Origin of the sequence: Kitasatospora sp. NPDC004723 (assembly GCF_040609255.1) — a bacterium.
GTDB lineage: Bacteria > Actinomycetota > Actinomycetes > Streptomycetales > Streptomycetaceae > Kitasatospora.
This window is the reverse complement of sequence record NZ_JBEXJT010000023.1, coordinates 1-56,869: the sequence shown is the minus strand read 5'-3', so window position 1 is coordinate 56,869 and position 56,869 is coordinate 1. Positions and strand designations below refer to the sequence as shown.

At 73.5% G+C, this 56,869-nt stretch carries 46 protein-coding genes and 1 pseudogene (1 of these 47 cut by a window edge); 21 read left to right on the top strand and 26 right to left on the bottom strand.

Annotated elements, in window-relative coordinates:
- Positions 1-778 carry the 5' portion of a serine hydrolase domain-containing protein gene (locus ABZW10_RS22025; RefSeq protein ID WP_355368485.1) on the bottom strand. It extends 365 nt beyond the left edge of the window, so the window shows 778 of its 1,143 coding nt (coding positions 1-778); it begins with the start codon at positions 776-778; its stop codon lies beyond the left edge, outside the window.
- 146 nt (positions 779-924) lie between these two features.
- Between ABZW10_RS22025 and ABZW10_RS22020 the strand changes: the two genes are divergently transcribed.
- Entirely contained in the window at positions 925-2,160 is a 1,236-nt protein-coding gene (locus tag ABZW10_RS22020; RefSeq protein WP_355368482.1) for a histidine kinase, read from the top strand.
- Positions 2,160-2,861, top strand: coding sequence for a response regulator transcription factor (locus tag ABZW10_RS22015; protein ID WP_355368479.1), 702 nt, complete (start codon positions 2,160-2,162; stop codon positions 2,859-2,861). Before ABZW10_RS22020 ends, ABZW10_RS22015 begins: the two co-directional genes overlap by 1 nt.
- Positions 2,862-2,932: 71 nt before the next feature.
- On the opposite strand, the gene ABZW10_RS22010 is transcribed toward ABZW10_RS22015, so the two are convergent.
- The 4 genes from ABZW10_RS22010 to ABZW10_RS21995 all read right to left on the bottom strand — a co-directional run bounded on the left by ABZW10_RS22010 (position 2,933) and on the right by ABZW10_RS21995 (position 11,178).
- On the bottom strand, positions 2,933-4,753 hold the full coding sequence (locus ABZW10_RS22010; RefSeq protein WP_355368476.1) for a CocE/NonD family hydrolase: 1,821 nt from the start codon (positions 4,751-4,753) through the stop codon (positions 2,933-2,935).
- 454 nt (positions 4,754-5,207) lie between these two features.
- A complete protein-coding gene (locus ABZW10_RS22005; protein ID WP_355368473.1) occupies positions 5,208-6,560 on the bottom strand; it encodes an NAD(P)/FAD-dependent oxidoreductase in 1,353 nt (450 codons plus the stop codon).
- 268 nt (positions 6,561-6,828) lie between these two features.
- On the bottom strand, positions 6,829-10,611 hold the full coding sequence (locus tag ABZW10_RS22000; RefSeq protein WP_355368470.1) for an endonuclease/exonuclease/phosphatase family protein: 3,783 nt from the start codon (positions 10,609-10,611) through the stop codon (positions 6,829-6,831).
- 111 nt (positions 10,612-10,722) lie between these two features.
- Positions 10,723-11,178 carry a peptidase inhibitor family I36 protein gene (locus ABZW10_RS21995; protein WP_355368467.1) on the bottom strand — a complete coding sequence of 152 codons (456 nt, stop codon included), beginning with the start codon at positions 11,176-11,178 and terminating at the stop codon, positions 10,723-10,725.
- Between the two features lie 316 nt (positions 11,179-11,494).
- Between ABZW10_RS21995 and ABZW10_RS21990 the strand changes: the two genes are divergently transcribed.
- Entirely contained in the window at positions 11,495-11,956 is a 462-nt protein-coding gene (locus ABZW10_RS21990) for a hypothetical protein (RefSeq protein WP_355368464.1), read from the top strand.
- Between the two features lie 63 nt (positions 11,957-12,019).
- Here the strand turns inward: ABZW10_RS21990 and ABZW10_RS21985 are convergent, their stop codons facing one another.
- The gene (locus ABZW10_RS21985; protein WP_355368461.1) at positions 12,020-12,721 is read right to left on the bottom strand and encodes an NAD(P)H-binding protein; all 702 of its coding nucleotides are present in this window, start codon (positions 12,719-12,721) and stop codon (positions 12,020-12,022) included.
- Between the two features lie 148 nt (positions 12,722-12,869).
- Between ABZW10_RS21985 and ABZW10_RS21980 the strand changes: the two genes are divergently transcribed.
- A complete protein-coding gene (locus ABZW10_RS21980; RefSeq protein ID WP_355368458.1) occupies positions 12,870-13,598 on the top strand; it encodes a TetR/AcrR family transcriptional regulator in 729 nt (242 codons plus the stop codon).
- Between the two features lie 182 nt (positions 13,599-13,780).
- Positions 13,781-14,056 carry a hypothetical protein gene (locus ABZW10_RS21975; RefSeq protein WP_355368455.1) on the top strand — a complete coding sequence of 92 codons (276 nt, stop codon included), beginning with the start codon at positions 13,781-13,783 and terminating at the stop codon, positions 14,054-14,056.
- A gap of 131 nt (positions 14,057-14,187) precedes the next feature.
- Here ABZW10_RS21975 and ABZW10_RS21970 read toward each other — a convergent pair whose 3' ends face one another.
- Both ABZW10_RS21970 and ABZW10_RS21965 read right to left on the bottom strand, forming a co-directional pair.
- A complete protein-coding gene (locus ABZW10_RS21970) occupies positions 14,188-14,424 on the bottom strand; it encodes a chaplin (RefSeq protein ID WP_355368452.1) in 237 nt (78 codons plus the stop codon).
- Between the two features lie 145 nt (positions 14,425-14,569).
- The gene (locus ABZW10_RS21965) at positions 14,570-17,158 is read right to left on the bottom strand and encodes a SpoIIE family protein phosphatase (RefSeq protein ID WP_355368449.1); all 2,589 of its coding nucleotides are present in this window, start codon (positions 17,156-17,158) and stop codon (positions 14,570-14,572) included.
- A gap of 197 nt (positions 17,159-17,355) precedes the next feature.
- On the opposite strand from ABZW10_RS21965, the gene ABZW10_RS21960 reads away from it, so the two are divergent.
- Positions 17,356-18,273 carry a diiron oxygenase gene (locus ABZW10_RS21960; protein ID WP_355368446.1) on the top strand — a complete coding sequence of 306 codons (918 nt, stop codon included), beginning with the start codon at positions 17,356-17,358 and terminating at the stop codon, positions 18,271-18,273.
- A gap of 73 nt (positions 18,274-18,346) precedes the next feature.
- Entirely contained in the window at positions 18,347-19,960 is a 1,614-nt protein-coding gene (locus ABZW10_RS21955) for a 4Fe-4S binding protein (RefSeq protein ID WP_355368443.1), read from the top strand.
- 184 nt (positions 19,961-20,144) lie between these two features.
- Here the strand turns inward: ABZW10_RS21955 and ABZW10_RS21950 are convergent, their stop codons facing one another.
- The 7 genes from ABZW10_RS21950 to ABZW10_RS21920 all read right to left on the bottom strand — a co-directional run bounded on the left by ABZW10_RS21950 (position 20,145) and on the right by ABZW10_RS21920 (position 27,521).
- Positions 20,145-20,603, bottom strand: coding sequence for a hypothetical protein (locus ABZW10_RS21950; protein ID WP_355368440.1), 459 nt, complete (start codon positions 20,601-20,603; stop codon positions 20,145-20,147).
- 187 nt (positions 20,604-20,790) lie between these two features.
- Positions 20,791-21,912 (bottom strand): helix-turn-helix domain-containing protein, encoded by a 1,122-nt coding sequence (locus ABZW10_RS21945; RefSeq protein ID WP_355368437.1) that lies wholly within the window; start codon positions 21,910-21,912, stop codon positions 20,791-20,793.
- Between the two features lie 136 nt (positions 21,913-22,048).
- On the bottom strand, positions 22,049-23,122 hold the full coding sequence (locus tag ABZW10_RS21940) for an ABC transporter ATP-binding protein (protein WP_355368434.1): 1,074 nt from the start codon (positions 23,120-23,122) through the stop codon (positions 22,049-22,051).
- The gene (locus ABZW10_RS21935; RefSeq protein ID WP_355368431.1) at positions 23,119-24,138 is read right to left on the bottom strand and encodes an ABC transporter ATP-binding protein; all 1,020 of its coding nucleotides are present in this window, start codon (positions 24,136-24,138) and stop codon (positions 23,119-23,121) included. The genes ABZW10_RS21940 and ABZW10_RS21935 overlap by 4 nt, the downstream gene beginning before the upstream one ends.
- The gene (locus ABZW10_RS21930) at positions 24,135-24,998 is read right to left on the bottom strand and encodes an ABC transporter permease (protein WP_355368428.1); all 864 of its coding nucleotides are present in this window, start codon (positions 24,996-24,998) and stop codon (positions 24,135-24,137) included. Before ABZW10_RS21930 ends, ABZW10_RS21935 begins: the two co-directional genes overlap by 4 nt.
- Entirely contained in the window at positions 24,985-25,956 is a 972-nt protein-coding gene (locus ABZW10_RS21925; RefSeq protein WP_355368425.1) for an ABC transporter permease, read from the bottom strand. Before ABZW10_RS21925 ends, ABZW10_RS21930 begins: the two co-directional genes overlap by 14 nt.
- Positions 25,953-27,521 (bottom strand): ABC transporter substrate-binding protein, encoded by a 1,569-nt coding sequence (locus ABZW10_RS21920; RefSeq protein WP_355368422.1) that lies wholly within the window; start codon positions 27,519-27,521, stop codon positions 25,953-25,955. Before ABZW10_RS21920 ends, ABZW10_RS21925 begins: the two co-directional genes overlap by 4 nt.
- Before the next feature lie 235 nt (positions 27,522-27,756).
- On the opposite strand from ABZW10_RS21920, the gene ABZW10_RS21915 reads away from it, so the two are divergent.
- On the top strand, positions 27,757-28,419 hold the full coding sequence (locus ABZW10_RS21915; RefSeq protein ID WP_355368419.1) for a TetR family transcriptional regulator: 663 nt from the start codon (positions 27,757-27,759) through the stop codon (positions 28,417-28,419).
- 4 nt (positions 28,420-28,423) lie between these two features.
- Here ABZW10_RS21915 and ABZW10_RS21910 read toward each other — a convergent pair whose 3' ends face one another.
- The gene (locus ABZW10_RS21910; RefSeq protein WP_355368416.1) at positions 28,424-29,221 is read right to left on the bottom strand and encodes a GntR family transcriptional regulator; all 798 of its coding nucleotides are present in this window, start codon (positions 29,219-29,221) and stop codon (positions 28,424-28,426) included.
- Positions 29,222-29,405: 184 nt separating this feature from the next.
- Here ABZW10_RS21910 and ABZW10_RS21905 point away from each other — a divergent pair, with 184 nt between their 5' ends.
- The 4 genes from ABZW10_RS21905 (at position 29,406) to ABZW10_RS21890 (ending at position 33,877) form a co-directional block, all read left to right on the top strand.
- The gene (locus ABZW10_RS21905; RefSeq protein ID WP_355368413.1) at positions 29,406-30,164 is read left to right on the top strand and encodes a tyrosine-protein phosphatase; all 759 of its coding nucleotides are present in this window, start codon (positions 29,406-29,408) and stop codon (positions 30,162-30,164) included.
- On the top strand, positions 30,161-31,945 hold the full coding sequence (locus tag ABZW10_RS21900; protein WP_355368410.1) for a glycoside hydrolase family 3 N-terminal domain-containing protein: 1,785 nt from the start codon (positions 30,161-30,163) through the stop codon (positions 31,943-31,945). Before ABZW10_RS21905 ends, ABZW10_RS21900 begins: the two co-directional genes overlap by 4 nt.
- The gene (locus ABZW10_RS21895) at positions 31,942-33,138 is read left to right on the top strand and encodes a family 1 glycosylhydrolase (RefSeq protein WP_355368407.1); all 1,197 of its coding nucleotides are present in this window, start codon (positions 31,942-31,944) and stop codon (positions 33,136-33,138) included. Before ABZW10_RS21900 ends, ABZW10_RS21895 begins: the two co-directional genes overlap by 4 nt.
- A 172-nt stretch (positions 33,139-33,310) precedes the next feature.
- On the top strand, positions 33,311-33,877 hold the full coding sequence (locus ABZW10_RS21890) for a DUF4291 domain-containing protein (RefSeq protein WP_355368404.1): 567 nt from the start codon (positions 33,311-33,313) through the stop codon (positions 33,875-33,877).
- Between the two features lie 197 nt (positions 33,878-34,074).
- Here ABZW10_RS21890 and ABZW10_RS21885 read toward each other — a convergent pair.
- The 8 genes and pseudogenes from ABZW10_RS21885 to ABZW10_RS21850 all read right to left on the bottom strand — a co-directional run.
- Positions 34,075-34,395 (bottom strand): annotated as a pseudogene (locus ABZW10_RS21885) (DUF6545 domain-containing protein); the annotation flags it as partial.
- Between the two features lie 117 nt (positions 34,396-34,512).
- Positions 34,513-35,076, bottom strand: coding sequence for a hypothetical protein (locus ABZW10_RS21880; protein WP_355368401.1), 564 nt, complete (start codon positions 35,074-35,076; stop codon positions 34,513-34,515).
- Positions 35,077-35,224: 148 nt separating this feature from the next.
- Entirely contained in the window at positions 35,225-36,244 is a 1,020-nt protein-coding gene (locus ABZW10_RS21875) for a BadF/BadG/BcrA/BcrD ATPase family protein (RefSeq protein ID WP_355368398.1), read from the bottom strand.
- Positions 36,245-36,394: 150 nt separating this feature from the next.
- Positions 36,395-37,690, bottom strand: a complete 1,296-nt coding sequence (locus tag ABZW10_RS21870) for a 6-phospho-beta-glucosidase (protein WP_355368395.1) — start codon at positions 37,688-37,690, stop codon at positions 36,395-36,397.
- Positions 37,690-38,613, bottom strand: a complete 924-nt coding sequence (locus ABZW10_RS21865; RefSeq protein ID WP_355368392.1) for a carbohydrate ABC transporter permease — start codon at positions 38,611-38,613, stop codon at positions 37,690-37,692. Before ABZW10_RS21865 ends, ABZW10_RS21870 begins: the two co-directional genes overlap by 1 nt.
- Before the next feature lie 15 nt (positions 38,614-38,628).
- A complete protein-coding gene (locus ABZW10_RS21860; protein ID WP_355368389.1) occupies positions 38,629-39,627 on the bottom strand; it encodes a sugar ABC transporter permease in 999 nt (332 codons plus the stop codon).
- A gap of 39 nt (positions 39,628-39,666) precedes the next feature.
- Positions 39,667-41,028: an ABC transporter substrate-binding protein gene (locus ABZW10_RS21855; RefSeq protein ID WP_355368386.1), complete on the bottom strand. Its 1,362-nt coding sequence runs from the start codon at positions 41,026-41,028 to the stop codon at positions 39,667-39,669.
- Between the two features lie 136 nt (positions 41,029-41,164).
- A complete protein-coding gene (locus tag ABZW10_RS21850; protein WP_355368383.1) occupies positions 41,165-42,355 on the bottom strand; it encodes an ROK family transcriptional regulator in 1,191 nt (396 codons plus the stop codon).
- Between the two features lie 854 nt (positions 42,356-43,209).
- Here ABZW10_RS21850 and ABZW10_RS21845 point away from each other — a divergent pair.
- The 6 genes from ABZW10_RS21845 (at position 43,210) to ABZW10_RS21820 (ending at position 47,449) form a co-directional block, all read left to right on the top strand.
- Positions 43,210-43,437: a hypothetical protein gene (locus ABZW10_RS21845; RefSeq protein ID WP_355368380.1), complete on the top strand. Its 228-nt coding sequence runs from the start codon at positions 43,210-43,212 to the stop codon at positions 43,435-43,437.
- Between the two features lie 43 nt (positions 43,438-43,480).
- Positions 43,481-43,933 (top strand): DUF6879 family protein, encoded by a 453-nt coding sequence (locus ABZW10_RS21840; RefSeq protein ID WP_355368377.1) that lies wholly within the window; start codon positions 43,481-43,483, stop codon positions 43,931-43,933.
- Positions 43,930-44,781 (top strand): helix-turn-helix transcriptional regulator, encoded by an 852-nt coding sequence (locus ABZW10_RS21835; protein WP_355368611.1) that lies wholly within the window; start codon positions 43,930-43,932, stop codon positions 44,779-44,781. Before ABZW10_RS21840 ends, ABZW10_RS21835 begins: the two co-directional genes overlap by 4 nt.
- A 200-nt stretch (positions 44,782-44,981) precedes the next feature.
- Positions 44,982-45,158: a hypothetical protein gene (locus ABZW10_RS21830; protein ID WP_355368374.1), complete on the top strand. Its 177-nt coding sequence runs from the start codon at positions 44,982-44,984 to the stop codon at positions 45,156-45,158.
- Between the two features lie 113 nt (positions 45,159-45,271).
- Positions 45,272-46,198 carry a hypothetical protein gene (locus ABZW10_RS21825; protein WP_355368371.1) on the top strand — a complete coding sequence of 309 codons (927 nt, stop codon included), beginning with the start codon at positions 45,272-45,274 and terminating at the stop codon, positions 46,196-46,198.
- A gap of 36 nt (positions 46,199-46,234) precedes the next feature.
- Positions 46,235-47,449 (top strand): tetratricopeptide repeat protein, encoded by a 1,215-nt coding sequence (locus tag ABZW10_RS21820; RefSeq protein WP_355368368.1) that lies wholly within the window; start codon positions 46,235-46,237, stop codon positions 47,447-47,449.
- A 93-nt stretch (positions 47,450-47,542) separates the two neighbouring features.
- On the opposite strand, the gene ABZW10_RS21815 is transcribed toward ABZW10_RS21820, so the two are convergent.
- A complete protein-coding gene (locus ABZW10_RS21815) occupies positions 47,543-48,754 on the bottom strand; it encodes a mechanosensitive ion channel family protein (RefSeq protein WP_355368365.1) in 1,212 nt (403 codons plus the stop codon).
- 436 nt (positions 48,755-49,190) lie between these two features.
- Here ABZW10_RS21815 and ABZW10_RS21810 point away from each other — a divergent pair, with 436 nt between their 5' ends.
- Complete coding sequence (locus tag ABZW10_RS21810) at positions 49,191-49,835, top strand: HNH endonuclease (RefSeq protein ID WP_355368362.1); 645 nt, start codon at positions 49,191-49,193, stop codon at positions 49,833-49,835.
- A gap of 99 nt (positions 49,836-49,934) precedes the next feature.
- Here ABZW10_RS21810 and ABZW10_RS21805 read toward each other — a convergent pair whose 3' ends face one another.
- Complete coding sequence (locus ABZW10_RS21805) at positions 49,935-54,017, bottom strand: beta-N-acetylglucosaminidase domain-containing protein (RefSeq protein ID WP_355368359.1); 4,083 nt, start codon at positions 54,015-54,017, stop codon at positions 49,935-49,937.
- A gap of 376 nt (positions 54,018-54,393) precedes the next feature.
- Here ABZW10_RS21805 and malQ point away from each other — a divergent pair, with 376 nt between their 5' ends.
- On the top strand, positions 54,394-56,484 hold the full coding sequence (malQ, locus tag ABZW10_RS21800) for a 4-alpha-glucanotransferase (RefSeq protein ID WP_355368609.1): 2,091 nt from the start codon (positions 54,394-54,396) through the stop codon (positions 56,482-56,484).
- A gap of 9 nt (positions 56,485-56,493) precedes the next feature.
- A complete protein-coding gene (locus ABZW10_RS21795; RefSeq protein WP_355368356.1) occupies positions 56,494-56,724 on the top strand; it encodes a hypothetical protein in 231 nt (76 codons plus the stop codon).
- The last annotated feature ends 145 nt before the right edge of the window (positions 56,725-56,869 follow it).

Sequence of the window (56,869 nt, the reverse complement as noted above, 5' to 3'; positions counted from 1 at the left end):
TGTCGCGCAGGGGCTCGGCCGCCGACTCCCGGTAGTAGCCCTTCGGGTGGGGCTCCCGGATGCTCCGGTCGCCGGCGGCGGGGAAGTAGGTGTGCCGCAGCCCGAGGGGCTGGAGCACACGCCGCCCGATCTCCTCGGCGATCGGGCGGCCGGTGACCTTCTGGACGATCAGACCGGCCAGCACGTAGTTGGTGCTGCTGTACGCGAACCCCGCCCCGGGGGCGAAGTCGGCCTTGTGCTGGAAGGCGATGTCCAGGATGTCGCGCGGCTCGTAGTAGCGGCTGCGGATGTCCGATTCGCTGATGTAGCCCTCGTAGTCGGGCAGTCCGCTGGTGTGCTGGAGGAGCTGGCGCACGGTGATGTGCCGGCCGTCGATCCCGTCGCCGCGCACCAGGCCCGGCAGATAGCCGTCGACGGTGGCGTCGAGGTCGACCTTCCCTTCGCCGACCAGCTGCAGCGCGACCACCGCGGTGAACGTCTTGGTGTTGCTGCCGATCCGGACCTGGCCGTCCCCGGGCACCTTCGCGCCGGTGGCCAGGTCGCCGACGCCCGCCGTGTAGGTGCGGGTGCGGCCGGTACGGTCCTTGACGCTCGCCAGCGCGGCGGGCAGGCCGTCGTCACGCACCAGCGCGTCGAGACCCCGCTGCACGGTGTCGGGCCGGGTGGCGGTGGCGGCGGATGCGGCCGGCGGCGCGAGGACGCCCGCCGTCAGGGCGGCGACGGCCACCGCGGCGGCGGCCGACAGGGAACGAAGCCTCAGCCTGGACTGCTCACGCATGGGTCAACTCCTGGAATCGTTGGGAGAAGTGGTAGCGACACGATCATGGGATCCGGAGCCTGCGGCCCACATCGCGGAAAGGCGGGAAAGCACGATCCCTCGATCGGGGGAGGCCCCCGGTGAGCTGCGCCGACATACTGGCGATCATGATCAGGGGAATCCGGCCGCTGCTGAGCGGCTCCACGTACACGGGCATGCTGTTCGCCTTCTGCGGCGCGCTGGCGAGCCTTCCGCTGCTGCCGTTCGCCATGCTGCCGGCGCTGCTGTGGAGTCCCGCTCCGTACGCGGTGCAGGCCGTGCTGACCCTGCTGGTCTGGGCGGTGCTGATCGGCCTGCTCGGCCTGGCCCGCACCACACGGCGGGTGCTGGTCGCGTCCGCCCGCCGGGTGCTGAGGGTGCCGCTGCCGGATCCGGCGGGCGGCAGACGGTCCGCCGCGGAGCGGCTGCGGACCACGCTCTGGCTGGTGCTGCTCGTGGCACTGGGGTGGACGGGCGCGCCGGCGGCCGGGCTGCTGCTGCTCCTGGGGCTGTCGCTGCCGGGGAACTGGCTCGGCGGTTCGGCGCGGCTGAAGCTGTTCGACCGCTCGGTGGACCTGGCGGACGGCTGGTGGAGCTGGCCGGCGGCGCTCGGCTGCGTGCTGCTGGCGGCGGCGGTGTGCGCGATGGTGACGGGCGTGCTGCGGTGGTCGGCGCCCCGGCTGCTCGGCCCGTCGGCGGCCGAGCGGCTGGCTCTGGCGGCCGAACGGGAACAGCTGCTGGCCGAACGCAACCGGCTGGCCCATGAGTTGCACGACTCCATCGGCCACACCCTGACGGCGGCCACCATCCAGGCCGCGGTGGCGGGCGAGGTGCTGTCCGCCGACCCGGCGGCGGCGCGGGCCGCCATGCGCAGCATCGAGGAGTCGACCCGGGCCGCGCTGGAGGACCTGGACTACGTGCTGGGCGTGCTGCGGGAGGAGGAGACGGGGACGGCTCCCACCCGCACCCTGGCCGACCTGCCCGAACTGCTGGACCGGCTGCGGCACGCGGGCGCGGTGGTGGAGCCTGAGCTCTCGGGCGAGTTGGCGCAGGTGCAGGGCACGGTCTCCCGGGCGGCGTACCGGATCCTCCAGGAAGGACTGACCAATGCCCTGCGGCACGGGGCGGGCGGTCCGATCGAGGTCCAGGTGGTGGCGGCGCCGGACGCGCTGGAGCTCCGCGTGGTCAACCGGACCGGGGCGGCGGCCACCGGCAGGAGCCGGCGCGCCTTCCCGACGTCCGGGCACGGCCTGCCCGGGCTGGCCGAGCGGGTGCGGCTGCTGCACGGCGAGTTCGAGGCGGGTCCGGACGGGCCGCAGCACTGGCGGCTGACGGTCCGGCTGCCGGTACGGGTGTCGGCGTGATGCCCACTGAGCCGGGCGGCGCCGGGACCAGCGGCTCCGTCGCGCTGCTGATCGCGGACGACGACGAGGTGACCCGCAGCGGTCTGCGCACGCTGCTCGCGGTCCAGCCGGGGATCACCGTGGTCGGGGAGGCCGCCGACGGCGTCCAGGCGGTGGAGCAGGCACGACGGCTGCGGCCGGACGTGGTCCTGATGGACGTGCGGATGCCGCGCCTCAACGGGATCGAGGCCACCCGGGAGCTGCTGGCCGGCGGGTCCGCCGAGTGCGCCGAACCTCCGAAGGTCGTGGTGATCACCACCTTCGAGAACGACGGCTACGTGACCGCCGCGCTCAGCGCCGGGGCCAGCGGCTTCGTGCTCAAGCGGCTCCCGGTCCGGCAGATCGCCGAGGCGGTGCGGGTGGTGGCCGCCGGGGAGGCGATCCTCTTCCCTGCGGCGCTGCGCCGGATGGTCGCCGCCCGCCCACTGGACTCCGCCGAGGCGCTGCCGAGGGCGGCGCTGACGGGGCGGGAGGAGGAGGTGCTGCGGCTGATGGCCACCGGTTCGTCCAACCCGGAGATCGCCCGGTCGCTGGTGGTGAGCCTGGAGACGGTGAAGACGCACGTCGGCAATGTGCTGACCAAGCTCGGCGCGCAGAACCGCACCCACGCCGTGGTGATCGCCTACGAGTCGGGCCTGGTGGTGCCGGGCTTCGCCGGTTGACCGGCCGCGCGTGCGCAGAGCGGCCGGCCGGCCCCGAACCGGCCGGCCGCTCCTCTTCCGGGGCGTGCCGCTCAGCCGAGCGGCAGCTCCAGGCGGGCTTCCTCCCCGGCCAGGGAGGTGATGGTGGTCCTGCTGGTGCCGCCCTCGCCGCCGACGAAGGAGTAGAGCCGGTCGCGGCTGTTGACGACCAGGGCCAGCCGGTGGCCGTCGCCCAGGTCGTAGGCGGCGGGCTGGAGCGTCCACTCGACGGTCCGTTCCGTGCCGGCGCTGAGACCGGTGACGGTGAGGGGCTCGTGGGTGATGATCCGGGCGGAGCCGTCCGGGGCGAGGTCGAAGAGGTAGGCGACCAGGGACGCGGCGTCGCCCGCTTCGACGCCCACGGCGAGCCGGAGCTTGGCGGCGCCGCGGATGCGGCGCCCGCCCGCCAGCGCCTCGGTGGACCAGACGAGCAGCCGGTCGCGCTCGAAGCCGGCCGGGTCGTAGGGCTTGGGGTTGCCGAACCACTCCTTCTGCCCGGTCTCCATGATGTCGTCCATCGCGGTGGCGCTGGTCTCGTGCCCGGCGGTGAACGCGCGGCTCCAGCCCGCGGACGGCTTGTCGGACAGGGCGCCGTCGCCGTTGCCGTTGGTGCCGCTCAGGTACCAGGGCTCGGTGCCGGTGGTGGCCTCGGACCAGGAGTCGAGCGGTTCGCGCCGGGCCGCCTTGGTGATCCGCCTGCCGCCGCTGATGGCCGGGGCGGTGTCGTAGGTGAACATCACCTGGCTGTTGACCACCGGCCAGTCCGGCACGTCGGTGGGCTTGCCGAGCAGGTGGTGGTCGAGCCAGGCGTAGGCCTCCAGCATCGGCGTCAGCGAGCCGACGAAGGGCGTCCCGCTCGGGAAGCCGGTGATGCCGAGGCCTTCCGGGGCGCCGTGGTCGCCGATCCACAGGTTCAGGTGCTTGGGGACGGTGAGCTTCTCGAAGGTGGCGATCGCCTCGCCGGCCGGGAACAGGCTCTCGTGCCAGGTGTTCGAGTAGAAGGTGGGGACGCCCTGGGAGTTGGTGAGGCCGACGTAGGTCTCCGGGGAGCGTGCGTTGCCCCAGCGCACCACCTCCTCCATCTCCCGGCCGGCCAGGAAGTTCTGGAGGATGCGCCAGGTCTCCTCGTCGAACCTCTCGTGCTCCTTGCCCTCCTCGGCTCCGGTGAACTTGATCAGCAGCTCCACGGCCTTGAGGTGCCGGGTGCCGTGATCGTAGAGGCTGGTGGCCAGGTTGCCCCAGGTGCTCAGGGCGGCCACGGCGGCGACCCGGTTCCGCTGGTCGTGCGCGGCGACCAGCTGGCTGATCCCGGAGCCGTAGGACAGGCCGAGGAACCCGACCTTGCTCGGGGAGAACAGCCCCTGCGCGTGGTCGATCACCGCCGACCCGTCCTCCCAGTCGTCCTGCCCGGCGACGCCGATGAAGCCGTTGGAGCTGTAGAGCGCGCCCGGCTCGCCGAACCCGCGCGGGGTGTACGCCAGCACGTGGTAGCCGCGGGCGGCCAGCGAGAGGTAGCCGACCATGAACGGCAGCCAGCCGTACGGGTTCCAGCCGGCGGGCACGATCACGACCGGGCGCGGCTCGGAGGTCTTCTGCTGGATCGCGAACGCGGAGAGGCTGATCTCCTCCGTCACGGGGATGCGCGGGAAGGTGACCCCGGCGTCCCGCAGGATCTGCTCGACGAGCTTCCGCAGTTCCTCGGGGAGCGCGGCGGCCGGGGCCGTGCCCTGGAGGGCGGCGAGCAGGGCCCGGGCGACGGCGAGCACCGCCGGGTTGATGTCGAGGCTCGCGCCGCGCCAGATCCCGTTGGCGGCGATGTCGGCGAGTGTCGCATCGGTGATCGCCGCGGTCGGCTCTCCACCCTCAGTGGTCATATGAACTGCCCTTTCCTGGAAGGCCGGGGCGCCCGATGGGGGCGCCGTCCAGGCGGATCATGGACCCGAGGGGAGGGCCGGAAACCGAAGGGTCGTCAGCTGCACTCGAACGAGTGAGGGGAGTCGACTCCGCGCCTGGAGGAGCCCCTGGCCCGGCTGGCCCGGCGGCCCTGCGGGTGCGGCGCCACCGCACCCGCAGGGCCGGTCGCCCGCCCTCGTCAGGACCGGCCCCGGCCGGTGAACTCGGCGGCCGTGGAGCCGCCGGGGAACCGGGTGCGGACGTCCAGGACCCCCACCCAGGTCGGGCGCACCGCGATCCGGGCCATCCGCACGCCCCTGGTGGTGCCGGGGTTCGCCGGCTGACCGGGGCCGGGGGCCGGAAGGCCTCCCGGCAGCCGGGCCGCCCCGCACGGCCGGTGCGGGGCGGCCCGTTCCTCGGCGGCCGGGCGCTGGATCAGGCCAGGTAGTAGGCGGGCGCCGCCCGGCCCACCAGGGCGTAGAGGACCTCGGGCTTGCCCAGCAGGTAGTTGCTCATGGCCAGGGCGGCGGCCGTGCCCTCGCCCACGGCGCTGGGAATGCGGCGCTCGCTGCGGAAGCGGACGTCGCCGGCCGCGAAGACGCCGGGTTTGTTGGTGGCCATGGCGGTCACGGTCTTGAGTTCCTCCGCGTGCTTCTTGGGGTCGAACGTTCCGTCCTTCATAGCGTCGTAGTAGATGTCCAGGTCGGTGGCCACGAGGCCGTACTTCGCCTTCGTGCCGTCCGGATTCGTCTTGCGGACCACGGTGACGCCCGCGTCCTCGATCCATTTGGTGTCGGGATCGGCACTGATGAGGGCGTAGACGGCGGTGACGTCGTACGTCGCGGTGACGGTGGTGGTCTTGGTCTTGCCGGTGCTCACCGTCAGCTTCGCGTTCGCAGTCGTGGCGGCCTTGAACTCGATGGCCTCGGTATCGTCCACGACGGTGATGTTCGAGTCGGCCTTGACCTTGTCGTAGACGGCCTTGAGCATGTCCTTGCCCGCGGTCCCGCGGATCAGCATGACGACCTTGGCCCCCTTGTTGGCGAACATCAGCGCGGCCCGACCGGCCGAGTCGCCGCCGCCGATGACGATGATCGTGTCCTTCGACGTCACGCCCTCCGCGTCCCCGGGCAGGGCGTAGTAGTAGATGCCCTGGTCCTCGAACTCGGCGGCGGTCTTCTGCGTCAGCTTGCGCGGGACGAGGCCGGTGGCGAGCAGGACCAGCGAGGCTTCCACCGTGACGTTCGGAGAGCCCTCGGAGTTGGTCGCGGTGATCCTGTGCTTCGTCTTCTTCGGGTCTTCGCTGAGCTTGAGTTCCGTCACGCCGTAGCTGGGCAGCCACTCGGCCCCGAACTTCTTCGCCTGGACGACGGCCTTGTGGCACAACAGTTCGGACTCGATCCCGTCGTCGAACCCGAGGTAGTTGTCGATCTCGTTGATCGACGTGGCGGCCGTTCCGCCGGGGGCGTACCGCTCGATGATGAGCGTGGAGAGGCCGTAGAGGCTCCGGGCGTTGATGGCCGCGGCCAGTCCGGCCGGGCCGCCCCCGATCACGACGAGGTCGTACGCCGACTCCTTCCTGGGGAGGAGCAGGCCCAACTGCTCGGCGAGCTGGGCGATCGTGGGGTCCTTGAGCGGCGTCGGGCCCACCCCGGTCACCACGGTGTCCGTGGCCTTGGGGTCGGCGGTCACCGTGACCTCGTAGTCGTTGAGCTCCAAGTACCGCTTGATCTGCTCGACCCTCTTGTCCTTGGCCTTCGCCCTGATCGTGGCCTTGAACTTCGACATTGCGCTCCTCCTTGCGGACGGCGGGTGCTTCGACTGCCCGAAGACTACTGTCCGTATGCGAATGTTCACCATGTGCCACGCCTTGCGGTGTCCAGGCGGCGCCGGGCGCTCCCGGGCGGACGCCTCGCCGTCCACGCTCACCGGTCCGTCCGACACCCCGAGCACCCCCCGCCCCGCCCTCGGGGGCGACCTCCTCACGAACGGCGGACGGCCGGCCGGCCCGAGGGTCGACCGGCCGTGCCGGCGGCGGGGAATGACGTTCCGTCGGCTAGCGGGTGACCGTGCGGAAGAGCCAGTGGAGGCGGGCGGTGGCGGCTCCGGGGCGGGTGACGGTGACCGTGTCGACCAGGGTGCTGCGGGTCAGGTCGAGGTGGTCGTAGGGGCTGGCGAAGTTGGACAGCAGCGTTCCGTTGGGGCCGTCGTCGGTCTTGCACCACAGGTAGCCGTTGTCATTGGGGCGGTAGGCGCCCGTGGTGACGTAGTCGCCGTTCTGCGGAGCCTGGGGGTGGGCCGCCGTGGAGTTGACGTACTGGCGGCCGTAGACGAGGTAGACGCAGTTGTCGGCGCCGTCCGGGCCCGCGGAGATGGCGCTGAACCGCTGGTGGTTCCCGTGCGAGTCCGGCGCCAGGTAGACGGGGTAGGGCGCGACCTCCAGGTCGTCGACCGAGAGCGCCGGGGCCGAGCCGCCGGAGTCCGTCGCGACGATCTCGGTGAGCCGGGTGCTCTCCTGGGGGTCCTGGAGGAACCAGCGCTGGGCGGCCGAGCCGTCCTGGTCACGGGCCACGATGCCGAGGCCCGGACCGAGGTCGGTGAGGAACTGGCGGGTGACGTAGTTCTGCAGGGTCCAGGTGCCGTCGCCCTGGGGGACCGGCTGCCAGAGCTGGTCGAGCGCCGCGTTCGGCCACAGCACCGTCCGTGCGTCGCGGGCTCCGCCCTCCTGGCCGAGGTAGCGGCCGGCGTAGGGCGCGTTGGCGTGGAACAGGCGGTAGAAGCCGCTGTACTCCGGGTCGGGCGACAGGGTGAACACCTGCGTCTGGATGCCGGCCGGGTTGATCGGCTGGTCACTGACCGCATGGGTGCTGCTGCCGGGGGCGGCCACGTTGGTGGTGGCGGCGTTGCGCAGCACGGCGGGGCTCGGCACCGGCACCGTCACCGCCTGGGACCGCGGCGGGTTCGGCAGGTTGCCGACCTCCATCACGACGGGGTAGTGGTCCGACAGCAGCATCTGTCCGACCCGGTTCATTCCCAGGACGCTGGGATTCGTGTTGCCGACGGGAACGGCCGCGTAGTCGAGGACGCGGTCCGGGGTGTTCGAGTTCAGGCGCCGGACGGTCGGATGGGTCGGCAGTGCAGGGGCGTGCACCGTGAACTCGCCGGTGACCGCGGTGGCCAGCGACCTGTCCGCTTCGTTCGGGTCGGTCGGGGGCAGCGGCGCGCGGTTGTAGTCGCCGAGGGCGATCCAGGGCAGCGGGCTCTGGTTGGGGCCCGCGGTGGCCATCCGCTGCCGGATGTTGCGCAGCAGGCCGGGGTCGTCGTTGCCGCTGCCCGAGAGGCCGTGCACCGTGAAGTACACGACGCCGTCGACGTTGACGCCGAGCGCGGGCCGGCCGGTGAAGCCGTTGTCCCGCCCCGCCTCGATGACGTACACGTCCTGCGGCTGGACCCGGGTACGGCTCAGGACGGCCAGGTTGACCCGGCCCGTCTCGGTGTTGGGGTCGGTGTCCGTGTGCAGCCAGTACAGGTAGCCCTGCGGCCTGGCGCCCGTTCCCCCGTACCGGTACTCGCGGACCGGGGGCGTGCGGCCGGCCCAGTCGAAGAAGACCGCCGGGTTCTGCGGGATGTCCTGCTCGAATACGGCGCCGCTCGGCGGGGCACCGGCCTCCTGGAGGGCGATGATGTCGGCCTGGTTCTGCCGTGCCAGCTGGTTCACCCCCAGCGTGTACTTGCTCTCGTAGGCGGAGGAGTCCTCGCCCGTCCCGCCGCCGGTGCCCGCGCCCTGCATGTTCCAGGTGGCGATCGTGCGGCGGTTGCCCGCACGGGGGTCGAGATCACCGCCGGTGTCCCGCAGGAACAGCGACGGCCGCTTGCCGACGTCGGCGGGGACGACGCCCTGGCCGGTGAAGTCGAGGGTCTCCCGGCCGGTCCAGTCCGGGATCGCCTGCCCGCCCTGGCTCAGCGGCTGGAACCTGCTCGGGGAGCCGTTGGCGGAGCCGAACTGGAAGGCGGTGCCGGACCGGGTGCCGTACGGGGTGTAGGGCTCGTACGGTCCGCCCGGTGCCGCCTGCTTGACCATCGTGTTGTCGTAGAAGACGTTCTGCGGGCCCGAGGAGCCGGACCACTTGACCGCCTTGGGACCGGCCGCCCACCAGATCGGGTACCACGTCCCCTCGTCGATCTCGCCGCCCTCGCCGCCGCAGTTGGTCGTGCAGCTTCCCGAGCGGTGCTCGTAGGGGACCCGCAGGGTGTTCTGCTCGAACAGGTTGTTGTGCTCCCACCCGCCGTGCAGGTTGAGGTCGGAGTCGAGGTCGTTGCGGAAGGCGACGTTGCCGCCGGCCGACCACTGGAAGGTGAAGTGGCGCAGGTTGCGGCTGAGGTTGTAGGCGTACAGCGAGTCCCAGACCCGGCTGCCGCGCAGGTAGCCGTTGCCGCCCTTGCCCTTGTTCCACGCGCCGTCGAAGCTGTTGCGCTCGATCTGGACGTTGCGGGCGTCCTCGGTGACGATCGGGTGCGAGCCGGTCATCTCGGCCTTCAGCCCGCGGGCCCAGTCGTTGGCGGCCCACTTGAAGACGATGCCGTGCATCGCGTACTCGGGGGCCATGTTGCCGTAGTTGTGCACGGCCTGGGCGGGGGTCAGGCTGTAGGTGCCGCCGCCGAGCTTGGGCAGGCCGTTCATGTCCTGGGTGAAGGCGAAGTCCTCGAAGCCGACGCCCTCGACCACCTTCAGCGGGGTGACCTTGCTGGCGTAGGGCTTGTCGCCGAGCGGGGTGGAGCCGTCCGAGGTGGAGTCGACCGGCAGGTCCCACTCCAGCGGGCGGTCCAGGGTGACCGTCTTCGCGGCGGCGTCGATCGCGTTGACCCGGAACATCTGCTGCCGCATGTGGAGGTTGTCCATCTGGCTGCGGTCGGAGACGCCCTGCTGCTCGTAGAACTTGACGCTGTTGGCCGCGCCGACCCAGACGTAGCCGCCCAGGGAGAACTTCTTCATGTCGGCCTTGGGGTCCAGCTGCACGACGTCCTGGCCCTGCCGGCCCGCCCAGCCCAGGTCGGCCGTCTTGGCGGCGACCTTGATGCCGGAGGCCCAGTGCTGGTTGACGCTGCCCTCGAAGATGTCCTTGCGGTTCGCCGGGGCGGCGGCCCAGTCGTCCTGGTAGCGCTCGGCGATGTCCCGGGTCTGGACCCGGAACAGGCCGCGGCCCGGCCAGATCCAGCCGCCGGTGCCGACGTCGCTGCCGCTGCCGGCCTTCATGCTGTCCTGGTCCCAGCGGCCGTTGACCAGGGTGTCGTAGCGGGTGTCGGCGTCGGGCCGGAACACCAGGCGGGTGCCGGCGGCGCCGGAGCCCTGGCCGCGCAGGACGAGGAAGTCGGCGTCCACGTAGATCTGCCGGGAGACGTCGATCCGGCCGGCCGGCAGGGAGATCAGCGAGAGGCTGTTGAAGTTGGCGCCCGGCGAGCAGTTGGCCTTGATGTCGTCGATCGCCCGCTGCAGGCCGGTGGTGTCGTCGGCGCCGTCGTCCGCCCGCACGCCGTACTGGGAGGCGAGCCGGTCGGGGGTGATGCGGCAATCGGCGTTCGTGGTCAGGTCGCCGTCGCCGGGCAGCGGCCGGCCGCCGCGGAAGCCCACCCGGGACCAGTCGGGCATGCCGGGGGCCGGTCCGGTGCGGTTGGCGTAGCTCAGGTCCGGGCCCTCGGCCCCGGGACCGGCCGTGACGGGGCCGGCCGCGACGGAGCCGGCCTGGGCCGCGGAGGCCGGCGCCGTCGGGGCGAGCGCCGGGAGGGTGAGGGAGAGCAGCAGGCCGGACAGCAGCGCGGCCGATGGTCGTAGACGTTTCACGGGACCTCGTTCCGGGGGGTCGCAGAAGTGCCCCCGGCTCCTTGGGCGAGACGGGGGCGGTGTGCTGGACGGTCCGGTCCGCCGGGAGTGGTGCCCGCGGACCGGCGACGACTAGTTGTTGAAGCAGCCGAACCGCAGGCTGGAGATCCGGTCGTTCTTGTAGTAGTCGGAACCGCCCGCGTCGTAGTCGCCCTTGGTGCCCCAGCTCCAGGCCTGGGCGTAGTCGACCTGGGACGGGTGCAGCTCGCCGTAGGGGTCGTCCCAGAACTCGACCGAGCACTGCGAGTTGTTGATCCAGGAGGACACCTGGTTGTCGGCCAGGACCCCGTTCAGGAAGTGGACCTGGTTCAGCCGCACGATCAGGCTGCCGCTGCCGGCGGGGGGCGGGGTCACGATCGCCTTCGAACCCGTGCCGCCGCTGTTCTGGTAGAGGCAGAGCGCCCAGCCCGGGCACCCGTCGTACGGGGGGTTGGCGGCGGAGGCCGGCGCGGCCGAGAGGAACATCATCGCCCCGGCGATCGCACCCGCGACGGCGGTGGTCGCCAGCTTGAAGGATTTGAGGGCCATGGTGGAACTCGCTTTCGGGGTCTGCCCGCGGCTGTGACGCGGGCGGGTGACAGTGCTCGTGCGCGGCGGGCCCCGGGTCGGGCTCGCCGCACCACGAGACTGCCCGTGCGGGGGAGGCGGCGGCATCAGTCAAATGACTGCGGACCGCCAAGGATCCCGACCGAGTGATGCGTCCTACCCGTCGTGCCGGGAAACGGCCCAGAAACATGGGATGTCGTCGCACCGGCCGGGACAGCGAGGATTCGGTCCATGGCGTCGGTCGCCGAGCAGGTGCCGGGCGCCGCCGATTCCGTTCTCTCGAAGGAGTGTTCGTCCCATGAGTCTTCGCCGATCGGTCTCCGCGGTGGCCACCGTGGCGGTGCTCGCCCCGCTGCTGGCGCTGGCCGCCGGAACCGCGCAGGCCGCGCAGGGCCCCGCCACCGACCCCGGGCCCGTGAACGCCGTGGCGCCCGCACCCGACTTCACGATCCTGCCGTCGAACCCCTCGGTGCTGCAGCTCACGCGGAAGCAGCAGTGCATGGCCTCGTACAACGTCAACTACTGGGTCGGCGGCGGGCCGTTCGCCGTCACCCAGCTGAAGGTCTGCCTCAGCGCGCCGGCCACCCTCGCGACCGGCGCGCAGATCTTCTTCGCCGGTGACGCGAACTACGTCCCGATCGATCCCGCCTACGTCCCGACCGGGCCCGTCATCCCGACCGGGCCCGTGACCGACCCGGACGGGCCCGTCCTCGTCCCGGACGGGCCCGTGCTCGACCCGGCCTTTCCCGCCTTCCCCTGATCCGGGGAGCCGGTCCGGCCGTGCGGCGGCGCGGCCGGGTCCGGCCCGGTGGTCGCCGTCGGCTCAGTAGCCGACGGTGAACCGGCGCTGGACGAAGCGGGGCAGCTCCGCCTCGTCCACCAGCGCGACCGCGGCGTCCTCCGCCGAGATCCGGCTCAGGCCGTCGGCGTCCAGGACGACCTGGTCGCCGCCGATCCGGAAGCGGCCGGTGCGCTCGCCGGGTCCGATCCGCTCGGCGGGGCTGAAGTACGTCCAGAGCCGGTTGGACAGGCGCAGCACGTCCAGCGCCTCCCGGTGGCCGCGCACGGCGGCGGCGTACTCGCGGGGCAGGCCGAGCTCGTCCAGCGCGGCGTGCAAGAGCTCGTCGTGGTCGGCGCGGACGACGCCCGGCTCGATCTCCAGGCTGCCGGCGCCGCCGATGACGATCAGCCGGGTGCGGGGGTGGCTGTCCAGCGCCTTGAGCAGCGACCGGGCGGCGGTCGCGTAGACGGTCGGGTCGGCGATCGAGCGCCGGACGGTGTCGGCGAAGTCCTTCGCCGCGTTGCCGGGCTGGAAGCCGCTGATCAGGACGTCCAGGCCGGGCAGGACGGCGGCGACGCCCGCCGGGTCCAGGACGTCGACGCTCGCCCAGCTCAGGTTCTCGCGCCGGTCGGTGATCGCGGAGGCGTCCCGGCTGAACGCCGAGACGCGGTGTCCGCGCCCGAGGGCCTCGGTGACGATCCGGCTGCCGATGGTGCCGGTGGCTCCGATGATGCCGATGTGCATGGTTCTCCCCTTGGTTCATGCCACGGTCAAGGCCGAAACGGCGGCTCGGGACAGCACTTCCTCACGTCTGCCCCTCATGCCGTGTGGGAACTATACGGCGTGAAGTTTTCCCACGGCAATCAGCGAGGTGACGCTGTAGAGTGGCGCCGTGGCAGGCACCCCGAGCACCGGACGACGCGAGCGACTGCGGATCGAGACGACCGCCGAGATCAAGTGCACCGCACTGGAGTTGATGCGCTCCGGCGGCCCCGACGCGATCACCCTGCGGGCCATCGCCCGCGAGATGGGCATGACCGCCAACGCCATCTACGGCTACTTCGCCACCCGCGACGACCTGGTCACCGCCCTCGTCGCGGACGTCTACACGGCGCTCGCCGACGCCCTCGACGCCGCCTGGGCCGCCTCCGCGCAGGACGCCCCGGCGCGGCGGATCCAGGCCTGGGCGCACGCCTTCCGCGGCTGGGCGCTGGCCAACCCCGAGGGCTTCCGGCTGATCTACGGCGATCCCGTCCCCGGCTACCGCGCGCCGGAGGGCGGCGCCGCGCCCGACGCCGCCCGGCGGGTCTGCGTCGGCATCGCCGCGCTCGCCGACACCGCCTGGGACGGTGCCGCGGGTGCGGGTGCGGGTGCGGGTGCGGGTGCGGGCGACGGCTTCGGCTGGGAGGACTTCGATCCCGGCCTGCTCGACAAGGTCCGCCCCGCGTTCCCCGCGCTGCCGCCGGCCGGGGTGGCCCTGGCGCTGCGGATCTGGGGCCATCTGCACGGCCTGGTCGTGCTCGAGGTCTACGGCCACCTGCGGGCCCAGACCTCCGCGCCGGACAAGCTCTTCCGCGCCGAACTCACCCAGCTGACCCGCTCGTTGGGCCTCCAGGACTGATCCCCGGCTGACTGTCCGTCCGGGCAGGGGATCGGCCCGGACGGACACGAACGGCTCGCCGCCGTCGCAGGTCCGGGACCAGCCGCGACCGGACGGCGCCGGGAGGGGGCCGAACGTCAGACCCGGCCGGCCCCGGCCCGGGCCTCGGCGCGCCGGCCGGCCGGGTCGGCCAGGGCGGCGTGGTGCCGCTCCAGGTCGCCGGTGCGGGCGGGGTCCCGGTCACCGGGGCGACGGCGGTCGTGATGAACGTGACGGCCGTCAACCCGACCCGGACCGGCTTCGTGACGGCCTACCCGCACGGCGAGTCGGTGCCGGACGCCTCGAACATCGACTACCGCCCGGGTGAGGCCGTCTCCACGCTGGTGATGGTCCCGGTGGCGGACGGACGCGTGTCGTTCGCCAACCAGTGGGGCGGCACCGACGTGGTCGCCGACCTGATCGGCTGGTTCTCGGTCTGACGACCGGCTGCCTGATCGACACCGCGCCGCCCGGGGTTCCCGGGCGGCGCGGTTCGTTCTGCGGCGGACACGCGGACACGCGGACGCGGGCCCGCCCGGGTGGGCGGACCCGCGTCGCCGTGCCGGTGGTCCTACTTGTTGATGCAGATGTTGCCGAAGGCCGGGTTGGCCAGCCCGATGATGTCGATCGAGTTGCCACAGAGGTTGATCGGGATGTGGACCGGGATCTGGATCTGGTTGCCGGACAGGACGCCGGGGGAGTTGGCGGCGATGCCCTCGGCGACGGAGTCGGCGGCGGCGGTGCCGCCGCCGGCCAGCAGGGCGGCCGACGCGAGGATGCCGGCGGCGAGGGCGGTGCGAGTGCGCATGTCTCTCCTTGTGAGGGGATGAGTTGGCAGATCAGAGCACCATCACACCGGTGAGGGGCGGCGATCCCGGCGCATTGCTCGCATCGAGGGCGTGTCCTCGGCGGCGCCCGCCGTCCCGGGTGCACCGGCCGTTCCCGAGGGGGTGTCAGCCGGCAGGCGGGAGGTCCTGCTCGGCCCAGATGGTCTTGCCCTGGCGGGTGTAGCGGCTTCCCCAGCGGGTGGTGAGCTGGGCGACCAGGTAGAGGCCGCGGCCACCCTCGTCGGTCAGGCGGGCGCGGCGCATCCGGGGCTGGGTGGCGCTGGGGTCGGAGACCTCGCAGGTGAGCCGTTCGGCGCGGATGAGGCGGACGCCCACCGGACCACCCGCATAGCGGATCGCGTTGGTGACCAGCTCGCTCAGCACCAGTTCGGTGGTGAACGCCAGCTCCTCCAGCCCCCAGGCCAGCAACTGCGCGGTCGCGGCCTCCCGGACCTGCGCGACCGCCGCCGGGTCCGCCTCCAGCGTCCAGCCCGCGGTGTCCTCCGGCGGCACCGCCCGCGTCCGGGCCAGCAGCAGGGTGACGTCGTCGGTGAGCCGGTGGGCCGGGAGGCCGGCGACGAGGTCCCGCCCGAGCTCGCGCAGCGCGGCGCCGGCCGGGGGGACGGAGCCGTCCGGCGGGGCGGCCGTGGCGGCGAGCCGGTGGGACAGCTCGTGCATGCCCTCCTCCAGGTCGTCCGCGTAGCCGAGCAGCAGCCCGTCGGTGTACAGCGCCAGCAGGCTGCCGGGTGCGAGCTCGACCTCGGTCACCTCGAACGGCAGCCCGCTCACGCCGAGCGGCGGCCCCGGCCGCAGGGGCACGTACGTCACCTCGCCGTCCGGCGTCGCGACGGCGGGCGGCGGGTGCCCGGCCGAGGCCATCACGCAGCGCCGCGACACCGGGTCGTACACCGCGTACACGCAGGTGGCGCCGAACGGCACGGTCTGCTGGTCGTCGGGGGTGTCGTGGGCGCTGTCGCTCCACGCGCCGTGGCTCACCGGGGGCAGGGTGGCCGCGGTCGCCCCCGGCTCCGCGCCGGGGCCGTCCTCCTCCTCGTCCGGCCGTTCGGCCTCCACCATCAGCTGGGCGACCAGGTCGTCGAGGTGGACCAGCAGTTCGTCCGGCTCCAGGTCGAGATCGGCCAGGGTCCGGACGGCGGTCCGCAGCCGGCCCATGGTCGCGCTGGCGGCGAGCCCGTGGCCGACCACGTCCCCCGCGACCAGCGCGACCCGGGCGGAGGACAGCGGGATCACGTCGAACCAGTCGCCGCCGATCCCGCTCGCCGTGTCGGTGGGCAGGTAGACGCTCGCGGTGGAGACGGCGGTGGTCTCGGCCAGCGAGGGCGGCAGCAGGCTGCGCTGGAGCCCGACGGCGGCGCGGTGCTCGCGCGCGTAGCGGCGGGCGTTGTCCAGGGCGAGGGCGGCGCGGTCGGCGATCTCGCGCAGCAGCTCCAGGTCGGCCGGCAGGTACGGCGGCCGGTGCGGGGCGCGGTGGACGCTCACCCGGCCGAGCAGGCTGCCGCCGGCGCGCAGCGGGACGGTCATCGACGGGGGGAACGCGGTGTGGGTGGTCTGCTCGCCGGGGTCGGCGTGCAGGGTCACCCCGGTGGGCGGGGGCGCCGGGATCCCCGCTCCGTCGGCCTCGGCCGAGGCCGACGCCGTGCTCGCGACCGCGGTGCGGCGCAGCGGCACCCGGCCGTCCCGGCCCGGGGACGGCTCCCCGCCGGTGAACACGGCCTCGGCGACGTCGATCACCGCGAGGTCGGCGAGCCCGGGCACCGACCCGTCGCCCGCCTTGGGCCCGCCCGGGGCGGACGGCGTGGAGGGGGCGCCCGGGCCGTCCGGGGACGGCGGGGCGAGCACGGCGGCCAGCTCCTCCGCCGTCCCGGTGACCGACAGCGAGCCGCCGACGGCCGCCGTCGCCCGGTGCAGCAGGGCGAGCCGCTCGCCGGACCGGTGCAGCTCGGTGACGTCGGTGAACAGCGCGGTCACCCCGATCACCTGCCCGTCGGGGGACTGCAGCCGGAACGCCGAGATCGCCATCACCGCCCCGCCGGCCGGGTCCTCGATGGTGCGGACGATCTCCTCCGCGCCGATCAGCGGCCGGCCGGTGCGCAGCACGTCCTGCAGTCCGCGTTCGACGGCGGCGGCGTCCCGCGCCTCCAGGAAGTCGCCGAGGCGCCGCCCGCGCAGGTCCGGCGGCAGGCCGCTGTAGGGGAGCAGGTGGGTGTTGGTGCGGATCAGGCGCAGCCGCTCGTCGAAGACGGCCAGGCCGACCCGGTCCTGCAGGAACAGTTCGCGGGTGAAGGCCTGGTCCTGGCGCGAGCGGGCGACCAGTGCGGTGGGGGAGGCGAGCACGAAGTACCGGGGGGCGCCGGTGCCCTCCGGTCCCGGCGGGGCGTCCTCCTCGGGCGCGTCCAGCGGCAGCACCTGGTAGGAGAGCGCGAGCCGTTCGCCCCGGCCGGAGCGCAGCACCGCCTCGCCGGACCAGCCCTCGGCCTGCTGCTCCGCGGTGAGTTCGGACATCGCCGGCCACCCCGAGGGGTCGTCGAGCAGGTCGTGCACGGGCCGGCCGTGGACCTGGGCGGCACCGAGGGCGAGCAGCCGCTCCGCCTCCGGGGTCCAGCGGACGATGCGGCCGTCCGCGTCGAGCAGGGCGCCCATGGCGTTGACGACGAAGGGGGATCGGCCGCGGTTCAGGGCGTCCGCCGTGTCCATCCGGTCCGCTCCTCTCCGTCGGCGGGTTGGCTGCCGCGACCCCTCCATCATCCCCCGGCCCGGCGAGCCCGCCAGTTTCCGGGCGGCGGACAGCGCGCTGCACGGGGGGTTCTCGGGCGCCCACTCTTATTGTAATCTCCGTCAATAAGCGGGGCCGGCGGGTTCCCGCGCAGGCCACGCACCTGACGGAGGCAGCCATGGCTCACCCGGCGGAACGCATCCCCACCCGGACCCGCACCGCGGCCGACGACGACGTCTCGAAGCGGCTCCTCGCCTCGGCCGCGACCCTCTCCTACGACCCGTCCGCCGAGATCGACTGGGACGCCCCGCTCCCGCCCGGGCACTACGGGCTCAACCCCGAGTGGAGCACCCTCTACGGAACCCCGCTCTGGGCGGAGATGACCGAGGAGCAGCGGGTCACCCTCACCCGCCACGAGGTCGGCTCGATCATGACCACCGGCATCTGGTTCGAGATGATCCTGCAGCAGATGGTGCTGCGCGACCAGTACCTCAAGGACCCCGGCAGTGCCGAGTTCCGCTTCGCGCTCACCGAGATCGCCGACGAGTGCCGCCACTCGATCATGTTCGCCCGGGCCTGCGAGCGGATGGGCGTCCCCCGGTACCGGCCGAACCGGCTCGTCGCCCAGGCCGGGCGTGCCTACAAGTCCCTCGCCCGGGGCGAACTCGCCTACGGCGGCATCCTGGTGGCCGAGGAGGTGCTGGACGTCATGCAGCGCGACTGGATGCGCGGCGAGAACGTCCTCGACATCGTCCGCGGGACGTCCCGGATCCATGTGGTCGAGGAGTCCCGGCACATGAAGTTCGCCCGCCAGGAGATCCGCGAACGGCTGCGCGGAGCCGGCGCCCTGCGCCGTCGCAACGCCGCCTTCGGCATCGCGGCCGGCGCCTTCGTCATCGTCACCAGCATGGTTCACCCGTCCGTGTACAAGGCCGCCGGGCTGGACGTCGCACGGGCGCTCGCCGAGGTCCGGGCCAGCGAGCACCGGCGCGCCATGATGCGCACCAGCAGCCGTCACCTGATGGCCTTCCTCGCCGAGAACGGCCTGATCACCGGCCCGGCGGCCAGGCTCTACCGGCGCATCCACATGCTCTGACCCGCCCCCTTCCCCGCCCGTCCGCCCCCAGCCCCAGCCCCAGCCCCAGCGCAGCGAGGACCCCACCCCCGCCATGGCCTACGCGATCACCCGTACCTGCTGCAACGACGCCTCGTGCGTGTCCGTCTGCCCCGTCAACTGCATCCACCCCACCCCGGACGAGCCGGACTTCGGCCGCACCGACACGCTGTACATCGACCCGGCCGCCTGCATCGACTGCGGCGCCTGCGCGGACGCCTGCCCGGTGGACGCGGTCTTCCCGGTCGACCGGCTGAGGGGGCCCGACGCCGTCTACGCCGGACTCAACCGCGACTTCTTCCGCGACCACCCCGCCGACCACGCCTGGGGCGCGCCCGTCTTCCCGCGCAGCCTGCCCGCCGGCCTCGACCTCGGGCCCGGCCCGCTGCGGGTCGCCATCGTCGGCACCGGGCCGTCCGCGAGCTACACCGCGCAGGCGCTGCTGCGCTCCACCGGCGCCGAGGTCACCATGCTCGACCGGCTGCCGGTGGCCGGCGGGCTGCTGCGGCACGGGGTCGCGCCGGACCACCAGTCGACCAAGCGGATCGCCGAGAGCTTCGCGTCCGTCTTCCACGACCCGCGGCTGCGGGTCCACCTCAACGTCGAGGTCGGCACCGACCTCGGCCACGCCGAACTCGCCGCCCACCACCACGCGGTGGTGTACGCGGTCGGGGCCGCCGCCGACCGCCGGCTCGGGGTGCCCGGCGAGGACCTGCCCGGCAGTCTGCCCGCCACCACCTTCGTCCGCTGGTACAACGCCGAACCGACCGTGCCGGCCGACGCGGTGGCCCTGGCCGGCGGGCCCGGGAGCGGCGCCGAACGGGCGGTGGTGATCGGCAACGGCAACGTCGCGGTCGACATCGCGCGGATCCTGCTCTCCGACCCCGACCGGCTCGCCGCCACCGACATCGCCGACCACGCGCTCGCCGCGCTGCGCGGCAGCGCGGTCCGCGAGGTCGTCCTGCTCGCCCGGCGCGGGCCCGGGAACGCCGCGTGGAGCGTGCCCGAGTTCCTCGCCCTCACCCGACTCCCGGGCGTGGACGTCGTGGTGGACGACCGCCCGGAGGTCCGCGGCGCGGCGCTGCCGGCCGGTGTCCCGCTGGAGCGCGTCGACGCCACCGCGCCGCCCCGGCCCGGGCGGCGGATCGTGCTGCGCTTCCACGCCGCGCCCGCCGAACTCCTCGGCGACGGCCGGGTCGAGGCGGTCCGTCTCGCCGGCACCGGCGAACTCCTGCGCACCGCCCTGGTCGTGCGCTCCATCGGCCACCGCGGCGTGCCCGTCCCCGGACTGCCCTTCGACGACACCGCCGGCAGCGTCCCGCACACCGGCGGCCGCGTCCTCGACCCGGCGACCGGCCGGCCGCTGCCCGGCACCTACCTGGTCGGCTGGGCCAAGCGCGGACCCTCCGGCGGCATCGGCGCCAACCGCGCCTGCGCCGAGGAGACCGTGCACGCCCTGATGGACGACGCGGTCGCGGGCACCCTGCCCGTCCCCACCGGCGACCACAGGGCCTTCGACCGGCTGGTCCGTACCCGCCGCCCCGACGCCCTCGGCCTGCGCCAGCTGCGCGCCATCGACCGCGCCGAACGCGCCCGCGGCGAGGCCACCGGCCGCCCCCGGGTCAAACTCCCCACCGTCCCCGCCCTCCTCGCCGCCGCCCGCCGCTGAACCGCGGGCGACCCCGCGCCCGTCAGGGCCCGACGAGCAGCCGGACAGTGTCGTCAAGGAGGACCGGCAGGAGGTCGGACGCTCAACTTCTCCCACTCCGGGAAGAGTTCACCCGCCACGCCGGGTGTGACTCGCCAGCAACCGAATACGTCGGATGGCCTGCTCTTCGGTCTGGCCGACAGGATCAGCTGAAGAGGGCGCCGAGGTCGAGGGGGGTGATCAGGTAGGTGTCGGTGGCCGGGTCGTGGGCGTGGAGGAGGGCGGTGCGGCCGGCCGGGACGGCGGCGTCGCCGGGCGGGGTGCGGACGGCGAGGAGGGCGGGGGAGCCGTCGTCGGTGGTGGCCTCGGCCCAGCCGGAGGTGGTGTCGGCGCCGCCCGGGAGGACCGCGCAGACGCGGCCGACCAAGGGGAAGGGCTCGGAAGCGAGGAGGTCCCCCGGCAGCTCGTCGGGCAGCTCCCCGGAGGCGGCGTCGACGTGGGGGTCGGCGCCGCACCCCCCGCCCCGGGTGCCGGTGGGGCGGCCGACGCCGTGCCCCCCGGGCACGACGTCGGCCGCGAGGCCGCTGAGCAGGGCCAGCATCCAGTACTCGGCGGTCACCACCAGGGTCGGAAAGCCCGGCGCGGCCTTGAAGTCCCCCCGCATCCGCCCGTTCCCTCCGACTTTCCGATCGGCGCCGGACCCCCCGGGCGCCGTGGTGATCCTGTCAGGAGGAAAGCGTCCGCACACTGCCAGGACCTGGCAATCTTGTCGGTGTTTTGACACCTGAAAATATCCGGAAACCAGACGCAACGCGGGGCCCGCTGAAACGTTCATGACGTAACGGCCGCGGTCACAGCTGCCGGTTCGGCCAGTCGAGCAGACGCGCGCCCATCACGGCGGTCTCCAGGGTGTAGCGGTGCAGCGCGTCCGCCGGGTCGTAACCGGTGAGGTCGCGGATGCGCTCCAGCCGGTAGCCCAGCGCGCGCACGCTCAGGCCGAGCCGCCGGGCGGTCTCGGCGTTCACGTAGCCGGCCTCCGCCTGGACGGTGATGGTCTCCAGCAGCGGGCGGGCGCCGCCGCGCGCGGAGGTGAGCGGGCCGAGCACGGTGCGCACCAGGTCGGCCATCGCGGAGCGGTCCCGCATCAGCACCGGGAAGACCAGCAGCTCCTCGGCGCGCAGCCGCTGCGCCGGCAGCTCCAGCCGCTGCGCGTACTCCAGCGCGCCGAGCGCCTCCTCGTAGCTGCGGACGATTCCGCCGGTGCCGGCGTGTCTGCGGCCGGTCGCCACCCGCTGCGCGGGCAGGTATCCGGCGCCGGGCCGCAGGGCCAGCTCGGTGAACGCGGTCAGGACGGCCTGCTCGCCGTCGGAGGCGATGCAGACCAGCCGCCCGTCGCGGGCGGCCAGCAGCAGGGTGCGGTCGTCGTAACGGCCGGTCAGCTCGCGCAGCACCCGGTGCGCGGCGGGCGCGCCCTCCAGGTAGGGCTCGTCGGCGACGGCGACCGCGACGGTGTAGCCGGCGGCCAGCCGCAGCCCGAACCGCTCGGCGCGCTCGGCGAGCGCGCCGAGGTCGGAGCGGCCGTGCAGCAGGTCGTTGACCAGCTCGCGCCGGTTGGCCTCCTCCTGGCGCACGGCCATCCGCTGCGCGCGCTCGTGGCCCTCGGCGAGGGCGCCCAGCGCGGCCTGGGTGGCGGCGAGCACGGCGTCGCCGGTGCGCCGCAGCTCGGCGGCGGTGGCGGCGGTGAGGCCGGGGAGGGTCTGCCAGGCGGCGCGGGTGGCGCCCAGACAGGCGCCGACGAGTTCGCGCAGGCCGTGGCCGGCCTCGGCGCCGCGCTCGCCGAGTTCGCGCAGCCGCTCCAGTTCGGAGCGGCGCAGCAGGCGCCCGGTGCGGGAGACGTCGGTGAGCAGGTCCAGGCAGTGCGGAGCCAGCTCGCTGGGGATGTCGGGTGCGCCGGTTCCGTTGGCCACCGTCATGTCGTCGTGTCCCGCCCCGGTCCGTGGGTGTGGTCCGGCCGTCCGGCGTGCCCGCCGGTCGGCCGATCGGCTTCTCGGCTGGTCAGCCGGTGCGCCGAGCCGTCGGCCGGCCCGTCGGCTGCCCAGCCCGGGCATGTTATCCGTTCGTCGTCCCAACCGCCTTGCCAACCGCCTCGCCGACCGCCTTGCCAACCGTCTCGCCGACCGCCTCGCCGACCGCCTCGCCGACCGTCGGCACCAGCGGCCGGTGGCAGGCCACGGTCCGTCCGGGCGTGACCTCGCGCTGCGCCGGCACCTCGCTCGCGCACCGCTCGTCGGCGAACGGGCAGCGGGTGCGGAAGCGGCAGCCGGACGGCGGGTCGAGCGGGGACGGCGGGTCGGCGGGCAGCAGCCCGGAGTCGCCGAGCGGGCGGCCGGGCTCGGGGACGGCGGCGAGCAGGGCCGCGGTGTAGGGATGGGCGGGGGCGGCGAGCACCTCCTCGGTGGGGCCCTGCTCGCAGAGCCGGCCGAGGTGGAGCACCGCGACGTCGTCACTGACGGCGCGGACCACGCCGAGGTCGTGCGAGATGAACAGGCTCGCCAGGCCGCGCTCCTCGGTGAGCCGGCGCAGCAGGTTGAGCACGGTGGCCTGGGCGGAGACGTCGAGGGCCGAGACGGCCTCGTCGGCGATCAGCACCCGCGGCTCGGCGGCGAGGGCGCGGGCGATGGCGACCCGCTGCGCCTGGCCGCCGGAGAGCTGGGAGGGCCGGCGGTCGCCGAACAGCGCGACCGGCAGACCGACGGCCTCCAGCTGCTGCTCGACCACCGCGGTGCGGTCGACCGACGGGTCCGGGTGGGCGTCCAGCGGTTCGGCGACCAGGTCGCGCACGGTGCGGCGCGGGTTGAGCGAGGAGACCGGGTCCTGGAACACCATCTGCATCCGGGGGCGCAGGGCCCGGAGCGCCCGCGGGGAGAGCGCGGCGAGGTCGGTGCCGTCCAGGGTGACGGTGCCGGTGGTGGGCGGGGGCAGCCGCAGCAGGGCCTTGGCGATGCTGCTCTTGCCGGAGCCGGACTCGCCGACCAGGGCGAGGGTGCGGCGTTCGCGCAGCTCCACGTCGACGCCGCTGACGGCGTGCAGCGGGCCGGAGCGGGTGCGGTGGACCACGGACAGCCCGGTGGCACGCAGCACCACGGGGGTGTCCGCGTCGGGGGAGGTGGGGGTGGCGGTCATGCGGCGGTCTCCTCGGCCGTCGCCGGCAGCGCGGCCGACGGCGTGAGCGGGAAGTGGCAGGCGGCCGTGTGTCCGGCCCCGGCCCGGTGGAGCGGCGGCGCGTCCGTCGAGCAGACCGCCTGGGCGCGCTCGCAGCGCGGGGCGAACGGGCAGCCGGGGATGGGCTTGGAGAGGTCCGGCGGCGAGCCGGCCACGGCGGGCAGGGTGCGGCGCAGCGGCCCGGTGACCCGGGGCACCGAGCGCAGCAGCGCGGCGGTGTACGGGTGGGCGGGGTTCTCGGTGACGGCCTCGGTGGGGCCGGTCTCGACGATCCGTCCGCCGTACATGACGGCGATCCGCCGGGCGCGGCCGTACAGCAGGCCGATGTCGTGGGTGATCAGCAGGGTGGCCAGGCCGCGGGTCTCGCGGTGCCGGTCGAGCAGGTCGAGCACGGTGCGCTGGACGGTGACGTCCAGGGCGGTGGTGGGCTCGTCGGCGAGCAGCAGGGCGGGGGAGCCGGCCAGGGCGGCGGCGATGCCGACGCGCTGGCGCAGGCCGCCGGAGAGCTCGTGCGGGTAGGCGCGGGCACGCCGGGCCGGGTCGGGGACGTCGACGGCGGCGAGCAGTTCGGCGGCGGTGCGCAGCCGTTCGCGGCGCGGCATCCGGCGCCGGTTGGTGAGCGACTCGGTGACCTGGTCGGCGATCCGCACGACGGGGTTGAGCGAGGTCATCGGGTCCTGGTGGACCATGGCGACGCCGGTGCCGAGCAGGTCGGCGCGCCGGGCGGCGGTGGCGGTGAGCAGGTCCTCGCCGTTCAGCCGCACCGAGCCGGTGGCGGTGGTCCGGGTGGTGCGCGGGTGGACGCCGAGCACGGTGCGGGCCAGCACGGACTTGCCGGAGCCGGACTCGCCGACCACGCCGAGGCACTCGCCGGCGTCGATGGTGAGGTCGATGCCGTGCAGCACGTGCAGCGTCCGGCCGTCGGGGGTGTGCAGGGTGGTGTCGAGCGAACGGACCTCCAGAACCGGGCTGGTCATCCTCGCCCTCCCTTCGAACGGAGCTTGTCGCCCAGGTAGTTGAGGGCGAGGACGGTCAGGCAGAGCACCGCCGCCGGGGCGAGCGAGATCCACGGGGCGCTGCCGAGCGTCGTCCGGCCCTCGGCGATGATGCCGCCCCAGGACGGCTCCGGCGGGCGGAGCCCGAAGCCGAGGAAGCTGAGCGAGCCCTCGGCGACGATGGCGACGGTGGTGGCGGTGAACGCGAAGGTGAGCGCGATCGGCGCGACGTGCGGGACCACCTCGCGCACCAGGATGCGCAGCGGAGCGGTGCCGATCATCCGGGCGGCCTGGACGAAGCCCTGCTCGCTGAGCGACAGCACGACGGCGCGCACCACCCGGGTGAAGGCCGGCACGGTGAACAGGCCGATCAGGATGCCGATCACCGGCAGGCTGGGCCCGCGCAGCGAGACCACGATCATCACCAGGATCAGGGTGGGCACGGACATCAGCAGGTCGGCGGCGAAGCCGATCACCTTGTCCACCGGTCCGCGGAACCAGCCGGCCGCGATGCCGAGCGTCCCGCCGCCGAGCATGCCGACGGTGATGGTCAGTCCGGCGACGGCGAAGGAGGCCCGGGCGCCGGCCACGGTCCGCTGGAAGACGTCGCGCCCGCCGGCGTCGGTGCCCAGCCAGTGGCCGGGGCCGGGGGCGGCGGCGGGGTTGCCGAAGTCGCCGTGCAGCGGGTCGAAGCCGGGCAGCAGCGGGAGCACCAGGGCGGCGAGCGCGACGATCGCCAGCCAGCCGCCGGCGATCAGCACCCCGGTGGACGGGCGACGGCGCCCGGCCGCCGCCTCGCGCGGCACGGCGGCGGGGACGGGGACGGTCTCAGCGGCGCTCATCGGCGATCCTCGGGTCGATCGTGCGGTACAGCACGTCCACGGCGAAGGTGGCGGCCACCACGGCGACGGCGCTGACCACCACCACCCCCTGCACCACCGGGAAGTCGCGGCCGTTGATCGCCCCGGAGACCAGCATGCCGACGCCGGGCACCGCGAACAGCGACTCGACCAGCACCGAGCCGCCGAGCGAGGTGCCGACGCCGATGCCGATCAGGGTGACCAGCGGCAGCGAGGAGGGCCGCAGCGTGCGGCGCAGCAGCAGCCGCGCGGTGCCCATGCCGCGGCTGCGGGCGGCGGAGATGTAGGTCTGGTCGAGGGTGTCGATCAGCTGGCTGCGCAGGGTGCGGGTGAAGACCGCGGCCTCGGTGAGGCCGAGGGTGAGCGCGGGCAGCACCAGGTGGCGCAGGTTCTCCAGCGGGTCCTCGGTGAACGGCGTCCAGCCGGTGGCCGGCAGGATCCGCAGCTGGACGGCGGTGATCCAGATCAGCAGCAGGCCGAGCACGAAGCCGGGCACGGCGAGCCAGACGAACGCGCCGGCGGTGGCGATCCGGTCGACGGCGCCGCCCGGCCGCCAGGCCGACCGGAGCGCGACCGGCAGGGCCAGGCCGAGCGCCACCACCTGGGCGGCGACGAAGAGTTCGAGGGTGACCGGGATCCGGTCGGCGAGCTCGGTGGTGACGGCGACGCCGGTGGAGAGCGAGTGGCCGAGGTCGCCGTGCAGGGCGTCGCCGAGCCAGCGCCAGGTGGCGGCGAACACGTTCTCGTCCAGGCCGAGCTTGGCCTCGTACGCGGTGACCTGCTCCGGCGTGGCGGTGGGGCCGAGCGCGGCGAGGGCGGGGGAGCCGGGCATGAGGTGCGGCAGGGAGAGGGCGGTGACGGTGACCAGCAGGAGCACCGCGCCGGCCCGTCCGAGCCGTCCGGCGGTGCGTCCCGCGGTCCGCAGTGCGGTGGGCGTCACTTCTTCACCCACAGCAGGGCCGGGGAGACGTTGACGACGGTCCGCTTGGAGACGTCCGGCAGGCCGCCGGTCCTGGCGGAGGCCAGGAAGCCGACCTGGTTCTCGGTGAGGAAGAGCATCGGGGCGTCGGTGACGACCTCCTGCGCGGCCTCCTGGTAGGAGCGGGCGCGCTGGGCCGGGTCGACGGTGCTGCGGCCGGCGGCGATCGCCTGGCCCGCCTTCGCGTTGTTCCAGCCGGTGAAGTTGTAGGGGGCATCGGGCATGTAGAGGCTGGCCAGGGCGGTGTCGGTGTCGCCGAACATGCTGGTGACGAAGTCCATCACCTGGAACTTGCGCTGGAACATCGCGGTGCCGAGGTTCGCCGGGTCCAGCGGCTTGATGGTCATCTTCACGCCGGCCTCGGCGAACATCTGCTGGAGCGCGGTGGCCCGCTGCTGGCCCTCGGGGCGGCTGTCGACGAGGTACTCGAAGGAGAGGTCGGAGTGGCCGGCCTCGGCGAGCAGGGCGCGCGCCTTGGCGGGGTCGTGCGCCGGGTAGTCGGCGGTGCCCTGGGCGCGGTAGGGGGAGGTGGAGCCGATCGGGCCGTCCGAGACCTTGCCCTGGTCGAGGTAGACGACCTTCTCGATGGCCGAGCGGTCCACCGCGTACTGCAGGGCCTTGCGCACCCGCGGGTCGTCGAAGGGGGCGACCTTGGTGTTGAACACCACGGTGGAGGTGGAGCCGGGGCCGGTGGCCACCCGCAGGCCGTCGGCGGGGGCCTGCTTGAGCTGGGAGGGGGTCTCGGCCCAGACGAGGTCGGCGTCCCCGGAGCGCAGCGACTGGTAGCGGCTGTCGGCGTCCGGCAGGACCTTGTAGACGAGCTTGTCGGCGTGGCCCTTGGCGCCCCAGTAGGAGGGGTTGCGGGTGAGGGTGGCGGAGACGCCCGGCTGCACGCTCTCCAGCGTGTACGGGCCGGAGCCGACCGCGGGGTTGTCCGCGCCGGCGGGCGCCTCGGAGACGTAGCCGAGGGAGCGGGTGAACAGGCCGGGGAAGGCGGCGTTCGGGGACTTGAGGGTGAAGCCGACGGAGGTCGGCGAGTTCACCGTCATGCCGCCGATGCCGGCGGCGTCGACGGCGCAGGCGCACTTGGCCTCGGGCTTGGCGAGCCGGTTGACGTGGTCGATGACGGCCTGCGCGTCGAGCGGCTTGCCGTCGCTGAAGGTGACGCCCTCGCGCAGCTCCAGCGTCCAGGCGGTGGCGTCGGCGTTCGGGGTGAAGGACTTGGCCAGGTAGGGCTGGACGGCGCCGTTGTCGCCGTTGACCATCAGCGGGTCGTAGAGCGCGTTGGCCAGGATCATCAGCGGCATCGAGGTGAGGGTGGAGTCCGCCGGATCGAGCTTGGTGAAGGGGCGGTCGAGGCCGATTCTCAGGGTGCCGCCGTCGACGGCGGGGCCGTCGTCCTTGGCGGCGGAGGCGGCCGTGCCGCCGCCGGAGACCGTGTCGTCGGACGCGGAGCAGGCGGAGGCGGTGAGGGCGAGGGCCGCCGTGCAGACCGTGGACGCCAGGACGAGCGTGTGCCGCTTCATGATTCCTCGGGGGGATTCGGGGAGCTGGGGGAGGGGGGAGACCGGCGGACGCTGCCGGACCGGTGGCCGCCGGACCCCACTCTTTGGAGGTGGCACAACTGCCAATTGGCACTTGTGCAAACTTCGCATGACGAAATGACGACGACTTGGCGCTCGGCTTGAGCGGGCCACGCCGGGCGTGATTCCGTACGACTACGGCCGCGTGCGGCACAGCAGTTGACGAGGAGCGAGCAGGATGCAGGGGCAGGGGACGGACACCGTGGCGGAGCCCGGGCTGCGCGACCGCAAGCGGACGCGGACCAGGCAGGCCATCCGCACGGCGGGGCTCGACCTCTTCGAGGAGCAGGGCTTCGAGCGCACCACGGTGGACCAGATCTGCCGCCGGGCCGACGTCGCCCACCGCACCTTCTTCCGGTACTACGAGTGCAAGGAGGCGCTGCTCTTCGGCATGGACTTCGGCGCCGCCTTCCTGGACGCCTTCGCCACCGCCCCTGCCGGGCTGGAGCTCTGGGCCGCCTTCGAGCACGCCGCCGACACCACCGACGGGCAGCTGGAGGAGCCGGCCGGGCACACCGTGCGGCGCCGGGCGCTGCGGCGCCGGTTCATCGAGGTCCGCAGTGTGCACGACTTCGCGCTGGTCACGATCGACGCCATCTCGCAGCGGGTGACGGTGATCGCGGCCGAACGGCTGGGCGTCGACCCGGCGGTCGACCTGCGGCCGCAGGCGTTCGCGGCGCTGATGGCGGGCATGACCCGGCGGCAGGTCCTCGACGGCAACGAGATGCGCTCGCTGCGGGAGTGGGCGGAGGCGTTCCGGCTGCTGCTCGCGAAGTTCGACGCGCCGGCCCCGGCGGAGCCGCCGGTCCTGCCGCCGCGCCCGGCGGGAGTCGCCCGGTGAACTCCTACCGCACCGGCCCCGACCCGCCGCCCGGCTCGCGGTAGTGCAGCACGAACCGCGCGCTGCTGCCGTCGATCCGCCGCCGCAGGTACAGCGCGGGCGCGCCGTCCGGCGTGCAGCTGACGCCCTCGCGGACCAGCAGCGCGGTGCCCGGAGGCACCCCGAGCAGCTCCGCGTCGGCGAGGTCCGCGCCGACCGCGCCGAACGCCCGCCAGTCGTACTCCAGCTCCACCCCGGCCGCCTGTGCCAGGTCGAGCACCATGTTGCCGGGACGGCCCGGTCGCACCAGCCCGTCCGGCAGCGGCCCGGACGGCACCCAGTAACTGCTCACCACCCGGGGCCGGCCGCCCAGCCGGATCACCGTGTCCACCCGGGACAGCTCCTCGGGGGCGCGTCCCAGCTGACGGGCCGCCTCGTGGTCCTCGGCGGAGCCGGTCACCGGCGGCGCGGCCACCACGAACTCGCCGTCCTGCGCCGCCCCGGGCGCGTCCGTGCCGAGCGGCAGCCCGGTGTGCACGCTGCCGAGGTCGAACCGCTGGCTGCGCGGGTCGACCGCGATCGACACCCGTACCGCGGGCGGGCGGACGAAGGTCCCCACGCCCCGGCGGATCTCCAGCACCGCGGCCCGTTCCAGCTCGGCCACCGCCTGTCGGACGGTCAGCCGGTTGACGCCGAACTCGGCGGTCAGCTCCGGCTCGCTGGGCAGCCGGGAGCCCGCCGGGTACGTCCCGGCGTCGATGCGCTCCTGGAGCTGCCGGGCGAGCCGGCGGTACAGCGGGGTTTCGGTCCGGTGCGTTGCCACGTGCCAGATCCTACGGAGCCGGGTGGCGGCTTCTGTCCCCGGTTGTCCGGAAGTTCACCTCGTCGTCGCTTGCCCGGCGCCCCACTTGCCGGGTAGACATCTAGACGTCTAGATGTCTTACCTTCCCCGCGCCGTCCCGAGTCATCACCCCCCACCCCCGCCCGCACCACCGAAAGGCCCCGCCATGACGCTCGTCAACTTCCGTGACCCCGCCGCCCTCGCCGACCCCGAGGGCCGCTGGGTCCGCCACGGCGTGCTGCACCGCTCCGCCCAGCCGTTCCCGGCCGACGACGCCTCGATCGTCGAGCAGCTGAACGCCGCCGGCGTGCGCACGATCATCGACCTGCGCGGCGGGGCCGAGGCGGACGACGCCGACTGGGCGCAGTCCCAGGCCGCCGGCATCGAGGTGGTCGCCGCCCGCGTCCAGCCCACCGACCGGAAGCTGGAGGCGGCGATGATGGAGATGACCACCGACGCCGACCTCGGCCACTTCTACCTGCTGATGGTCGAGTCCGCCCCCGGTGCGGTCAAGCTCGCCGTCGAGGCCGCCACCCGCCCCGGCGGCCTGCTGGTGCACTGCGCCGCCGGCAAGGACCGCACCGGCTGGCTGACCGCCCTGCTGCTCGACCTGCTCGGCGTCCCCGCCGAGGAGATCGTCGCCGACTACCACCGCACCACCGCGGCGCTGCCGCAGATCTTCGAGGGCCTGGCCGAGCGCAACCGCAACGCCCTGAACGACTACCACGCCGGCTCGCTGACCATCCCGCGCCAGCTGCTGGAGGCCCCGGCCGACTCGATGGCCGCCTTCCTCGACCTCGTCCGGGCCCGCTACGGCGGCACCGAGGGCCTGCTCGCCCACTGCGGGGTGGACGCCGCGACCATCGAGGCCTTCCGCGCCAAGGCCGGCACCGGCGCCGTCGAGACCGCCGAGGTGACGGCATGAGGACCCTGCTGCACCACACCGACGGCACGCCGTTCCGCGACCTCAACCACAACGGCACCATGGAGCCCTACGAGGACCCGCGGCTGCCCGTCGAGGAGCGCGTCGAGGACCTCCTCTCCCGGATGACCCTGGAGGAGAAGGCCGCGCAGATGTTCTGCGGCCGGATGCTCGCCGGCAACCAGGGCCCCTTCCCCGCCGGCGACCACCTGATCACCGAGCGCGGCCTCACCGCCTTCGGCATGACGATGGTCCCCGACGCCCGCGGCATGGCCGAGTGGAACAACCACGTCCAGGACCTCGCCGCCGCGAGCCGCCTCGGCATCCCGGTCACGCTCGCCTCCGACCCCCGGCACGGCTTCACCACCAACCCGGCCACCGCCTTCGCCGGCGGCGGCTTCTCGGTCGGCCCCGAGCCGATCGGCCTCGGCGCCACCGACGACCCGGAGCTGGTTGAGGAGTACACCGCGCTGATCGGCCGCGAGCTGCGCGCCGTCGGCATCCGGGTCGCCATCCACCCGATGGCCGACCTCGCCACCGAGCCGCGCTGGGCCCGGATCAGCGGCACCTTCGGCGAGGACCCCGAGCGGGTCTCCCGGATCATCGCCGCCTACATCCGCGGCCTGCAGGGCGAGCGGATCGGGCCGGACAGCGTCGCCTGCATGACCAAGCACTTCCCCGGCGGCGGCCCGCAGCACAAGGGCGAGGACTCGCACTTCGCGGCCGGCCGCAGCCTGGCCTACCCGGGCGGCGCCTTCGAGCAGCACCTGCGCCCGTTCGAGGCCGCCTTCGAGGCCGGCACCGCGCAGATCATGCCCGCCTACGCGATCCCGGCCGGCTCCGGGCTCACCGAGGTCGGCGCCAACTTCAACCATGACGTCATCACCGGCCTGCTGCGCGGCAGGTACGGCTTCGACGGCGTGATCTGCACCGACTTCAACGCCATCACCGGCATGGAGATCCCCGGCGTCGTCAGCCTGCCGCCGCGGCACTGGGGCGTCGAGGAGCTGTCGGTGCCCGAGCAGGTCGCGATGACCCTGCACGCGGGGGCCGACCAGCTCGGCGGCGAGACCGACCCCGAGCTGATCCTCGGCGTGGTCCGCTCCGGCGCCGTCACCGAGGCCCGGCTCGACGAGTCCGTCCGCCGCATCCTGCGCGACAAGTTCCGGCTCGGCCTGTTCGACGACCCGTACGTGGACGTCGAGGCCGCCGTCGCGCTGGTCGGCGCCCCGGCCGGGCGCGCGCTCGGCCGCAAGGTCCAGGCCGCCTCGCTGGTCCGCCTCGCCGGACAGCCGCTGACCGGCGAGCGGATCTACGTCGAGGGCGTGGACGCCGGGGTGGCGGCCCGCTACGGGACGGTCGTCGAGCGCCCCGAGGACGCCGACGTCGCCGTCGTCCGCCTGGCCACGCCGTACGAGCGGCGCGAGGGGCTGCTGGAGCAGCACTTCCACACCGGCACCCTGGAGTTCGAGCCCGCCGAGGCCGCCAGGATCGTCGCGCTGGCCGGTACGGTCCCCACCGCCGTCGTCGCGCTGCTGGAGCGCCCCGCCGTGCTGACCCCGCTGGCGCCGCACGCGGCCCTGCTGGTCGGCGAGTTCGGCGCCGCCGACGAGGTCGTGCTGGACGCGGTGCTCGGCCGCGCCCCGATGACCGGCTCGCTGCCGTTCGACCTGCCGCGCTCGGACGCCGCCGTCGAGGCCTCCCGCGAGGACGTGCCCTTCGATACGAAGGACCCGCTCTTCGTCGCCGGCCACCCGACCGCCCCGCGCGAGGTGACCCGGTGACCGGCGGCGGAGCGCTGCCGGAGGGCTTCCTGTTCGGCGCCTCCACCGCCGCCCACCAGATCGAGGGCAACAACACCACCAGCGACTGGTGGGCCCTCGAACAGCGCCCCGGCGGCTTCCTGCCCGAGCCCAGCGGCGACGCCGCGGACAGCTTCCACCGCTGGCCCGAGGACATGGACCTGCTCGCCGGGCTCGGCTTCAACGCCTACCGGTTCAGCATCGAGTGGGCCCGCATCGAGCCGGCGCGCGGCCGCTACTCGTGGGCCGCGCTGGCCCACTACCGGGCGATGGTGGAGGGCGCGCTGGCCCGCGGCCTCACCCCGGTGGTGACGCTCCACCACTTCACCCTGCCGCAGTGGTTCGCCGAGGCGGGCGGCTGGCTCGCCCCGGACGCCGCCGAACTGTTCGCGCGGTACGCCGCCACCGCCGCCGCCGAGGTGCTCGACGGCGTCCGGTACGTGGCCACCATCAACGAGCCGAACGTGCTCGCCCGGATGCACACCCTCATGGGGATGCTCGCCGAGGGCCCGGCCGGGGTGGACCTCGACCGGGTCGACCCCGGCGAGGACATCACCGAGGCGCTGGTGCGGGCCCACCGCGCCGCGGCCGCGGCGCTGCGCGAGGCCGACTCCCGGCTGCTGGTCGGCTGGACGGTCGGCGGCCTCGGCCTCTACCCCGTGGAGCCCGGTGCCGAGGCCACCGCCGCGGCCGTCTCCCGGCGGCGGGAGGGCGTGTTCGTCGAGGCCGCCCGCGGCGACGACTGGCTCGGCGTGCAGGCCTACACCCGCACCCCGGTCGGCGTCGACGGCCCGGTCCCGGTCGCCGAGGGCGTCCGCACCACGATCAAGGGCTGGGAGTACTACCCGCAGGCGCTCGGTGAGACGGTCCGGGGCATGGCCGCACTGGTCGGTCCGGACGTGCCGCTGCTGGTGACCGAGAACGGCATCGCGACCGCCGACGACACCGAGCGGATCGCCTACACCACGGAGGCGCTGGCCGGCCTCGCCGACGCCCTGCGCGACGGCGTCGACGTGCGCGGCTACCTGCACTGGAGCCTGCTGGACAACTACGAGTGGGGTTCCTACCGGCCGACCTTCGGCCTGGTGGCGGTCGACCCGCGGACCTTCGAGCGCAGCCCGAAGCCCTCCGCGCACTGGCTCGGCGCCCTCGCCCGGGAGGGCCGGCTGGGCTGAGCCGCAGCCGCCCGCAGGGAGCAGGACGTCGGCCGGTCCGACGTCCTGCTCCCCGCTTTCCGTGGCTTCGCGTCCTGGTCCCGCGTCCTGCTTCCACGTTCTGTTCCCGCGTTCTGTTCCCGCGTCAAAAACCGGTCGCGCCCACGGTGGCGGGCTGGCAGAGTCCGCTCCCATGGAGCAGCTGTACGGGATCCGGGCCGACCACGACGCCTCCACCCTCGTCGTCTACCAGGCGTACGCCCCCGCCGTGGCCGACGCGGCGCTCGCCGCCGGACGGTTCGTCCCGCCGTTCTCCTTCGGGCGGATGACCTGGATCAAGCCCTCGTTCCGCTGGCTGATGCACCGCAGCAACTGGGCCCGCAAGCCCGGGCAGGAGCGCGTGCTCGCCGTCCGGATCACCCGGGCCGGCTGGGAGGAGGCGCTCGGCCGGGCGGTCCTGACCACCGGCGACCCCGCGTTGCTCGCCCGCGCCGAGGTGCACGTCCAGTGGGACCCGGAGCGCTCCCTGCGCGGCGCGGCGCTCAACCACTACAGCATCCAGGTGGGCGTGGGCCGCACCCTGATCCGGACCTTCGCCGAGGAGTGGATCACCGGGATCACCGACCTCACCCCGCGGGTGCGGCGGATCGCCGAGCTGGTCCAGCAGGGCCGCACCGCCCAGGCCCAGCGCCTGCTGCCGCCGGAGCGCCCGTACCCGCTGCCGAGCCCGCTCGCCGTGCGGCTCGGTGCCGCCGAATGACGCTCCGTCAATATCCGTCGAGCAGTGGACGCCCCGCCTCCTGAAGGTGAAGGGGGCCGCCTCCCCGGCACGATCACGGGATCGGGAAGCGGCCCCCGGTCCGGGACCGGTCAGGAATCGCTGCGGACCGGGCATCGACCGCCTTGCTCTGACCGGCCACCAGGAACCCCATCCGACAACCTCAACCGTGGTTGAGGTCAAGCCCCGGCGTGTCGCCGCACCTGTCGCCCGTCGAGCCGGTCGTAGGCGGCGGCGACCTCCAGCAGCCAGGCGATCTCCTCGCGCGGGGTGAAGCCGCCCGGGTGGTCGGGCTCGGGCGGCATGCCGCCGGCCGGGGGCCGGCCGTGGATGCGGTGGTGCAGCGCGGCCCGCAGCCACACGGCTTCGGTCCGGGCCGATCCGCCGCCGGTGGCGAGCGCGGCCCCGGCCCGGGCGGCCGTCCCCGCCGACGCCGGCACCTCGTCGCGCAGCGCGAGTGCCGCGTCCCGGATCTCGAAGACCCGGTGCGTGAGATCGAGGGTCCCAGAGTGGCTACGGCCTGTGGCCGGACAACGGCTTCGCGCAGGTCAGCGAGCTGATGTAGGGCTGTTTCGCCCGTACGACGACCGGGTTCCCGCCGCACCGGCGGGGCCCGGTCACGGGTGTTGCAGCTCCCGGATCCGGGTGATCCGGCCGCGCGCGTCCAGCGTCAGGTCGTAGTCGTTCCCGTAGCAGGCGTACGGGAGTTCGGGCTCGCCGCCGGTGAGGCAGCTGTCCAGGTGGTCGAGCAGGACCGGCAGCTGGACCTCCTTGGCGGGCTCGTCGTGCGGGAGGTCGACGAGGGTGGCGGTGGCATGGGCCGCGAGGGCGTGGGTGACCACGGCGGCGCCGGGCGGACAGGAGGGCCGGACGGTCAGCCGGCCGTCGGCGACCGCGAGGACCTGGACGACCCGGCGGCCGGCGTGGGTGGTGCAGGGGGCGGGGGAGAGGGTGGCGGGGGCGAAGAAGTCCGGGGTGGCCGCGAGCGTGTCCTCCTCGTCGTCGCCGGGGGCCGCGAGGTCCGCGGGGTCGTCCAGGTCCTCGGCGTCCACCGGGTCCCCGATGTCGTCCGAGGCCATCGCGAGCGTCGGGTCCTCGTCGATCGGGGTGCAGGCGGCAAGCCCGGTGGTGACGGTGCAACAGAGCAGCACGGCGAAGAGGAGGCGACGGGGCGCGGTCATGGGGTGAGTCTCCCAGGAACAGGGCCGGACGAGACATCCACCTGGACGCGGAATCCGAGTGACCGGTTCCGGACACGACCCGTCCCCGCCGGGCGTGCGGGCCCGGCGGGGACGGATGCGGGGGCGGGGCGGACGGGTCGGGCGGGTGCTACGCCGCGACCGGGTGCGTCGGGTCGTAGGCCCGGCGGACCCGCTCCTGGGCCTCCGGTCCGGCCCCCAGGTGGTCGAGCCCGAGCAGCGCCGCGCCGAGGACCGGCGGGGCGACCACGATCCGCGGCTCGGCGAGCGGCGCCGCGGCCGTCAGCCGGGCCGTCAGGTTGTCGAGCAGCAGCGGCTGGCGGGAGGCGAGCACCCCGCCGCCGAGCACCAGCGGGGTGGGCGTGTCCAGCAGCTCCAGCCGCCGCAGGGCGACGACGGCGAGCCGGGTGATCTCGTCGGCCTGCCGGTCTATCAGCGACAGGGCCGTGGCGTCCCCGGTCCCGGCGACGGCGAACAGCACCCGGACCACCTCGTGCAGCCGGACGGACGGCAGGTGCCCGAGGTGGACGGCCTCGGCGACGGCACCGGTGGTGGGCAGGCCGAAGTGCTCGGCGATGGCGGCGGCCAGGCCGGTCGGCCCGCCGCGCCCGTCCTCCGCCCGCACGGCGTGCCACATGCTGGCGCCGGCCAGGCCCCAGCCGCCGCCCCAGTCGCCGGTGAGCTTGCCGAGGGCCGGGAAGCGGGCGGTGCGGCCGTCGGGCAGCAGCCCGACGCAGTTGATGCCGGCGCCGCAGACGACCGCGACGCCGCGCGGGCCGTCGGTGCCGGCCCGCAGCAGGCCGAAGGTGTCGTTGAGGACGGTGTTGCCGGCGCCCCAGGGGTGGCTCTCCACGGCGACGCGCAGCGCCTCCTCCTCGACCGGCAGGTCGGCATTGGCGAGACAGGCGCTGACGTGGCCGGTCAGCGGGCCGGTCCAGTCGGTGACCCCGGCGGCCACGGCGGCCTCCTCGACCAGCGGGGCGAGGCCGGCGACGGCGACGGCGGCGCCGACGGTCGCCGGGTGGAAGCCGCCGCCCCGCGCGGAGCCGAGGACGGAGCCGTCGGTGCCGATGAGGGCGACGTCGGTCTTGGAGTTGCCGGCGTCGATGGCGAGGACGCCGGGCAGGTGCGGTTCGGGCTGGTGGGTCATTGGGGTTCCCGCGGCTCGTCGTACGTGGCCCGGCCGGGGGTCTTTCCCGGCCGGGGGTGGCGTGGCTCCGCCCGCGATCCGGCCCGCACTCCCCCACGGAGCGCGGGCCGGGGACCGGGGGTCGGGCGGCTCAGGCCCGGGGCGTGTCCGTCAGGCACGCGCCCATGCGAGGTGCTCGCGGTTGTGGGCGAGCAGCCGGTCCGTCAGCTGGTCGGCGAGTTCGATCTGGCCGACCAGCGGGTGGGCGAGCAGGGCGTCGAAGACCCGGTCGCGCCCGCCGCGCAGGGCGGCGTCCAGGGCGAGGTGCTCGTACGCGGTGACGGCGGCGACCAGGCCGGCGTACAGCGGCTCCAGCGGGCGCTGCGGCAGCGGGCGCACGCCCGCCGCGTCGACCTCGGCCGGCACCTCGATCACGGCGTCGTCCGGAAGGAAGGGCAGCACGCCGTCGTTGCGGGTGTTGACCACCTGCACGGAGGTGCCGCCGCCGGTGCCGAGCAGCGCCGCGATCAGCTGCACCGCCGCCTCGGAGTAGAACGCGCCGCCGCGCTTGGCGAGCAGCTCCGGCTTGGTGTCGAGTGCCGGGTCGGCGTACATCTCCAGCAGCCGCCGCTCGATCTCGGCGACCTCGGCGGCCCGCGAGCCCTTGGACCTCAGCTCCTGCACCACCAGGTCGTGCTGGTAGAAGTACCGCAGGTAGTAGGAGGGCACGACGCCGAGCCGCTCGATCACCGGCTGCGGCAGGTGCAGGTCCTCGGCGATCTCCTTGCCGAAGCCGGAGAGCAGCTCGGGCAGCACCTCGCGGCCGCCGGCCGCGCCGGGGGCGTCGAGCAGGGTGACCCCGCGCTCCCAGGTGAGGTGGTTGAGGCCGACGTGGTCGAGCCGGATCAGCTCCGGGTCGACGCCCAGGTGCTTGGCGAAGCGCCGCTGGAAGCCGATGGCGACGTTGCACAGGCCGACGGCCTTGTGGCCGGCGCTCTGCAGGGCCCGGGTGACGATGCCGACCGGGTTGGTGAAGTCGACGATCCAGGCGTCGGGGTTGGCGCGCCGGACCGTCTCGGCGATGTCGAGCACCACCGGCACGGTGCGCAGCGCCTTGGCGAGGCCGCCGGCGCCGGTGGTCTCCTGGCCGACGCAGCCGCACTCCAGCGGCCAGGTCTCGTCCTGGTTGCGGGCCGCCTGCCCGCCGACCCGCAGCTGCAGCAGCACCGCGTCGGCGTCGGCGACGCCCGCCGCGACGTCGGTGGTGGTGGTGACGACCGCGCCGTGGCCCTGCTTGGCGAAGATCCGCCGGGCCAGCCCGCCGATCAGCTCCAGCCGCTCGGCGGCCGGGTCGATCAGGACGAGCTCGGCGATCGGCAGCGTGTCGCGCAGCCGGGCGAAGCCGTCGATCAGCTCCGGGGTGTACGTCGAACCGCCGCCAACGATGGCCAGCTTGAGTGCGGACATCAGCCCTTGACCCCTGTCAGTGTCACGCCTTCGATGAAGGCCTTCTGTGCGAAGAAGAAGAGGACGATCACCGGGGCCATCACCAGGAGGGTGGCGGCCATGGTGAGGTTCCAGTTGGTGTGGTGGGCGCCCTTGAAGGACTCCAGGCCGTAGGAGAGGGTCCAGGCGTCGTGGTTGTTGCTGGCGTAGATCTGCGGGCCGAAGTAGTCGTTCCAGCAGTAGAAGAACTGGAACAGCGCGACGGCCGCGATGGCCGGCTTGGCCATCGGCAGCACCACCCGCAGCAGGGTGCGCAGGTCGCCGCAGCCGTCGATCCGGGCCGCCTCGATGTACTCCTTGGGGATGGTCATCAGGAACTGCCGCAGCAGGAAGATCGAGAAGGCGTCACCGAAGGCCATCGGGATGATCAGCGGCCAGAGCGAGCCGCCCAGGCCCAGCTGCTTGGCCCAGAACAGGTACATCGGGATGATGGTGACCTGCGGCGGCAGCATCATCATCGCGATGACCGCCATCAGGGCCAGGTTGCGGCCGCGGAAGCGGAACTTGGCGAGCGCGTAGGCGACCGGCAGGCTGGAGACGATGGTCAGCACGGTGCCGAGGCCCGCGTACAGCAGGGTGTTGCGCCACCAGGTGAGGAAGCCGGGGGTGTTCCAGACCTTGCCGTAGTTGCCCCAGTTCCAGGAGGTGGGCCAGTAGTCGGTGGTGAGCGCCTGGCTGTCCGACATCACCGAGGTCAGGAAGGCGAAGACGAACGGCAGCAGGAAGAACAGGCCGGCGGCGACGGCCAGCGAGTGCACGGCCACCCAGTTGAGCAGGGCGCGGCGGCGGGCGGTGCGGGCGGCGGTGGTGGCCGGGCCGCGCGAGGGGCCCCGGCCGGTCCGCCTGCCGGGCGCCTCGGCGGGGAGGGTCGAGCTGAGAGTCATGGTTTCGTGTCCCCGCTAGTCGTCGTTGGCCATGAAGCCGGACCGGCGGCGCAGCAGCACCGAGGTGACGGCCATCGAGATGACGAACAGCACCAGGGCGACGACGCACGCCGCACCGTAGTTGAAGCGCTGGAAGCCGAGGTTGTAGACCATCTGCGGCAGGGTCCAGGTGGAGCCGGACGGGTAGCCGGGCTCGAACTGCTGGCCGGAGTTGCCCGCGTTGCCGCCGGCGACCTTCGCGGCGACGATCGCCTGCGTGTAGTACTGCATGGTCTGGATGACCCCGGTGACCACCGCGAACATGATGATCGGCGAGATGTTCGGCAGGGTGACGTACCGGAACCGCTGGAACGGGCCGGCGCCGTCGAGTTCGGCGGCCTCGTACTGCTCCCGCGGGACGTCCAGCAGGGATGCCATGAAGATGACCATCAGGTCGCCGACGCCCCACATGGCGAGCAGGGTGAGCGCGGGCTTGGACCAGTCCGGGTCGGCGAACCAGCCGGGCTGCGGCAGCCCGATCTCGCCGAGGAAGTGGTTGACCGGGCCGGTGCCGGGGTTGAGCAGGAAGGCGAAGGCGACCGTGGCGGCCACCGGCGGGGCCAGGTAGGGCAGGTAGAAGGCGGTGCGGAAGAAGCCCACGCCGCTCTTGATCTTGGTGATCAGCAGCCCGATGCCGAGGCCGAACGCCACCCGCAGGCTCACCATGATGACCACCAGCCACAGGGTGTTGCGCAGGCCCTGCCAGAACGCCGGGAGGTCGTTGAAGACGTAGTCCCAGTTCTTCAGACCGCTGAAGACGGGCGAGCCGAAGCCGTTGTACTTGGTGAACGAGAAGTAGATGGTCGAGATCAGCGGGTACAGGAAGAAGACGCTGAAGCCGATCAGCCAGGGGGAGAGGAAGGCCAGGTTGCGGGCCGCCGCCCGGCGGCGCTTCCGGCGCAGCTGCTGCTGCACGGGAGGCGCCGCCGGGGCGGTCGCTCCGGCCCCCTTGCGGGTGGCGGACGCGAGTGACATGGGTGCTCCGTGGACGGGCCGGACGCGCGGGGGAGGCCGCTACTTGGCCTGGGCGATGGCGGCGTCGATCTCCTTGGCGGTGGCGGCGAGGCCGGCCGCGAGGTCGCCCTGCTTGCCCGACTCGTAGTCGTAGCCGAGGTTCTGCAGCGAGACGATGTAACCGCCGCCGTTGACGACCGCCGGCGTGGTGCCGGAGTGCGCGTTCTTCGCGATGTTCACGAAGGTCTTGAAGTTCTCGTCGGCGATCAGCTTCGGCGACTCCAGCGCGGCGAGGGTGCTCGGCACGTTGTGGATCGCGTTGGCGAAGGAGACCACCGCGTCGGTGTCGGTGGTCAGGAACTTGACGAACTCCCAGGCGGCGGCCTGCTTCTTGCTGGTGCTGGCGATGCCGACGATGGTGCCGGTCTGGTAGCCGCGGCCGTAGGTGTCGGCCTGGTCGTCCGGCACCGGGAACGGCGCGGTGGCCCAGTCGATGTCCGGCTTGTCGGTGGCGAGCGAGGCGGTGCGCCACTCGCCGTCGATGGCCATCGCGACCTGGCCGGTGTTGAAGGGGTTCTTGGCGCTGAACTCCTCGCCGAAGGTGGAGCGGAACTTGTCCAGCTTGTCGTAGCCGCCGAGCTGGTCGACCAGGCCCTTCTGCCACTTCATCATCGCGGCGACCTTGGGGTCGGTGGCGATGGTGGACTTGCCGGAGCCGTCGAAGTAGGTCGGGCCGTACTGGCCGAGGAAGTGCTCGGTGGTCGACTCGTAGCCGTGGTAGAGCGGCATGAAGCCGAGCTGCTTGTAGCCGTCGCCCTCGGCGACGGTGAGCTTCTTGGCGGCCTCGGTGAACTCGCTGAAGGTCTTCGGCGCGGAGGTGATGCCGGCGTCGGCGAAGGCCTTCTTGTTGTAGTACAGGCCGAAGGCGTCGCCGAGCAGCGGCAGCGAGCACTGGTTGCCCTGGAACTGCGTGTAGTCGAGCATCGCGGCCGGGAAGGTCTTGGCGGCGTCGATGCCGTCCTTGGCCAGCAGCGGCTTGAGGTCGATGAAGGCCTTGGTCGAGCAGAACATGCCGACGTTGTTGGTGGTGAACGAGGAGACCACGTCGGGGGCGTCGTCGCCGCCGGCCCGCAGCGACTGGTTGACCTTGTCGTCGGCGATGTTGCCGACGGCCTTCACCTTGATGTTGGGGTGGGCCTTCTCGAAGGCGGCGATGTTGTCGTTGATCGCCTTCACCTCGGAGTCCTGGCTCCAGCCGTGCCAGAAGGTGATGGTGACGTCCTTGCCGCCGGCCGAGTCGTCGCTGCCGGAGCCGTCGCTGCTGCCGGTGCAGGCGGTGGCGAGCAGGGCGAGGACGGCGCTGCCGGCCACGGCGGCGACGGTGCGGCGGCCTCTGCGGGAGTGGGAGGTGGTGGAGTGCACTTCGAGGTCCTCCTGGGGCTGCGCGGGCAGGCGTCATTGCCTCGGGATCCCGCGTTCGGGGGTAGGGGAGAGGTGGGTGCAGGGCGTGCGGTGGAGCGTCGGGCTGCGGGGGAGCGCGGTGCGGTGCGTCGGTGCGTCAGTGTGTGGAGAAGACCGCCTCACGGGCGGCCGTCAGCGCGCGTTCCAGCGCGCCGAGCAGGACGGGCGAGCCGGTCAGCGCGCTGCCGCGCACCTCGGGCCGGGCGGCCGCGATCCGGGCCAGTTCCTCGGCGACCAGGGCCCGCAGCCGTTCGCCGCCCGCGTTCGGCACCCCGCCGGAGACCACCACGAGCCGGGGGTCGACGACGGCGACGATCACGGCCAGTCCGACGGCCAGCCGGGCGGCCAGCTCGGCGAGGAACGCGTCGCCCGCGCCCGGGGTGTCCAGCGCCCGGGCGACCGACTCCTCGGCGGTCGGCGCACCGAGCCCGTGCACCTTGGCCAGGGCCCGGACGGCGGGGGCGCCGACCAGTTCCTGGAACCCGCCGGAGTTGCGGCGGCGGACGTCCTTGACCACCGGAGCGCCCGGCACCGGCATGTAGCCGACCTCCCCGGCGCCGCCGGTGAAGCCGCGGTGCAGCCGGCCGGCGATTACGATCGCCGCGCCGATGCCCTCGCCGGCCCAGAGCAGGACGAAGTCCTCGAACCCGCGGGCCGCGCCGGAGGACTGCTCGGCGACGGCGGCGAGGTTCACGTCGTTCTCGATCGTCACCGGCGCGCCGATCGCCGCGGCCAGGCCCTCGGCCAGCCGCGGGGCGTGCCAGCCGGGCAGGTGGGAGGCGTAGCGCAGCTTGCCGGTGACCGGGTCCGGCGCGCCGCCGACGCCGATCACCACGGTGTGCAGGGCACCCTCGGCGAGGCCGGCCGCGCGCGCCGTCCCGGCGACCGCCGCGGTGACCCGGGGCACCGTCTCGGCCGCCGCCCAGCCCTTGGTGGGGACGACGTGCTCGGCGAGCGTGGTGCCGGTGATGTCGGCGACCGCGACCCGGACGTGGCTGTTGGTGACGTCCAGTCCGGCGACGTAACCGGCGGCCGGGTTCACCTGGTACAGCTGCGCGTTGGGGCCCGGGCCGCCGGCCGTGGTGCCCACCGGCAGCACCAGCCCGGCCGCCTCCAGGCGGGACAGCAGCTGGGAGGCGGTGGGCTTGGAGAGCCCGGTCAGGGTGCCGATCTGGGTGCGGGACAGCGGCCCGTTCTCCAGCAGGAGTTCGAGGGCGGCGCGGTCGTTGATGGCCCGCAGCAGGCTGGGGGTGCCGGCGAGGGGGGACTTGGCGGTGTTCCTGGTCACGCGAAGATCCTCCCTCCCCTGGTCGGCCGACGGCTCGTGGCGAACTGTTAGGAAACTTTCCAGTCGCTTCGGGACAGGACCGTACGGGCCCCGTCAGCGGGGTGTCAATGGTCCTTACACCGGAGGATGCCGACTCGTTACCGGCCCGCAGGCGGCCCCGCACCGGCCGACCTCGAAAAGAGAACTTCATGAGAAATGAGAGAAGGCGGATTGGTGATGCGGTCTCTCGATTCATCGAGGGGCCGCATCACCAACTGGAGAGAGGCTGCCTCCTCGGCCGAGGAGGCAGCCTCTCTGAAGAAGGGTCAGACCTTGCCGCAGGATCTGTCGCCCGTCGCCGCTTCGGCCGGGCCGAAGCGGCGACGGAATTCCGGCGCAGGCGAGACGGCCGAAGGGGCAGCGTGCGGGACTTGCTCGCACACCCGCATGCCGCCCGTCTCCCGGGCGCACACCGGAAACAGCTCGCCGCCGCCATGGCCGCCGCAGGACTGGGAGTTCCTCCTTGACCTTGATCCCGGCCTCGTCCAGCGCCGCCTTGACCCGCTGGCGCAGCGCCCGTGCCACGCTCGGCTATCGGAGTTGTGGGAGTGCTCCCATATGGCCCGACCTGCCATCGCAGCGACAGGTGGGCGACCCGGCCGCCAACGGCCGGGCCGCCCTGTATCAGGGGGAGCAAAAGATTGACGCGCACCGGGCGGACCCGCGTCCAAGATCCGGGCCCGCCGTACAGGAAGGCGAGTTCGACCATCTGACAGGGCAGCTCAAGCAAGTTCAAGCAAGTTCATGGTGCGAGTGGCGACTTGCACGGCAAGATCGCTCAAGGCGATCGGCTCCGACCTGCTAGGAGGCTCACCGTGGCACTGCACAAGCTCGGACAAGATCCCGACAGCCCCGAAGGCAAGTCCCCGACGGTCTACTTCGACGACGTGACGGGCAACTACGTCCTCCAGGGCTGGAAGGTGCTCGACCCGGAACGTCTGGCGCAGATGGACATTCCCGGGCACGAGACCGTGATCGAATTCCCCAGGCGAATGATGCGGTTCTTCCCGGAGGTGAACGGTGGCAGCAGTCCCATCGCTTGAGGATCTGCTGCAGACCTGTACCCGCTCAGCTCTCCATCTGGAGATGCGCGATGGCTACATGCGGGACGACCCGCTGTTCCTCCGTTGGCTCAGCGGACAGCGCGACGACCCTGCCGACCGCTCCTCGTGGTGGAGCCCCTGGTTGCAGCTCATCGAGGAGACCACGAGCCGCGGCGTTGAGGTGCGGCGCGCGCGGGTCGTCTCGGAACCGGTAAGCGAGTACATCCGGTTCGAGCACGAGGTCACGTTCCGGAACGTCGCCTCCGGTGAGCAGGTCAGGTGGCTTCCCCGGCGGCAGGCGACCGGCCTGGCGCTCCCGGGCAACGACTTCTGGCTGATCGACGGCCAGGTTCTCCTGGTCCATCACTTCAGCGGTGACGGCGACTTCGTGGACGACGAACTCGACACCGATCACCGGACGGTGAAGCTCTGCGCCACCGCATTCGAGGCCGTCTGGGAACGGGCGGTCCCGCACGAGGACTTCCGGCTGCGCTGATCGTGTCCGCGTCGTCCAGCGTTCAGCAAGCCAAGCAGTCCCTGGGCCAGCGTCTGCGCGATATCCGGCGAGACTCCGGACTCAGTGCGCGGGCGCTGGCCGAAGCTGCTGGGTGGCATGAATCGAAATGCTCCAAGATCCAGAGCGGCCGAGTGATGCCCTCAGAAGCGGACCTACGCGCCTGGACGGCCATCTGCGGCGTCCCGGATCAGGCGGCAGACCTCATCGCGACGGCCCGGAACATCGAGGGAATGTACGTTGAGTGGCGGCGCCTTGAGCGCGTCGGCCTCAAGCGGGCGCAGGAGTCCGTACGCCCCCTCTTCGAGCGCACGCGGCGATTCCGGATGTACCAGTCGTGGGTCATCCCCGGCCTGCTCCAGACGGCGGCCTACACGCGCGCAGTGCTGAGCACGATCGTTTCGTTGCGCAGCACTCCCGACGATGTCGACGACGCTGTTGCCGTGCGAATGGAGCGGCAGAAGGTGCTGTACACGGGAGACCATCGGTTCGCCATCCTGATCGAGGAGTGGGTGCTGCGGACCGTCATCGGCACTCCGGACATCCTGGTCGGTCAGCTCGGCCATCTCATCACCGTCGGCTCCCTCCCGTCGGTGAGTCTTGGGGTGATTCCCCTCGGTTCGGCCAGAGGCGCCGGCTGGCCGGTTGAGTCCTTCACCGTCTACGACGATGCGCAGGTGAACGTCGAGCTCGTCTCCGCCCACCTCACCATCAATCAGCCGGCCGAGATCTCCGAATACGGCCAGGCATTCTCCGAGCTGGCCAGCATCGCTGTCTACGGTGCTGAGGCGAGATCGCTCATCACTGGAGCCATCAACGCACTCGGGTGAATGCGAGCAAGCTCAAGCAAGTTCGTCGACCGTGCCCCCCGTCGTTTCCTACCGTCTCCAAACGACCCGAGCTGCCGCCCGAGTGCAGGCCGCCCATGATCTCCCGGCCCGACGGAAGGGCCTTCCGCCGGGCCGGGCCGCACCGCCACCACTGCTCGTCCACTCCCGGGCGAGCAGAGCCAGCCCGATTGGAGAGGCACGTGAGCGACACCACCAACCAGTCCGGTGACCCGCAGGTCACCAACCTGACCCGCCGCTTGGACCACTCGGTCCCGGACGGCGACTTCGCCCCGGCGACGTCCGTCGAGTCCCTGACCCGCCGCCTGGACCACTGGGTCCCGGACGGCGACTTCGCCCCGGTGGAGACCGAGGTCTGACCGCAGTTCCGAACTGAAGCCGGTTGGTTGCCGGCATGGCGGGTCGGCTCCGTGATCATCCGAGCGGACCCGCCGCTCGGCGGCGCACACACCCCGATCAAGGAGAGTCCGCATTGAAGACCACCATCGCCACCCGCGTCCCCGCCGGCTCCTTCTTCGACCTCGGCCGGAAGGACCCGGATCTGATCCACCTGCGCGAGGAAGGCGCGGAAAGTGCTCTGCCGTTCGTCCTGATGGAGCGCCTCGTCAAGTCCGGTACCCCTTACGCGGAGCACGCCCGGTCCCTGCGCAGCAACAATGTGTCCGTGGCCGGGGTGAGCTTCGACTGGTTCGACTCCGAGCTTCCCGGCGAGATCGCTGACGAGATCAATCTGGCGGACTACGAGATCATCGAGCATACCGACGAGCGCCGCGAGGCGCTGACCCGGGCACTGGACCGCCTGTCGCTGGTCCACCCCGAGGGGTTCGCCCGCATGCGCGAATTCGTCCGTGGGCTCCTGTGGGTGGGCCTCAAGTCCGGCGTCCGCACCTCCTCGCTGACCAGCTCCAGCGACCCGGCGCTCCCGTACGTCATCGTGTTCTCCGAGAAGGCGCGGCACCACATCCCGCCGAACACCGTCAGCGAGCAGCCGTCCTCCCTCTTCCTGGCAGAGAACCTGCTGCACGAGGGGACGCACCAGTCGATCAGCTTCCACATCCTCCAGAACCAGGTCTTCGCCGACGGATACTCGTCCCAGACCTCGCCCAAGATCGAAATTGCGTGGCGCGCCGCGCAGGGAGTGGCCCGCAACCAGTTCTGGGAGATTGACCGGGCCTTCCACGCGACCTGCGTCTACAACCAACTGTTGCGGTTCCGCCAGACCGAACTGAACCGCGACGATCTGACGCCCAACGAGCGCGCGAGCTTGCAGTCCGCCTACGACGAGGGCCTGCCGGCCGTCCGCTACCTCATGCGCGAACTCGAACTCCTGCGTCAGCACTTCTCCCCCCACGGGGCGGAGCTACTGGCGGACCTGCGTCACCAGACCGACCAGCTGTAGCACCCACTGAGCAGAACTGAACGAGGGAAGGGTCACGTGCTCCAGCACCTCATCACACAGGACGACAACCTGCGGATGGTCCCCACCGATCGGAACGAGCTGACCAGCGCGGTCGGGCACCTCCATGAGGAACTATGGGCCCTGCCCGAGGAGACCGACCCCGGTCGTACTCGGGTCCTCGCCAGGTGGATCGGTATCGGCCAGATGTGCCTGGGCCACCACGATGAAGCGCGTATGTTCCTCCGGCAGTCGCTCGACCTGGCCGAAGCCAGCGGCAACACCCGGGCGGTCGTCGCCACCGGGCTCAACCTCGGGGACGCCCACCGCTACGCCGGTGACGTACAGACCGCGGACGCGCTTTACCGCAGCGCGTTGAACACCGCGCGAAGCCGGCACCCGGAACTCGTCGACTTCGCCCTCCAGCACACCGGCAAGCACCTGATGGAACGCGGCGACCACGCGGAGGCCCGGACTCTTCTGCAAGAGGCCCTCAGGCTGCGGATCGCCAAGGGGAACACCGAGCTGGTCGAGTCCACGCAGGACGCACTCGTCCGGGTCGAGCTGCTGCTCGGCGAGGCACCGAGTGAGTGGAGCCGTAGGTGGACCGGATGGCTCCAGGCCTGCACCACGGTCCGGGCGCCGGCCCGGTGGGCAGGGGACTTCCCTGTTCTCCGGGACGCTATGCGCGAGCTCACTACACACCAACGTGTAAGCCCGCGCCACCTGCGTGATCAGTCATTTCCCGTCGAGCTGATCGCCGCCATGGCGGAGGAGGCCGAGAAGGCCGTAACCGCTGACGGATACCTCCACAACGGCAAGTGGAACGCGGCCGTCGGCGACGCCGCGAACCGGTTCGCCGCACAGGTCGATCTCGCCGCAGTCGTAGCACGGTCCACCGGCCTGGAGGTCGGGCAGCCGCACACCGGCGTCTACATCGGCTACGAGGAAGGGCAGTTCCTCGACTTCCACCTCGACGAGTCCGGCTTCGGTGAGGCCAACCTGATCCTCTGCCTCAAGCGCGCTCGCGTCACCGGTGCGCCCACGGTGAGCACCACGGTGTTCATCAACGCCAACGGCTATCTCGAATGCGATCTCGGCAAGGGTGACTGTGTCGTATTCGACGGCGCGCTCACGCCGCACGGCCGGACGCCGCTCGGTGCCGGAGAGAGCGTCACCCTCATCAGTTTCGGCTTCCGCGCACGTGATCGGGCTCTTCGCACGCTCACGAACCTCCCGTCGGTGCCCCGGTAGGGAAGGTGCATTCGGGCGATCCGGTACCCGTACAACGCGAAGGCCCCGTCTCCGAGTGGCGCGGAGACGGGGCCGGTGAGCGGTGAACGAAGGTCAGGGCGCCTTGGCGGTGTCGTCGGCCGGGCGGACCGGGGCCGGTATCGGCGTCGCGGCCTTGTAGCCCGCCGAGGAGGGGTCCGACAGCGCGGACGGCGGGGCTGCGTCGGTGCCCGGGACCGCGGCGGTGGCCAGCACGGTCGCGGCGGTGGTGGTCCCGGTGCCGGCAGCCGCGGCGGCGGCGAGCGGGACCTCCTCCTTGACCTTGATGCCAGCCTCGTCGAGCACCCGCTTGACCCGCTGGCGCAGCGCCCGCGCCACACTCAGCGACTTGCCGGGGGCGGTCCGCGCCTCGATCCGCAGCACCACCGAGTCCGCCGCGACCGACTCCACGCCGAGGATCTTGAACGGCGCCCAGACCAGCTCGTCGTACGGCGCCTCCTTGGCCATCGCCTCGGCGGTCTCCGTGATCAGCGCCTCGACCCGCTCCAGGTCCTCCTTGTAGCCGACCTGGACGTCCACCGAGGCGGTCGACCAGCCCTGGCTCATGTTGGCGATCCGCTTCACCTCGCCGTTGCGGATGTACCAGATCTCGCCGCCCGCGCCGCGCAGCTTGGTCACCCGCAGGCCGACCTCCAGCACCGTGCCGGTGGCCACCCCGGTGTCGATCTCGTCGCCGACGCCGTACTGGTCCTCCATGATCATGAAGACCCCGGAGAGGAAGTCGGTGACCAGGTTGCGGGCGCCGAAACCGATCGCCACACCGGCCACACCGGCGCTCGCCAGCAGCGGCGCCAGGTTCATCCCGAGCGCCGACAGCACCATCAGCGCCGCCGTGCCCAGGATCGTGAACGAGGCGACGCTGCGCAGCACCGAGCCGATCGCCTCCGCGCGCTGCCGGCGCCGCTCGGGGTTGACCACCCCGGTGTTGGCCAGCAGTCCGCCGAGGCGGCTCGGCTCCTCCTCGCCCTCGTCCGGGAGCATCCGGGTGATCAGCTGGGTGATCACCTTGCGCACCATCGCCCGCAGCACCAGGGCCAGCACGATGATGAAGACGATCCGGATCCCGCTCGCGAGCCAGTCCTGCCAGTGCTCGTCGAACCAGCCGGCGGCCTGCCGGGTGGTGTCGGAGACCTCCTGCGCGCTCGTCGGGATTCTCAGGTCGAGCGGCGACTGCGGGGCCGTGGGAGTCGGGGACGGGACGGGCGTCGAGGCCGGCGTCGTGGCGGACGCGTCGGCGAGGAGGCCGGCGGCACCGGACCGGAACACGTGCGGGACCTTCCTGCTGGGGTCGTGGCACGGCCCGCCGACACCGGGCACACCCGGGTGGCACGCCCCATGGCCTGCGGACCGTCCGCACTACCCTAGCCGCCGCCCGGCCCGCACCTTGACACGCCGATCGGCTGTCCGGAGGGCGTGCGAATCCGCGCGAACGCCCCGTTCGAGCGCCTGCGCGCCGTTTTCCGCACTGCTCCGACCGGCCCAGCGCCACCCCACCGGGGTACCGGCGTGCAACCCGCTCCTCCCCCGGGCATACCGGGTATGACAGAAGCCACACCCGGAGTTCACGTCAGGTCCGTTACACAGGAGTGGTGGCGCCGCACGAAGGCGTAAGGCGACACTGGGGGAGATCACGCACCCGTTGCGCGATCCAACCGCTCGTCCCGGCGCGAGCCACGCGCCGCAGGCGTCCAAGGAGGCATCCGTGCCGCATGTCCTGGTCCTCAACGCGTCGTACGAGCCACTCGGCGTCGTATCGATGCGCCGCGCGCTCATCCTCGTCCTCAACCACAAGGCGGTCAGCCTGGAGGACTCGGGTGTCACTCTGCACAGCGCAACCAGCGCCCTTCCGGCGCCGTCCGTCGTCCGTCTGACCCGCTTCGTGCGGGTCCCGTTCTGCGGGCCCGTCCCGCTCACCCGCCGGGCGCTGTTCGCCCGCGACCACGGCCGATGCGTCTACTGCGGGGCCGCCGCCACCAGCGTCGACCACGTCATCCCGCGCAGCCGGGGAGGCCAGCACCGGTGGGACAACGTGGTGGCGGCCTGCCGCCGCTGCAACCACACCAAGGCCGACCGCCACCTCACCGAACTCGGCTGGCGGATGAAGCGACCACCGGCGCCGCCGACCGGACTGGCCTGGCGGATCATCGGCACCGGCATCAAGGACCCGCGCTGGCGGCCCTACCTGGAGCCGTACGGCGGCGGCGACCAGCTGCGCGCCCCGCAGTGGGGCGAGTACGAACACCACGACCATACCGACGCCGTCCACCCCGTGCCGCTCGGCCGGGCACATGCCGGCCACCCCGCACCCGTCCGCCGCGGCGAGCAGCCCGAACCGCTCTCCGCCTGACCTCCGCACCACAAGGGCTTGCCCGTCAAACCATCGGTACGCCTCATGGGCCGCCGCGCACCCCAGCCGGGGAGCGCGGCGGCCCGCCGTTGAGGCCCGTTACGGCTGCTTGGACGGGGTGCCGCTCGGGCCGGGCGTCGGGCCGGCCGGGGTGCCGCTCGGGGCGGCGGAGGGCGTCGGCACGGCCGGCGGGGCGGTCGGCGCCGGGCCGCCGGCCTGGCCGCCCGACTGCTGCCCGCCGCCCGGGGTCCCGGTCGGCGGCGTCACCGGAACCGTCGGCAACGGGACGACCGGCAGGGGCACGGACGGCGGCACCGCCCCGCCCGCACCGGCGACGGCGTACAGCTCGATGCCCCACAGCGAGTAGCCGTACTTGGTGCCCCGGGCCACGCCCTGCATCCGCAGGAACTTGGCGCCCGGCGCGTCGAACCGCACCGTCTCGTTGCCGCCCGCGCCGTTGTCCACCGTCGCGACCGTGGTCCAGGAACGGCCGTCCGCCGAGGCCTGGAGCTTGTACGACGCGGCGTACGCGGTCTGCCAGTGCAGCACCGCCGAGCCCAGGTGGGTGGGCTGCGGCAGCTCCAGCTGCACCCAGGCGTCGTCGGCGGGCGGCGAGGACCAGCGGCTCTTCGGGTCCTGGTCGGCGACCGCCGCGGCCGGGAAGCCCGCCGTCTCGTCGGCCGACGAGGTGGCGTGCGCGGTGATCGCCAGGTCCGGGCCGCCGGTCGGCGGCACCACGTGCACCTGGAGCACCTGGCGGACGGTGGTCTGCCCGGCCACGAACACCACCGGCACCTGGTACGTCCCCGTCGGCGTCTCCGGCCCGGCGGTCACCATCAGCGGCACGCCGACCTTCCCGCCGCGCGGCACGCTCACCCCGGTGACCGGCGCCACGGTCAGCCCCTTGGCGACCGCCGGCACCTCGGTGCGCAGCTCCCCGGTGACACCCTCCGGCCGCCCGGCCTCGACGACCGCCCGGGCCTGCACCGGCTCGGCCTCCCCGGTCACCGCGTCCACCGAGGCGTCGGTCAGGCTCAGCCGGGCCGCCGGGGCGTCCGCGTACCAGGGGATCACCTGGTTGACCACGGGCGGCTCCCCGCCCGGCTTCCAGGCCAGCCGGAACGCGTCGGCGGGCAGACCGCCGGCCGACAGCTCGTTCCAGCCCGGCTGCACCGTGCCGATCTCCGTCCAGGAGCCGTCCGGGTGGCGCACCGAGACGGTGGCCGAGGCCCGGACGCCCGGATCGGTGAGGACGGTGAGCCGGTCCAGCGGCCGGGCGGCGCCCAGCTCGACGGTGAGCGGCTCGTCCAGCGCGGTCGGCGCGGTGGCCGCCCGGTAGGCGGTGTCCGGGTTGCCGTCCAGCACCGCGGCGGCCGACGAGCCGGGCAGCGCGGCCGGACCGCCGCTGACATTGGCCGGCAGCTCGTCCGGCGCGGTCACCGAGAACTCGCGCACCGCGACCGCGGTCTTCTGCGCGGCCGTGGCCCGCAGCCGGAGCGCCCGGACGACCGTCCCGGCCGGCAGCTGCGCCGAGACCGACTTCTGGTTCTTCACCGAGGCCAGCTTCTTCCAGCCGCCCTCGCCGGTGGAGTACTCCAGCACGCCGTCGCGGATGTAGTCGTCGTTCGCGCTCGGGCCGTCCGGACCGCTGCCCCAGGAGCCCATCAGCACGGTCACGCTGCCCACCGGACGCCCGCCGCCGAGGTCCAGGCCCACCGAGTCGCCCGCCTGGGGCGGCGCCGAACTCCAGTAGAAGGTGTCCGCGAGGCCGTCGGCCATCAGCGCCGGCAGGTGGTCGCTCGCGGAGCCCAGCGTGGTGGTCGCGGTGATGCCGCCGCCCTGCACACCGGCCCAGGTGTCGGCGGCGCGCAGCGCGCGTTCCAGGAACGGGCCGAGCACGCCCGCGCCGACCGTCGCCGGGCTCTGGCCCAGCTGCTCGCGCAGCTTGGTCAGCTCCACCCGGGCCTTCCAGGCGGCCCCGCCGTCCCCGCCGCGCTGCGCCAGCAGCATGTCCAGGGCGGCGTTCCCGCCGAGGCCGTAGTCGCGCAGCGGCGCCAGCCAGGACGCGGCCTCGGTGGCCAGCTGGGCGGTCGCCGGGGCGGCGGCCAGGGTCTGCTGGGCGCCCGCCATCGCGGTGAACGCCTCCCGCAGGGGGGCGGCCGCCTCGATCAGCCTGGCCAGGTCGGGCGCGGTGCCTGAGGTCGGCTCGGCGGTGGCCCAGAACCGGTCCAGCAGCGGCAGCAGGTAGCCGGACTCCTGCTTGGCCAGCGGCGAGGAGACGCTGTTCCCGGCCAGCGCGGTGACCGCCGGCAGGGTCTCCCCGGTGGGCGTCGCCGTCGCGCCGGTCGGGCCGGCCAGCGACCGCAGCGCCGCCCGCCAGGAGTCCTCCGGCTTGTAGGCGACCGGGTTCCAGGCGAAGTCCCCGGCCGTGGCGAGCGCGATCCGGGAGGCGACCGGCTGCTGCATCGCGCCGGTCAGCATGACGGCCGAGCGCGTGGCCACCTCGGAGTCGCGGCCGGTGTAGGCGCCGAGGAAGAGCCGGTCCGGGGTGGCGTCGTTGACCGGGTAGTTGTCCACCGTGACCAGCGGGTGCCGGTACAGCTCCGAGGTGTCGCCGATCTGCGTGCCGGTGATCCGCTCCGGGATCACCCCGACCCCGCTCCAGGCCACCTGGACGGCCGTCGGCAGCGCGTCGGCCAGCGTCGTGCGGTACGGGGTGGCGCCCTGCTGGTGGTACTCGGTGGGGACCACCGACAGCGGCGCCAGGCCCGGGTTCGCGGTGATCAGCCGGTCCTGCACCTTGGCGATCAGCTCGGCCTGCGCCTTGGCGGCGGCGGCCGGGCCGGTGCCGTACCTGGCCCGGTCGTCGGAGCAGTGCCACTCGTCGTAGGAGACGTCCAGGAACTGCAGCTGGAACGCGGTGAAGCCGAGCCCGCGCAGCCCGTCCAGCTTGGCGACCAGCGCGTCCGCGTCCTTGCCGGAGCTGTAGCAGAACGACTGCCCGGGGTCGATCGCGTAGCCGAGCGCGACGTGGTTGCGCGTGGCGCGGTCCGCCAGCGCGCGCAGGTCGTCGGCCTTCGCCCGCGGGTAGGCGTCCCGCCAGCGGGAGGTGCGGTACGGGTCGTCGCCCGGGGCGTAGAGGTAGAGGTTCTGCTTGGAGCGGCCGAGGAAGTCCAGCTGGTCCAACCGCTGCTGCTGGGTCCACGGAGTGCCGTAGAACGCCTCGGCGGTGCCGCGCACCGGGGAGCCGGAGGGCCAGTCGCGCAGCGTGATCCCGGGCAGGCCGAGACCGGCCGCGCCCGGCGCCTGGCCCTGCTCGGCCGGGACGGCGGCCAGCAGCTGGCGCAGCGACTGCGCCGCGTAGAAGGTGCCGGCCGCGTCGGCACCGGCCAGGACGACCGCGCCGTAGCTGCCGCCGCCGGCCACCGGCAGCTGACCGGCCGCCAGCACGTAGCCCCCGGTCGGCATTCCGGCGGTGCTCGGCGCCGTGCCCTCCTTGCCGCCGGCCGCCGCCGTGAGCTCGCGCAGGATCCGGTCGGTCTCGCCGCCCGCGCCCTCGCCGGGGCCGCCGACGTACACCACCAGCGAGCCGGCGACCGGCGCGGCGGGCGGCGGCAGCGGGGTCACGGCCGCCGCCCCGGCGACACCCAGCACCTCGTGCACCGCGGCGACCGCGCCGCGGTCCGCCCGGGGCGCGGCGACCAGGGCGACGGAGCCCGGCACGGTGACCGGCTTGCCGGCCACCCGCTGCTCCTGCGGGCGGGGGAAGACCTGGGGGTCGCTCACGCTGCCGAGCGGGGTCTGCGGCGCGCTGCTCACCACGTCCGGCCCGGGGGCGAACCCGGGGACCCGCGCGTACGCGGCCGGTCCGCTCACCAGCAGGCCGCCGACCACGGCCGCCGCCGACAGGGTGGCCGCCACCTGGAGGGTGCGCCGGCTCGGCGCCCCGGGACGGGCGGCCAGCTCGCGCTCGACCCGCACGGAGCGGAGCAGCGGTTCGGTGCCCTTGAGGTCCGCGATCAGCCGGTCCGCCGTCCTGGGCGCGAGTTGACGGCACGTCCGCGCGGTGGCCCGCCGTGCCGCGAGGGCGGCGGGGTGCTGGAGCACCTCGCGCAGCGACGGGCTCTGCTCCAGTTGCTGACGGAGCCGCCGCCCGGCCACCTCGGACACTCGGGCTTGCACAGGAGCCTCCTCGCCAGGCCGGAACCACATCGCGCCAAAGCCCACCAGCTACGTTTCCCGGTGTCAACGCCGTCGACGGGTATGCCGACTTTGTCCGATTTACGTCGGACTTAAGGCCTCTTTAAAGAGGGCCCTCCGCCCTCCCGGACCGCTCCCCTCCGCCGTCTCCCACCCCTTCGGCCGCGTGTGTCCACCGGGTCACCGGGCCGTCACCCGGGTAGGACTGTGGCTGTCCTGACTGGGCGTTGCCGAGACATCGCAGGAGCCGCGAGTGGCCGCTTATCTCGACCGTGACGGAGCCGACGGCCTGGACGTGCCGGCGCAGGACGCGCCGCCGCCCCCGCCCGAGCTGGTGGCCCTGGCGCAGGCCCACGGGGTGGACACCCGCTGCGGCCCCGGCGGCGTGCCGGCCGGCGCCCGCACCCTGGTCGCCGTGCTCGCCGCGCTCGGCGTGGACGCCGCCGCCCCCGAGGCCGCCCGCGCGGCGCTCGCCCGGCACCGGGCCGAGCAGCGCGCCCGCCTGCTGCCCCCCACCGTGGTGGCCCGGGCCGGCCGCCGCACCGCGCTCGACCTGCCCGCCGACACCCGGCTCGCCGTCGCCCTGGAGCAGGGCGGCCGATGGGAGCTGCCGCGCGGCCACGCCCACTGGCTGCCCGCCGACCTCCCTCCCGGCCGGCACACCCTGCACGCCGACCTCCCCGGCCGCCCCGCCGCCACCGCCCACCTGATCGTCGCCCCCGACCGCCTGCCCGCCCTCCCCGGCCGGAGCTGGGGCTTCCTCGCCCAGCTCTACTCCGTCCTCTCCGACCGCTCCTGGGGCATGGGCGACCTCGCCGACCTCGCCGACCTCGCCACCTGGGCGGGCTCGCTGGGCGCCGGCTTCCTCCAGATCAACCCGCTGCACGCCGCCCTGCCCGCCGTCCCCTCCGACCCGTCCCCCTACCGCCCCTCCTCCCGCCGCTTCGCCGACCCGGTCCACCTGCGGGTCGAGGAGGTCCCCGAGTACGCCTACCTGACCGGAGCCCCGCGCGCCGAGGCGGACGAGCTGCTGGCCCGCGCCGCCCGGCTGCGCTCCGAGGTGCTGGAGCACGACGGCCTGATCGACCGCGACGAGGTGTGGGCCCTCAAGCGCCGCGCCCTGGAGCTGCTGCACGCCGAGTACCGGCGCCACGCGGCCCGGCACGGCGCCGTCCGCACCGCCGCGTTCGACGCCTACCGGGAGCGCGAGGGCGAGTGGCTGGAGCGGTACGCGGTCTGGAACGCGCTGGCCGAACGGCACGGCGCCGACCACCACCACTGGCCGAAGGGCCTGCGCCACCCCGGCTCCCCGCACGTCCGGCAGCAGGCCGTCGAGCTCGCCGACCGGGTCGACCTGCACCGATGGCTGGCCTGGCAGACCGACCGCCAGCTCGACCGGGCCCAGCGGGCCGCCCGCACCGCCGGAATGCCGCTCGGCCTGGTGCACGACCTCGCGGTCGGCGTCCACCCGGACGGCGCCGACGCCTGGGCGCTGCAGGACGTCCTGGCCACCGGCATCTCGGTCGGCGCGCCCCCGGACGCCTTCAACGCGCACGGCCAGGACTGGGGCCTGCCGCCCTGGCGCCCGGACGCGCTGGCCGCCGCCGGCTACGCGCCGTTCGCCGAACTGATCCGCTCGGCCGCCCGGCACGCCGGCGCGCTGCGCATCGACCACGTGATGGGCCTCTTCCGGCTCTGGTGGGTGCCGGCCGGGCACGCCCCGACCGAGGGCGTGTACGTCCGCTACGACGCCGAGGCGATGCTCGCCGTGCTCGCCCTGGAGGCGCACCGGGCCGGCGCCGCGGTGATCGGCGAGGACCTCGGCACCGTGGAGCCCGGCGTCCGTGAGGAGCTGGCGGAGCGCGGAGTGCTCGGCACCTCCGTGCTCTGGTTCGAGCGGGACTGGCAGGCCGGGGGCGGGATCCTGCCGCCGCCGCGGTGGCGCGCGGGCAGCCTCGCCACCCTGACCACCCACGACCTGCCGTCCACCGCCGCCCGGCTCTCCGGCGAGCACGTGGAGCTGCGCCACCGGCTGGGCCTGCTGGCCCGCCCGCTGGCCGAGGAGCAGGCGCAGGCCGCCGCCGAGCTGGCCGACTGGCGGGCCGAGCTGGTCCGGCTGGGCCTGCTGGGCGCGGACGAGCCGCTGTCGGCCCTCGCGCTGCACCGCTTCCTGGCCGCCACCCCGGCCGGACTGGTCGGCGTCTGGCTGCCGGACGTGGTCGGCGACCCGCGCCCGCAGAACCTCCCGGGCACCTGGGACCAGTACCCGAACTGGCGCCTGCCGGTCGCCGACGGCTCCGGGACACCGGTCACCCTGGACGCCCTGGCCGCGGCCCCGGACGTCCGCGTCCTCGCGGACCTGCTGCGCCCGGTGGGCGCCGGGCGGGGAATCGCCGGACATGCCCCAAAGGCCGACCCCGCCGAGCGGCCCGGCGTAAGTGACGGGTAAGTTGGCATCGTGGACAAGAGGAACGCTTTGCGAGCCGGCGCGGTCACCGCAACGGTCACGCTGATGATGCTGCTGTCGTCGCCCGCCATGGCCCTCACCCGGGACGACGGCGACGACCCGGGTAGCGGCCTGAGCGTCGCCCAGACCCTCGGCCTTTACGTGCTGATCCCGATCGCGGCCTTCGTGATCATCGGCGGCCTGGCCGCGCTGCCGTTCGGCGACAAGGACAAGAAGAAGTAGCCGGGCGGCTCCTTCCTCCACCCACGAGCGCACAGACCCCGAGGGGGCGCCGGGCCCCGGGCCGGGCCCCCCCGCCCCGGTCCGCCCCCCCCCCCACCGCGGCGGGGGGGGGGGGGGGGGGGCGGCCGGGGAACCGCGCCCCGGG

Bases quoted from the DNA above. Each gene is read 5' to 3' on its own strand.
- ABZW10_RS22020 (WP_355368482.1), top strand. From the start codon at position 925: ATGATCAGGGGAATCCGGCCGCTGCTGAGCGGCTCCACGTACACGGGC.
- ABZW10_RS22015 (WP_355368479.1), top strand. From the start codon at position 2,160: ATGCCCACTGAGCCGGGCGGCGCCGGGACCAGCGGCTCCGTCGCGCTG.
- ABZW10_RS22010 (WP_355368476.1), bottom strand. From the start codon at position 4,753: ATGACCACTGAGGGTGGAGAGCCGACCGCGGCGATCACCGATGCGACA.
- ABZW10_RS22005 (WP_355368473.1), bottom strand. From the start codon at position 6,560: ATGTCGAAGTTCAAGGCCACGATCAGGGCGAAGGCCAAGGACAAGAGG.
- ABZW10_RS21995 (WP_355368467.1), bottom strand. From the start codon at position 11,178: ATGGCCCTCAAATCCTTCAAGCTGGCGACCACCGCCGTCGCGGGTGCG.
- ABZW10_RS21990 (WP_355368464.1), top strand. From the start codon at position 11,495: ATGAGTCTTCGCCGATCGGTCTCCGCGGTGGCCACCGTGGCGGTGCTC.
- ABZW10_RS21985 (WP_355368461.1), bottom strand. From the start codon at position 12,721: ATGCACATCGGCATCATCGGAGCCACCGGCACCATCGGCAGCCGGATC.
- ABZW10_RS21970 (WP_355368452.1), bottom strand. From the start codon at position 14,424: ATGCGCACTCGCACCGCCCTCGCCGCCGGCATCCTCGCGTCGGCCGCC.
- ABZW10_RS21965 (WP_355368449.1), bottom strand. From the start codon at position 17,158: ATGGACACGGCGGACGCCCTGAACCGCGGCCGATCCCCCTTCGTCGTC.
- ABZW10_RS21960 (WP_355368446.1), top strand. From the start codon at position 17,356: ATGGCTCACCCGGCGGAACGCATCCCCACCCGGACCCGCACCGCGGCC.
- ABZW10_RS21955 (WP_355368443.1), top strand. From the start codon at position 18,347: ATGGCCTACGCGATCACCCGTACCTGCTGCAACGACGCCTCGTGCGTG.
- ABZW10_RS21950 (WP_355368440.1), bottom strand. From the start codon at position 20,603: ATGCGGGGGGACTTCAAGGCCGCGCCGGGCTTTCCGACCCTGGTGGTG.
- ABZW10_RS21945 (WP_355368437.1), bottom strand. From the start codon at position 21,912: ATGACGGTGGCCAACGGAACCGGCGCACCCGACATCCCCAGCGAGCTG.
- ABZW10_RS21940 (WP_355368434.1), bottom strand. From the start codon at position 23,122: ATGACCGCCACCCCCACCTCCCCCGACGCGGACACCCCCGTGGTGCTG.
- ABZW10_RS21935 (WP_355368431.1), bottom strand. From the start codon at position 24,138: ATGACCAGCCCGGTTCTGGAGGTCCGTTCGCTCGACACCACCCTGCAC.
- ABZW10_RS21930 (WP_355368428.1), bottom strand. From the start codon at position 24,998: ATGAGCGCCGCTGAGACCGTCCCCGTCCCCGCCGCCGTGCCGCGCGAG.
- ABZW10_RS21920 (WP_355368422.1), bottom strand. From the start codon at position 27,521: ATGAAGCGGCACACGCTCGTCCTGGCGTCCACGGTCTGCACGGCGGCC.
- ABZW10_RS21915 (WP_355368419.1), top strand. From the start codon at position 27,757: ATGCAGGGGCAGGGGACGGACACCGTGGCGGAGCCCGGGCTGCGCGAC.
- ABZW10_RS21905 (WP_355368413.1), top strand. From the start codon at position 29,406: ATGACGCTCGTCAACTTCCGTGACCCCGCCGCCCTCGCCGACCCCGAG.
- ABZW10_RS21900 (WP_355368410.1), top strand. From the start codon at position 30,161: ATGAGGACCCTGCTGCACCACACCGACGGCACGCCGTTCCGCGACCTC.
- ABZW10_RS21890 (WP_355368404.1), top strand. From the start codon at position 33,311: ATGGAGCAGCTGTACGGGATCCGGGCCGACCACGACGCCTCCACCCTC.
- ABZW10_RS21880 (WP_355368401.1), bottom strand. From the start codon at position 35,076: ATGACCGCGCCCCGTCGCCTCCTCTTCGCCGTGCTGCTCTGTTGCACC.
- ABZW10_RS21875 (WP_355368398.1), bottom strand. From the start codon at position 36,244: ATGACCCACCAGCCCGAACCGCACCTGCCCGGCGTCCTCGCCATCGAC.
- ABZW10_RS21870 (WP_355368395.1), bottom strand. From the start codon at position 37,690: ATGTCCGCACTCAAGCTGGCCATCGTTGGCGGCGGTTCGACGTACACC.
- ABZW10_RS21865 (WP_355368392.1), bottom strand. From the start codon at position 38,613: ATGACTCTCAGCTCGACCCTCCCCGCCGAGGCGCCCGGCAGGCGGACC.
- ABZW10_RS21860 (WP_355368389.1), bottom strand. From the start codon at position 39,627: ATGTCACTCGCGTCCGCCACCCGCAAGGGGGCCGGAGCGACCGCCCCG.
- ABZW10_RS21840 (WP_355368377.1), top strand. From the start codon at position 43,481: ATGCGCGATGGCTACATGCGGGACGACCCGCTGTTCCTCCGTTGGCTC.